The 57,671-nt window shown below is 59.0% G+C and carries 49 protein-coding genes and 2 pseudogenes (2 of these 51 running past the window's edge); 28 read left to right on the forward strand and 23 right to left on the reverse strand.

The features are described from left to right. From KW839_RS09885 to gpmI, 5 genes are all read right to left on the reverse strand, one after another. Window positions 1–671, reverse strand: partial view of a serine protease gene (locus KW839_RS09885; protein ID WP_218424214.1) — the beginning only. It extends 835 nt beyond the left edge of the window; 671 of the gene's 1,506 nt are visible here — the first part of the coding sequence; the start codon lies at window positions 669–671; its stop codon lies off the left edge, out of view. A 145-nt stretch (window positions 672–816) separates the two neighbouring features. Continuing rightward, window positions 817–1,599, reverse strand: coding sequence for a divergent polysaccharide deacetylase family protein (locus KW839_RS09890; RefSeq protein WP_060544056.1), 783 nt, complete (start codon window positions 1,597–1,599; stop codon window positions 817–819). A 1-nt stretch (window position 1,600) separates the two neighbouring features. Then, window positions 1,601–2,914, reverse strand: coding sequence for a S41 family peptidase (locus tag KW839_RS09895; protein WP_218424215.1), 1,314 nt, complete (start codon window positions 2,912–2,914; stop codon window positions 1,601–1,603). A 34-nt stretch (window positions 2,915–2,948) separates the two neighbouring features. Then, window positions 2,949–4,244 (reverse strand): murein hydrolase activator EnvC, encoded by a 1,296-nt coding sequence (locus tag KW839_RS09900; protein WP_060544058.1) that lies wholly within the window; start codon window positions 4,242–4,244, stop codon window positions 2,949–2,951. A gap of 251 nt (window positions 4,245–4,495) precedes the next feature. Further along, window positions 4,496–6,025: a 2,3-bisphosphoglycerate-independent phosphoglycerate mutase gene (gene gpmI / locus KW839_RS09905; RefSeq protein ID WP_060544059.1), complete on the reverse strand. Its 1,530-nt coding sequence runs from the start codon at window positions 6,023–6,025 to the stop codon at window positions 4,496–4,498. 153 nt (window positions 6,026–6,178) lie between these two features. Here gpmI and KW839_RS09910 point away from each other — a divergent pair, with 153 nt between their 5' ends. Genes KW839_RS09910 through secB form a run of 3 tightly spaced genes read left to right on the forward strand, consistent with a single transcriptional unit; the run spans window position 6,179 to window position 7,390 of the window. Continuing rightward, window positions 6,179–6,592: a rhodanese-like domain-containing protein gene (locus tag KW839_RS09910; RefSeq protein ID WP_060544060.1), complete on the forward strand. Its 414-nt coding sequence runs from the start codon at window positions 6,179–6,181 to the stop codon at window positions 6,590–6,592. A 1-nt stretch (window position 6,593) separates the two neighbouring features. Then, window positions 6,594–6,848, forward strand: a complete 255-nt coding sequence (gene grxC, locus KW839_RS09915; protein WP_007972741.1) for a glutaredoxin 3 — start codon at window positions 6,594–6,596, stop codon at window positions 6,846–6,848. 56 nt (window positions 6,849–6,904) lie between these two features. Then, window positions 6,905–7,390 (forward strand): protein-export chaperone SecB, encoded by a 486-nt coding sequence (gene secB / locus KW839_RS09920; protein ID WP_060544061.1) that lies wholly within the window; start codon window positions 6,905–6,907, stop codon window positions 7,388–7,390. A 132-nt stretch (window positions 7,391–7,522) separates the two neighbouring features. On the opposite strand, the gene trmL is transcribed toward secB, so the two are convergent. Next, window positions 7,523–7,978, reverse strand: a complete 456-nt coding sequence (gene trmL / locus KW839_RS09925; protein ID WP_218424216.1) for a tRNA (uridine(34)/cytosine(34)/5-carboxymethylaminomethyluridine(34)-2'-O)-methyltransferase TrmL — start codon at window positions 7,976–7,978, stop codon at window positions 7,523–7,525. Here trmL and KW839_RS09930 point away from each other — a divergent pair. Next, the gene (locus KW839_RS09930) at window positions 7,977–8,417 is read left to right on the forward strand and encodes a hypothetical protein (RefSeq protein WP_060544063.1); all 441 of its coding nucleotides are present in this window, start codon (window positions 7,977–7,979) and stop codon (window positions 8,415–8,417) included. The genes trmL and KW839_RS09930 overlap by 2 nt on opposite strands. 569 nt (window positions 8,418–8,986) lie before the next feature. Here the strand turns inward: KW839_RS09930 and ntrC are convergent. From ntrC to glnA, 4 genes are all read right to left on the reverse strand, one after another. Then, on the reverse strand, window positions 8,987–10,423 hold the full coding sequence (gene ntrC, locus KW839_RS09935) for a nitrogen regulation protein NR(I) (protein ID WP_060544064.1): 1,437 nt from the start codon (window positions 10,421–10,423) through the stop codon (window positions 8,987–8,989). Continuing rightward, the gene (gene glnL / locus KW839_RS09940; RefSeq protein ID WP_218424217.1) at window positions 10,420–11,505 is read right to left on the reverse strand and encodes a nitrogen regulation protein NR(II); all 1,086 of its coding nucleotides are present in this window, start codon (window positions 11,503–11,505) and stop codon (window positions 10,420–10,422) included. Before glnL ends, ntrC begins: the two co-directional genes overlap by 4 nt. 267 nt (window positions 11,506–11,772) lie before the next feature. Continuing rightward, window positions 11,773–12,288 carry a DUF4124 domain-containing protein gene (locus KW839_RS09945; RefSeq protein ID WP_218424218.1) on the reverse strand — a complete coding sequence of 172 codons (516 nt, stop codon included), beginning with the start codon at window positions 12,286–12,288 and terminating at the stop codon, window positions 11,773–11,775. 302 nt (window positions 12,289–12,590) lie between these two features. After that, window positions 12,591–13,997, reverse strand: coding sequence for a type I glutamate--ammonia ligase (gene glnA, locus KW839_RS09950; protein ID WP_060542571.1), 1,407 nt, complete (start codon window positions 13,995–13,997; stop codon window positions 12,591–12,593). A gap of 328 nt (window positions 13,998–14,325) precedes the next feature. Between glnA and thiI the strand changes: the two genes are divergently transcribed. Both thiI and typA read left to right on the forward strand, forming a co-directional pair. Continuing rightward, on the forward strand, window positions 14,326–15,780 hold the full coding sequence (gene thiI, locus KW839_RS09955) for a tRNA uracil 4-sulfurtransferase ThiI (protein ID WP_060542573.1): 1,455 nt from the start codon (window positions 14,326–14,328) through the stop codon (window positions 15,778–15,780). Between the two features lie 139 nt (window positions 15,781–15,919). After that, window positions 15,920–17,740 (forward strand): translational GTPase TypA, encoded by a 1,821-nt coding sequence (gene typA / locus KW839_RS09960; protein WP_060542574.1) that lies wholly within the window; start codon window positions 15,920–15,922, stop codon window positions 17,738–17,740. 366 nt (window positions 17,741–18,106) lie between these two features. Here typA and KW839_RS09965 read toward each other — a convergent pair whose 3' ends face one another. Beyond that, the gene (locus tag KW839_RS09965; RefSeq protein WP_060542575.1) at window positions 18,107–18,544 is read right to left on the reverse strand and encodes a YkgJ family cysteine cluster protein; all 438 of its coding nucleotides are present in this window, start codon (window positions 18,542–18,544) and stop codon (window positions 18,107–18,109) included. Between the two features lie 249 nt (window positions 18,545–18,793). Between KW839_RS09965 and KW839_RS09970 the strand changes: the two genes are divergently transcribed. The 3 genes from KW839_RS09970 (at window position 18,794) to KW839_RS09980 (ending at window position 23,187) form a co-directional block, all read left to right on the forward strand. Beyond that, entirely contained in the window at window positions 18,794–21,244 is a 2,451-nt protein-coding gene (locus tag KW839_RS09970; protein ID WP_218424219.1) for a glycogen/starch/alpha-glucan phosphorylase, read from the forward strand. Window positions 21,245–21,570: 326 nt separating this feature from the next. Further along, window positions 21,571–22,581, forward strand: a complete 1,011-nt coding sequence (locus tag KW839_RS09975; protein WP_218424220.1) for a class 1 fructose-bisphosphatase — start codon at window positions 21,571–21,573, stop codon at window positions 22,579–22,581. Between the two features lie 3 nt (window positions 22,582–22,584). Next, window positions 22,585–23,187, forward strand: coding sequence for a DUF924 family protein (locus tag KW839_RS09980; RefSeq protein WP_060542578.1), 603 nt, complete (start codon window positions 22,585–22,587; stop codon window positions 23,185–23,187). 422 nt (window positions 23,188–23,609) lie between these two features. Here the strand turns inward: KW839_RS09980 and KW839_RS28085 are convergent, their stop codons facing one another. From KW839_RS28085 to KW839_RS09990, 3 genes and pseudogenes are all read right to left on the reverse strand, one after another. Continuing rightward, window positions 23,610–24,410: a methyl-accepting chemotaxis protein gene (locus KW839_RS28085; protein ID WP_371318065.1), complete on the reverse strand. Its 801-nt coding sequence runs from the start codon at window positions 24,408–24,410 to the stop codon at window positions 23,610–23,612. A 54-nt stretch (window positions 24,411–24,464) separates the two neighbouring features. Next, window positions 24,465–25,502 (reverse strand): annotated as a pseudogene (locus KW839_RS28090) (cache domain-containing protein); the annotation flags it as partial. A gap of 100 nt (window positions 25,503–25,602) precedes the next feature. Beyond that, complete coding sequence (locus tag KW839_RS09990) at window positions 25,603–25,755, reverse strand: hypothetical protein (protein WP_156465520.1); 153 nt, start codon at window positions 25,753–25,755, stop codon at window positions 25,603–25,605. 29 nt (window positions 25,756–25,784) lie between these two features. Between KW839_RS09990 and KW839_RS09995 the strand changes: the two genes are divergently transcribed. Both KW839_RS09995 and KW839_RS10000 read left to right on the forward strand, forming a co-directional pair. Next, window positions 25,785–26,039 carry a hypothetical protein gene (locus KW839_RS09995; RefSeq protein ID WP_060542580.1) on the forward strand — a complete coding sequence of 85 codons (255 nt, stop codon included), beginning with the start codon at window positions 25,785–25,787 and terminating at the stop codon, window positions 26,037–26,039. A gap of 31 nt (window positions 26,040–26,070) precedes the next feature. Beyond that, entirely contained in the window at window positions 26,071–26,640 is a 570-nt protein-coding gene (locus tag KW839_RS10000; RefSeq protein WP_060542581.1) for a lipocalin family protein, read from the forward strand. 123 nt (window positions 26,641–26,763) lie between these two features. On the opposite strand, the gene KW839_RS10005 is transcribed toward KW839_RS10000, so the two are convergent. Continuing rightward, window positions 26,764–28,128, reverse strand: coding sequence for a formimidoylglutamate deiminase (locus KW839_RS10005; RefSeq protein WP_060542582.1), 1,365 nt, complete (start codon window positions 28,126–28,128; stop codon window positions 26,764–26,766). A 146-nt stretch (window positions 28,129–28,274) separates the two neighbouring features. Between KW839_RS10005 and hutC the strand changes: the two genes are divergently transcribed. The 14 genes from hutC (at window position 28,275) to mdoH (ending at window position 46,990) form a co-directional block, all read left to right on the forward strand. Continuing rightward, window positions 28,275–28,985 (forward strand): histidine utilization repressor, encoded by a 711-nt coding sequence (hutC, locus tag KW839_RS10010; protein ID WP_177336984.1) that lies wholly within the window; start codon window positions 28,275–28,277, stop codon window positions 28,983–28,985. Beyond that, window positions 28,982–29,551, forward strand: coding sequence for a HutD family protein (locus KW839_RS10015; RefSeq protein WP_218424222.1), 570 nt, complete (start codon window positions 28,982–28,984; stop codon window positions 29,549–29,551). The genes hutC and KW839_RS10015 overlap by 4 nt, the downstream gene beginning before the upstream one ends. 534 nt (window positions 29,552–30,085) lie before the next feature. Further along, the gene (hutU, locus tag KW839_RS10020) at window positions 30,086–31,753 is read left to right on the forward strand and encodes a urocanate hydratase (protein WP_156465531.1); all 1,668 of its coding nucleotides are present in this window, start codon (window positions 30,086–30,088) and stop codon (window positions 31,751–31,753) included. A 327-nt stretch (window positions 31,754–32,080) separates the two neighbouring features. Further along, on the forward strand, window positions 32,081–33,049 hold the full coding sequence (locus KW839_RS10025; protein ID WP_060542586.1) for an ABC transporter substrate-binding protein: 969 nt from the start codon (window positions 32,081–32,083) through the stop codon (window positions 33,047–33,049). Window positions 33,050–33,119: 70 nt separating this feature from the next. Further along, window positions 33,120–33,971 (forward strand): proline/glycine betaine ABC transporter permease, encoded by an 852-nt coding sequence (locus KW839_RS10030; RefSeq protein WP_008018927.1) that lies wholly within the window; start codon window positions 33,120–33,122, stop codon window positions 33,969–33,971. After that, window positions 33,968–34,798: a glycine betaine/L-proline ABC transporter ATP-binding protein gene (locus tag KW839_RS10035; RefSeq protein ID WP_060542587.1), complete on the forward strand. Its 831-nt coding sequence runs from the start codon at window positions 33,968–33,970 to the stop codon at window positions 34,796–34,798. The genes KW839_RS10030 and KW839_RS10035 overlap by 4 nt, the downstream gene beginning before the upstream one ends. Window positions 34,799–34,932: 134 nt before the next feature. Then, window positions 34,933–36,456, forward strand: coding sequence for a histidine ammonia-lyase (hutH, locus tag KW839_RS10040; protein WP_218424223.1), 1,524 nt, complete (start codon window positions 34,933–34,935; stop codon window positions 36,454–36,456). A 130-nt stretch (window positions 36,457–36,586) separates the two neighbouring features. Continuing rightward, window positions 36,587–38,119 (forward strand): histidine ammonia-lyase, encoded by a 1,533-nt coding sequence (hutH, locus tag KW839_RS10045; protein ID WP_218424224.1) that lies wholly within the window; start codon window positions 36,587–36,589, stop codon window positions 38,117–38,119. Window positions 38,120–38,659: 540 nt separating this feature from the next. After that, entirely contained in the window at window positions 38,660–39,865 is a 1,206-nt protein-coding gene (gene hutI, locus KW839_RS10050; protein ID WP_060542590.1) for an imidazolonepropionase, read from the forward strand. Between the two features lie 9 nt (window positions 39,866–39,874). Next, window positions 39,875–40,678 (forward strand): N-formylglutamate deformylase, encoded by an 804-nt coding sequence (hutG, locus tag KW839_RS10055; RefSeq protein ID WP_218424225.1) that lies wholly within the window; start codon window positions 39,875–39,877, stop codon window positions 40,676–40,678. A gap of 207 nt (window positions 40,679–40,885) precedes the next feature. After that, window positions 40,886–41,857 (forward strand): prolyl aminopeptidase, encoded by a 972-nt coding sequence (gene pip, locus KW839_RS10060; protein ID WP_060542592.1) that lies wholly within the window; start codon window positions 40,886–40,888, stop codon window positions 41,855–41,857. Next, the gene (dtd, locus tag KW839_RS10065; RefSeq protein ID WP_060542593.1) at window positions 41,854–42,291 is read left to right on the forward strand and encodes a D-aminoacyl-tRNA deacylase; all 438 of its coding nucleotides are present in this window, start codon (window positions 41,854–41,856) and stop codon (window positions 42,289–42,291) included. Before pip ends, dtd begins: the two co-directional genes overlap by 4 nt. Window positions 42,292–42,642: 351 nt before the next feature. After that, entirely contained in the window at window positions 42,643–44,427 is a 1,785-nt protein-coding gene (locus KW839_RS10070) for a glucan biosynthesis protein G (RefSeq protein ID WP_256352597.1), read from the forward strand. Continuing rightward, window positions 44,420–46,990, forward strand: coding sequence for a glucans biosynthesis glucosyltransferase MdoH (mdoH, locus tag KW839_RS10075; RefSeq protein WP_218424227.1), 2,571 nt, complete (start codon window positions 44,420–44,422; stop codon window positions 46,988–46,990). Before KW839_RS10070 ends, mdoH begins: the two co-directional genes overlap by 8 nt. Before the next feature lie 73 nt (window positions 46,991–47,063). On the opposite strand, the gene KW839_RS28095 is transcribed toward mdoH, so the two are convergent. Beyond that, entirely contained in the window at window positions 47,064–49,316 is a 2,253-nt protein-coding gene (locus KW839_RS28095) for a YncE family protein (protein WP_218424228.1), read from the reverse strand. Between the two features lie 340 nt (window positions 49,317–49,656). Between KW839_RS28095 and KW839_RS10085 the strand changes: the two genes are divergently transcribed. From KW839_RS10085 to KW839_RS10095, 3 genes are all read left to right on the forward strand, one after another. Further along, complete coding sequence (locus tag KW839_RS10085; RefSeq protein WP_218424229.1) at window positions 49,657–50,454, forward strand: transporter substrate-binding domain-containing protein; 798 nt, start codon at window positions 49,657–49,659, stop codon at window positions 50,452–50,454. Between the two features lie 131 nt (window positions 50,455–50,585). Continuing rightward, window positions 50,586–51,545 (forward strand): amino acid ABC transporter permease, encoded by a 960-nt coding sequence (locus tag KW839_RS10090; protein WP_060542596.1) that lies wholly within the window; start codon window positions 50,586–50,588, stop codon window positions 51,543–51,545. Beyond that, window positions 51,538–52,272, forward strand: a complete 735-nt coding sequence (locus KW839_RS10095; RefSeq protein WP_060542597.1) for an amino acid ABC transporter ATP-binding protein — start codon at window positions 51,538–51,540, stop codon at window positions 52,270–52,272. Before KW839_RS10090 ends, KW839_RS10095 begins: the two co-directional genes overlap by 8 nt. 93 nt (window positions 52,273–52,365) lie before the next feature. Here the strand turns inward: KW839_RS10095 and KW839_RS10100 are convergent, their stop codons facing one another. From KW839_RS10100 to KW839_RS10125, 7 genes and pseudogenes are all read right to left on the reverse strand, one after another. Further along, the gene (locus KW839_RS10100) at window positions 52,366–53,220 is read right to left on the reverse strand and encodes a hypothetical protein (protein WP_060542598.1); all 855 of its coding nucleotides are present in this window, start codon (window positions 53,218–53,220) and stop codon (window positions 52,366–52,368) included. A gap of 238 nt (window positions 53,221–53,458) precedes the next feature. Beyond that, window positions 53,459–54,331: a methyl-accepting chemotaxis protein gene (locus KW839_RS28100; protein WP_371318066.1), complete on the reverse strand. Its 873-nt coding sequence runs from the start codon at window positions 54,329–54,331 to the stop codon at window positions 53,459–53,461. Beyond that, window positions 54,314–55,375: pseudogene (locus tag KW839_RS28105) on the reverse strand (methyl-accepting chemotaxis protein); the annotation flags it as partial. The pseudogene KW839_RS28105 and the gene KW839_RS28100, both read right to left, overlap by 18 nt. Before the next feature lie 80 nt (window positions 55,376–55,455). Continuing rightward, entirely contained in the window at window positions 55,456–56,163 is a 708-nt protein-coding gene (locus tag KW839_RS10110) for a 16S rRNA (uracil(1498)-N(3))-methyltransferase (RefSeq protein WP_060542600.1), read from the reverse strand. Next, complete coding sequence (tatC, locus tag KW839_RS10115; RefSeq protein WP_060542601.1) at window positions 56,160–56,954, reverse strand: twin-arginine translocase subunit TatC; 795 nt, start codon at window positions 56,952–56,954, stop codon at window positions 56,160–56,162. Before tatC ends, KW839_RS10110 begins: the two co-directional genes overlap by 4 nt. Then, the gene (tatB, locus tag KW839_RS10120) at window positions 56,951–57,400 is read right to left on the reverse strand and encodes a Sec-independent protein translocase protein TatB (protein ID WP_218424231.1); all 450 of its coding nucleotides are present in this window, start codon (window positions 57,398–57,400) and stop codon (window positions 56,951–56,953) included. The genes tatC and tatB overlap by 4 nt, the downstream gene beginning before the upstream one ends. Before the next feature lie 10 nt (window positions 57,401–57,410). After that, window positions 57,411–57,671 carry the 3' portion of a twin-arginine translocase TatA/TatE family subunit gene (locus KW839_RS10125; protein ID WP_056852243.1) on the reverse strand. The gene runs 12 nt beyond the window's last position, so only the last 261 of its 273 coding nucleotides appear in the window; the start codon falls outside the window, past its right edge — the gene reads right to left on this strand; the stop codon is at window positions 57,411–57,413.

Genomic DNA, 57,671 nt, shown 5'->3' on the forward strand with positions numbered 1-57,671 from the left:
ATCTCCCCGGTTTCAGTATCAATTACAGGGCTGCCGGAAGAACCGCCCCGAATGTCTATGCAATTGTTTTTTCGGGTTTCCGGATACACTTCATCGGCTTCCACCAAGGTGGCATCTGTCGTCTGCTGGGTGCAGCGCGCAAGTCTGAGGCCGACTCCATCGAGGCCAGATGGCGCACCGACGATAAGGATGTTGCCTGCTAAGGATGAGGCATCATCGGAAATTTTCAGGGGGGTTATTCCCTCTTTCAGCAATGAATCCAGTGGTACGGCGAGTTCCAGGATAGCGAGGTCCCTGATGGAGTGTCGGGACCAGGTGACTTTGTTTATTTTGTAGTTTTTCTGGTTTTTGTAAGTGTCGCTGAAGTAGTTGAATTTCACGCTGAGTTGGGAAAGGTCATCCCATGGGTTGGAGCAGTGTTCGGCGGTCAATAAGTAAGCAGGGCCAGCGGCGTTGCCGCTTTTATCGCGAGTGTCGAGCAGGCTGGCCGTACAATAGGGGGAGTCGCTGTAATGAAGCACGCCAACTCCATTGAGGCGGGAGTAATGGTTGTCGGAATTTTTTAATAGGATGCTACTTGGTGTTGAAAAAGCATCATTCGCATAAGTGATTGCGGGAGTTGTTAGCGCGAAAAAAACACATATGCCTAGTGCTTCCATTTTGTAAGTCATGGCCGATCCTTGGTCTTTATTGGCGTGGCGCGAGCGAATCAATGCATTTCATGTTCATTCCATGATTATGAAATGCAGAGCGAGTCCTATCCTGGCATGTGCCCGAGCACTTGGAGATATATATAGTTATTGGTGGCGGGTCGAATCACGGAGTGTGATAAGTGCCGTTGATGCCGTGGGCCGCTGTTGCACGGTTGCCGCGCACGCTGATCATCATTTTGATGTCGATCCAGTCAATTCCCTGAGCCTTGAGCTTGGGTAACTCCCGTTCAAGCACTGCCAGGGTCTGCGGATACGGATGTCCGATCATCACCACCGACCCCTGCTTTTGCGCCAGGCTGATCGCGGTTTGCAGTTGCTTGAATATCGCTTCTTCTGTGCGCTCGTCATCCAGAAACACATCCCGCGAAACGCTCGCCAGGCTGACTTTCTGCGCCTCGGCGGCTGCCACGGTTTGCGCGCTGGTGCGACTGTCGACGAAGAATTTGTGCCGACGCTGCAAGTCCGCCATCAACCAGGCCATGGCGGCTGGTTGCGCAGTCATGCGGCTGCCCATGTGGTTGTTGATGCCAGCGGTGTAGGGCACAACCTTGAACGCGGCGTTCAGGCGTTTCTCAAGCTCTTCGACGGGCAGGTCGGGGTGCCAGGCAAAAGGTCCGGTGGCCGGGTCCATGGGCATGTGCAGGATGACGATCTTGCCGGCGCGATGGGCTTCGCGGGCAAATTCGCTGGCGTGGGGGGTATCGGGCATGATCGCCGCGGTCACCGGGCCAGGCAAGGCCAGCACGCGGCGATCCCTGGGCAGGTTCTGTCCCAGGTCGTCGATGATCAGGCTCAGGTAGGCCTTGTGCGGTGGGGACGCTGCCTGGGCAGGTGCCGCAGCACCTGCGAGGCAGCACAGCAGGCCGATCAATAACCGCAGGCGCATCTCAGCGGCCGGAGGTGATGCTCAGCCCTTTGAGCAGGCTCAGCGCCTGGGCCAATTGATAGTCGTCGTCCTGAGGCATCGGTTTGGCTTTGCCGCCGGAGCCGGTCGGTTTGTCGGCGCCGCCGTTGCCATTGCCCAAGTGGCCCTGCAAGTCGGCTTCCTTGAAGTAATCGCCGTCCTGCTCGTCGGTGATCTTGGCCTTGCGCACTTCGATGTCAGGAACGATGCCCTGAGCCTGAATCGAGCGGCCGTTCGGTGTGAAGTACAAGGCCGTGGTGATCTTCAGCGCACGATCGTTGTTCAGCGGCAGCACGGTTTGCACCGAACCCTTGCCGAAGCTGGTGGTGCCCATGACCACGGCGCGCTTCTGATCCTGCAAGGCACCGGCAACAATTTCCGATGCCGAGGCGCTGCCGCCGTTGATCAGCACGACCATTGGTACGGCTTCGCTTTCGTCCTTGCCAGTGGCGTTGAAGCGCAGCTCGGAGTTGGCAATGCGGCCCTTGGTGTAAACGATCAGGCCCTTGGTGATGAAGTGGTCGACCACTTCCACCGCAGACTGCAGCACTCCGCCGGGGTTGTTGCGCAGGTCGAGGACGATGCCCTTGAGCTTCTTGCCGTTGTCCTTGCGCAGCTTGGCCAGGGCCTTGGAGACCTCTTCGCCGGTCTTGACCTGGAATTGGGTGATGCGAATGTAGCCGTAGCCGGACTCCAGCAGCTGGCTCTTCACACTCTTCACTTGAATGACGGCGCGGGCCAGGGTGACGTCGAACGGCGGGCCGCCGTCGCGGACCAGGGTCAGGGTGATTTTTTCACCGATCTTGCCGCGCATCTTGTCCACGGCTTCGGTCATGCTCTGGCCGCGGGTTGGCTGGCCATTGATCTTGACGATGAAGTCGCCGGCCTGGATGCCTGCTTTCGAAGCCGGGGTGTCATCGATCGGCGAAACCACCTTGATGAAGCCGTCTTCAGCGCCGACTTCGATGCCCAGGCCGCCGAACTCCCCGCTGGTGCTTTCCTGCAGCTCGGCGAAGTCTTCAGGGCCGAGGTAGGCCGAGTGCGGGTCGAGGTTGCTGAGCATGCCCTTGATGGCATTTTCCAGCAGGGTCTTGTCATCCACCGGTTCGACATAGGCGGCTTTGATCCGGTCCATTACCTCGGCAAAGGTGCGCAATTCATCCAGCGGCAAAGGCGCCTTGGTGGTCGCAGCAGTGCCCGCAGGCGCGACGGCCGGTTGAGCGGCGAACGCCAGAGGCGCGCCGATCACCAGGGCGATCGTCAGGGCCAGCGAGGTAAGGCGGGACAAATGCAGCATGTCGAACGAACTCCTAATGTAGGTGACTCAACGCCTATCCTTGCGTGCGGCACCATTGCGCCGGATCACTCGGGTGACCCTGCTGACGAATTGCAAAATACAGCGCTGGTGTGTCCTGCCCGCCACTGTTACCGACAGTGGAGATGGACTCACCGGCTTTTACCACGTCACCCGCAGACTTGAGCAGTGTCTGGTTGTGGCCGTATAGACTCAGGAAGCCATTGCCGTGGTCGAGAATCACCAGCAAGCCGGCGCCCCGCAGCCAGTCGGCGAACACCACGCGACCGCCATGCACGGCATGTACTGCACTGCCAGCTGAAGCGCTGATCATCACCCCGTCCCATTTGGTCCGGGCATCGTCGCCCCGGCTTTCACCGAAGCGTGCCAACAGTCGACCGTCGACAGGCCATGGAAGTTTGCCGCGAGTTGACGAAAAGGCGCCCCCGAAGGTCTCGCCCGAGCTGGACACCAGCGCGCCTGGTGTTGATCTGACCGGTTTGCGTGGGGCGTCATCGCCGGCATCTGCCTGCGCCTGGGCCTCACGTAAACGCTTTTTTTCGGCTTCCTGCTGGGCGATCAGCGCTTTTTGCCGCGCTTCTTCTGCCTCACGTGCCTGTCGCGCCAGGGTTTCTTCAATGGTTTTAAGGACTTTAGACAGGTCAGCCTGATCCTGCTCGCGGGCCGCCAGCTTCTGGTCACGAGCCTTTACGTCGTCATTGAGTCTGGCCAGGACTTTCTGGCGTTCCTGGCGAACTTTGTCCAGTTCGCCGCGCTGGGTGTCGAGGCTGCTTTGCTGTACCAGCAGTTGTGCCTGCTGCATGGCGATGTCTTTTTCGACATTGCTCAGTTGGCGCAGGGTTTCATTGAAGTTCTTCAGCTGCTCCAGGCGGGCCTGACTCAGGTAGTCGTAATAGGTAAGGGTACGGGCGAATTTTTCCGGATTCTGTTGGTTGAGCAGCAGCTTGAGATATTCCTGGCGCCCGTTCTGGTAGGCCGCACGGGCCTGAATGGCGATCAGTCGTTGCTGTTCAGTGCGCGCGCTCTGGAGTTTTTTTTTCTCGGCATCGAGTCGCTGCAACTCGTCTTCGCTTTTCTTCAGCTCTTTTTGCAGGGCTTCGACCTGCTTCTCGAGCTTGCCCATTTCGGTCTCGGTGCCCTTGAGCTCTTTTTGCACACCGGATTTTTCTTCCTGCAGTTTGCCCAGCATTTTTTTCAGCTCGGCAATATCCTGACGCGTAGCGTCCAACTGTTGTTGGGTTTGCGCGCGCTCGTCAGCAAAGGCCGGTTGGAGCAGGCATGTCAGAGCAAGGGCTATCAGGACACGAAGCATAGAGGCGGGCGGCACCAAGGAAAGGGACAGCCTAGTATGCCCGCCATGGGCAGCAAAAAAAATGCCCATTTCCGACTGTGTGATAACTGGACAAAAAAACACCACAAACCAATGTGGGAGCCTGTGGCGAGGGGGCTTGCCCCCGTTGGGCAGCGAAGCGGCCCCAAAACAGTGTTTTGGGACTACTGCGTAGTCCAACGGGGGCAAGCCCCCTCGCCACATAGTCTCGCTCCCACTGGGTATTGCGGGGTTTACACCAGGATGGAAGTCCCGGTCATTTCCGCAGGCTGTTCCAGGCCCAGCAGTTTCAACATGGTCGGCGCCACGTCCGCCAGCACGCCGCCTTCGCGAACCTTCAGGTCACGCTTGCCGACATAGATGAACGGAACCGGTTCGGTGGTGTGCGCGGTATGCGCCTGGCCGGTGGAGGCATCGGACATTTGCTCGACGTTGCCGTGGTCGGCGGTAATCAGCGCTTCACCGCCGACTTTCTCCAGGGCCTCGACGATGCGGCCGACACACTGGTCCAGGCATTCGACGGCTTTAACCGCTGCTTCGAACACGCCACTGTGGCCGACCATGTCGCCGTTGGCGTAGTTGACCACGATCACGTCGTAACGCTGGTTTTCAATGGCGTCGACGATGCGGTCGGTGACTTCCGGCGCGCTCATTTCCGGCTGCAAGTCGTAGGTAGCGACTTTCGGCGACGGAATCAGGATGCGTTCTTCGCCCGGGAACGGTTCTTCGCGACCGCCGGAGAAGAAGAAGGTCACGTGGGCGTATTTTTCGGTTTCGGCGATGCGCAGCTGGGTCTTGCCGTTTTTCGCCAGGTAATCGCCCAGCACATTCTCCAGGCTGCCGGCAGCAAAGGCCGATGGCGCAGGAATGCTTGCGGCGTACTGGGTCAGCATGACGTAGCCGGCCAGTTTTGGCTGGCGGGCACGCTCGAAGTCCTTGAAGTCGTCTTCGACGAACACGCGGGTCAGCTCGCGAGCGCGGTCGGCACGGAAGTTCATGAAGACCACGGCGTCGCCGTCCTCCACTTTTACCGGCTCACCGATGGAGGTGGCTTTGACGAATTCATCGCTTTCGCCGCGCGCGTAGGCCGCTTCCAGACCTTCCTGTGCGGTGGCCGCGTTGAACTCGCCGTGGCCGTCGACAATCAGGTTGTAGGCTTGGGATACGCGGTCCCAGCGGTTGTCGCGGTCCATGGCGAAGTAGCGGCCGATGATGCTGGCGATCCGGCCTTTGCCCAGGGCCTGGAAAGTTGCGTCGAGCAGTTCGATCGATGATTGCGCGCTTTTCGGCGGGGTATCACGGCCGTCGAGGAACGCGTGCAGGTAAATCTTTTCGGCGCCGCGCTTGAAGGCCAGTTCGGCCATGGCGATCAGGTGGTCCTGGTGGCTGTGCACGCCGCCATCGGACAGCAGGCCCATGAAATGCACGGCTTTGCCGGCGGCGACGGCTTTGTCCACAGCGGCGCAGATGGTCGGGTTCTCGAAGAACTCACCGTCGCGGATCGATTTGGTCACGCGAGTGAAGTCCTGGTACACCACGCGGCCGGCGCCGAGATTCATGTGGCCGACTTCAGAGTTGCCCATCTGGCCATCCGGCAAGCCGACATCCATGCCGCTGCCCGAGATCAAGCCGTTAGGCACGGTGGCCCACAGGCGGTCCAGTACGGGCTTCTTCGCGGCGAAGATGGCATTGGATTCAGGGCTGTCACTGTGACCGAAGCCGTCGAGAATCATCAGGACCAAAGGTTTAGGCGTGGTAGTCATGGAATCCACTCGTGGCTGAGATAAAAAGGAGCAATGGAAAAGGGAGTGGCAGTTTAAAGCGAAGTTCCGGCCACGTCACCGCCGGACGGGGTTTGGCCCACCATAGTGGCTGTGTATACTGGCCGACATTTTAACGCCCTGGAACCTCCTTCGATGGTTGCTAACCTGATTCAATTTGCCACTAACCACTACATTCTCGTCGGTATCTTCGTCGTACTGCTGGCGTTGCTGATTGCCTATCAAATGCAGGGCGGCGGCCGTAGCCTGAGCACCGGTGAACTGACCGGGCTGGTCAACAAGGACGCAGGCGTGGTGATCGACATCCGTCCGGTCAAGGATTTCGCCGCCGGTCACATCGTCGGTGCGCTGAACATTCCCCACGACAAACTGGCTGCTCGCGTCGGCGAACTGGAAAAACACAAGGCCAAGACCATCATTCTGGTCGATGCCATGGGCCAGACCGCCGGCACCCATGCCCGCGAACTGATGAAATCCGGCTTCACCGCCGCCAAGCTGTCCGGCGGTATTTCCAGCTGGAAAGGCGATAACTTGCCGTTGGTGAAGTGATATGAGCAACGTCGTCGTCTATTCCAGCGATTACTGCCCCTACTGCTCGCGAGCCAAATACCTGCTCGAGAACAAAGGCGTAGCCTTCGAAGAGATCAAGGTCGATGGCAAGCCGCAGGTGCGCGCTGCAATGGCCCAGAAGGCCGGGCGTACGTCCGTGCCGCAAATCTGGATCGGCAGCACACATGTCGGCGGTTGTGATGATTTGTTTGCCCTGGAGCGCGCCGGCAAGCTCGATGCGTTGCTCAGGGCCTGACTGCACTACTCAAAACAAGCAAACCTATAAGAACCCTGGATCAAGAAGGATCTGCGATGACTGACCAACAGAACACTGCTGCGACCGAAGAAGAAACTGCACCGCAATTCTCCTTGCAGCGCATTTATGTGCGTGACCTGTCCTTCGAAGCTCCGAAAAGCCCGGCGATTTTCCGTCAGCAATGGGAGCCGAGCGTCGCTCTGGACCTGAACACCCGTCAAAAGGCCCTGGAATCCGATTTCCACGAAGTCGTGCTGACCCTGTCGGTGACCGTGAAGAACGGTGATGAAGTGGCGTTCATCGCTGAAGTGCAACAGGCCGGGATCTTCCTGATCAAGAACCTGGACGACGCTTCGATGAGCCACACCCTGGGTGCGTTCTGCCCGAACATCCTGTTCCCGTACGCTCGCGAAACCCTGGACAGCCTGGTGACCCGTGGTTCGTTCCCGGCTCTGATGCTGGCGCCGGTGAACTTCGACGCGCTGTACGCGCAAGAACTGCAACGCATGCAGGCTGCGGGCGAGACGCCGACAGTCCAGTAAGCTGTCCTGATCGTCGAAGCAAGTCCAATGTGGGAGCGGGCTTGCTCGCGAAAGCGGTGTATCAGTCAACATTCATGTTGAATCTGATGACCCCTTCGCGAGCAAGCCCGCTCCCACATTTGCTATGCGGTGCTATTTGAAGCCGTTCTGGCGCCAGGCTTCGTAAACGGCGACCGCCACGGTGTTCGACAGATTCAGGCTGCGGCAACCTTCACGCATCGGCAGGCGCAGGCGTTGGTCGGCGGGAAGTGCGTCGAGTACCTCGGCGGGAAGGCCGCGGCTTTCCGGGCCGAACAGGAACGCGTCGCCGGGCACGAAACTGGCATCGTGAAACGCTCGCGAGCCCTTGGTGGTGAAGGCGAACAACCGTGGATGACCGAGGTTTTCCAGGCAGCTGGCGAGGTCAGCATGGCGTTGCAAGGTGGCGTATTCGTGATAGTCGAGGCCGGCACGGCGCAGGCGCTTGTCGTCCATCTCGAAGCCCAGCGGTTCGATCAAATGCAGGTGGCAGCCACTGTTGGCGCACAGCCTGATAACGTTGCCGGTATTCGGCGGAATTTCTGGTTGGAAAAGGATGACGTGAAACATGCACGGCTCCGAAGGTAAAGATGAGCGGCATTCTACGCCGCAAGCCGGCCTGCGTTCGAAACTATTCCTGCGGGTGATGGCGTCGCTGGCAATTGTCGGCGTAATGGTGGGGATGATGATCGGGCGCCTGACCACCCCCGATCCCAGCGAACTGCAGCAGATTGAAGTCACGAACGATGGATTGGTGGTGTGGTTCAACCAACAGCCCAAGACTCACGGCGAGATTGTCGACGGCAGCGTTGCTCTGCTGTTCGATGCCAAGGGCCTGGCCAAGAGCGGCCAGCTCAGGCTTGGCGACAAGGACGTGAACTGGCGGGTGCGGTTGAGTGATGGCGGGTTGTTGTTGACGCTGGTGGCGGCTCGGCCTCTGCAGGGCGAATGGGCCGGTAGCGAGGTCGATGACCGCTGGCGGCTGCAGATCCATCTCCGGGAGCAATAAAAGAGGGAATCCCCGGCCTGCCTGTACCAAGGTTCCCGAAACGGGCGGGTTGGCGCATGGCACCAACCCCGGTGTAAAGAAGGAACCCCTGACCTGCCTGTATCAAGGGCCCCAAAACGGTTGGCTCGTCGCGGTTGCGGTGTGAGCCTGGTGTAAAGAGGGGAATCCCCGGCCTGCCTGTACCAAGGTCCCCGAAACCGGGTAGGTGAACTGAATCACTTGAAAGGGATGTTGCAGGGGGCGTGCCAGTTTTTAACAAGTTGAAACGCAAAGTTGTGCTGAAATGCCGAAAGCCCCGTATTACGGGGCTTTCGTGTTTTTTCGGTAGGGCTTCGATAGCGAACCTAGGGGGAGCGTTGAAGATGTTTTTGTGCGCGATTGCGGTTCACGGTGCTTTGAGTCGGTGCACGCAGTTCTAAATGTGGGAGCGGGCTTGCTCGCGAAGAGGCCATCACATTCAACATCGATGTTGAATGACGCCCCGCTTTCGCGAGCAAGCCCGCTCCCACATTGTTCGGTGTGAACTAAAAAGAGGTTCGCTGCCAGCGATGTTGCAGGGCTAGCCCAATTTAGCCCTCATCCCCCTCATCATCATCCCCGCCATCTACCTTCATCCCCAATTCCTTGATCTTGCGAGTCAGGGTATTGCGGCCCCAGCCCAGCAAGACAGCGGCATCGCGGCGGCGACCGGCGGTGTGTTTGAGGGCGGTCTCGATCATGATCCGCTCGAAGGCTGGCACAGCGCTGTCTAGCAGGCTCGACTGACCGCGAGCCAGCGCCTGGTCGGCCCACTGGCGCAGGGCCTGTTCCCAGTTGGTCACTGGCGCGGAATCCTGAGGCAGGCTCAGCAGCTCCGGCGGCAAGTCGCCGATGTGCACTTCGCGACCCGAAGCCATCACCGTTATCCAGCGGCAGGTGTTCTCCAGCTGACGCACGTTACCCGGCCACGGCAGGTTTTTCAGGTATTCCTCGGTTTCGCTCTTGAGCAGCTTCGGCTCGACGGCCAGTTCCTGGGCGGCACGACTGAGGAAGTGCTTGGCCAGGGTCGGGATGTCTTCGCGACGGTCCGACAGGCGAGGAATGTGGATGCGAATCACGTTCAGTCGATGGAACAAATCCTCACGGAATTTCCCGGCGTGCACCAGGGTTTCCAGGTTCTGGTGCGTCGCGGCAATGATTCGCACGTCGACCTTCACTGGCACATGACCGCCCACGCGGTAGAACTCGCCGTCTGCCAGGACACGCAGCAGGCGGGTCTGGGTATCGGCCGGCATGTCGCCGATTTCGTCGAGGAACAGGGTGCCGCCATCTGCCTGTTCGAAACGTCCTCGACGCAGGTTGGCTGCGCCGGTGAAGGCGCCTTTCTCGTGGCCGAACAGCTCCGACTCCATCAGGTCCTTGGGGATTGCCGCCATGTTCAGCGCAATGAACGGCGAAGCCGCACGGGGGCTGTGGCGGTGCAGGGCGTGTGCCACCAGTTCTTTACCGGTACCCGATTCACCATTGATCAGCACGGTGATATTGGAATGGCTCAAACGCCCGATGGCGCGAAACACTTCCTGCATCGCCGGCGCTTCGCCGATGATTTCCGGGGTGCGAGTCAGCGTCGGAACGACTTCCAGGCCTTGCTGTTCCTGGGCGTGCTGGTTGGCGCGCTTGACCAGGGATACGGCTTCGTCGACATCGAATGGCTTGGGCAGGTACTCGAATGCGCCGCCCTGATAGGACGCGACAGCGCTGTCCAGATCGGAGTGAGCGGTCATGATGATGACCGGTAACCGTGGGTGTTGTTCGCGAATCCGCGCCAGCAGGTCCAGGCCGCTGGCACCGGGCATGCGGATGTCGGAAATGATCACGTCCGGCTGCTGGCGCGCCAGGCGGCTCATCACGCCATCGGCGCTGTCGAAGCTTTGCGTAGTCATGCCTTCCTGCTGCAAGGCTTTTTCCAGGACCCAACGGATAGAACGGTCGTCATCGACGATCCACACGGTTTCACTACGGCTCATGTCGATGTGGCTCCTTGTTCCAGTGGCAGAAAGATCGAGAAGGTGGTGTGGCCGGGGTGGCTGTCACATTCGATCAGGCCCTGGTGCTGGCTGATGATGTTCTGGGTAATGGCCAGGCCCAGACCGGTACCATCCGGACGGCCGCTGACCATTGGGAAGAAAATGGTTTCCTGAAGCTCGGCAGGAATGCCCGGACCGTTGTCGATGATTTCGATCTTGGTCACCAGGCGATGGCGCACGTGGCCGATGGTGAACTGGCGCATGGTGCGCGAGCGCAGGTTGATGCGACCCAGGCGCAGTTCGTTCTGGCTGCTGATGGCTTGCATCGCGTTGCGCACGATGTTCAGTACCGCTTGAATCATCTGTTCGCGGTCGATCAATACGTCCGGGATGCTTGGGTCATAGTCGCGCACCAAGGTGATGCAACCCTGGCTTTCGGCCTCCACCAACTGGCAGACACGCTCCAGCACTTCGTGGATGTTGCACATTGCCAGCGAAGGCAGCTTGTTCGAGCCGAGCATGCGATCGACCAGATTACGCAGACGATCGGCCTCTTCAATAATGACGTTGGTGTAATCGCGCAGGCTTTCTTCCGGCAGCTCGCGGGCCAGCAACTGCGCCGCGCCGCGAATACCGCCCAATGGATTCTTGATTTCATGGGCAAGGCCGCGCACCAGCATCTTGCTGGTTTCCTGCTTCGACAGTTGCGCCTCCTCCTTGGTGATCCGCAGCAAGCGGTCGCGAGGATGCACTTCGAGCAGCAGCAGGGTTTCGCCATTGTTGAGGATGGGCGTTACGGCGTAATCGACGGTCAGGGTCTGGCCGGTGAGGGCGGTGAGCATGGCTTCACGCTTGGTGAATGGATGCGCGTGTTCTACCGCCTGGCGCAAAGAATTCAGCGCTTCGGGGGACTCGGTGAATAACTCGCTGATGAATTGCCCATGGCTGCGCTGACCACTGATGGCCAGCAGCATCTCCGCCGCCGGGTTCATGTACTCGAGGCGCAATTCGGCATCGAGCAGGATGGTGGCGGTGGTGAGGTTGTCGAGTAGTAAACGGTGTAGTGCGTCGCTTATGGTCATCAGGACCTCTTTTGGAGCGGAGCGGGCGCAAGAAACAAGCGTTGGTAAGCGCAAAATGCAAAAACCAAACCAAGGCTCCGAAAAGAAGCGCTTTAGCGCTAAAACGGGCGTTTAGCGCTCGATTGCATAGCGCTCGGTTCGCCGTTACGGGTATTTTCGAACCAAAATGGGTTGGAATGTGCGTGCGCCGCAAGATCTCGCACCAATATAGTGCGCAAAGCTGAATGAAGTAAGAAGAGTCGCACAAAGGTATTTTTCGTTGCGGGTTTACGGTTTGCTTGCCCGCTGCACGGTGAAGGTCACCGTATGGCTTTGCTGCACGATGCTTTGGCCTTCAATCACCTGTACCGCGAGGCGGTGCTTACCACGAGCGACGTTGAGCAATTTCAGGGTCGGGACGTTGCTCGGCTGACCGTAAGGCTGATCATCCAGCAAGAGACGCAGTAGATGATGATCTTGCAGGTGCGGCTTGATCAGGACTTCGACAGTGACGTTGCCGTTGTTGGCGCGCAGTGCTTCGCCAGTGGGCAGGCCCGTAAGTTCCAGTACCTCGTAGAGGGTGCTGGGGGGCTGTTCGCTGGAAGGGGCGATGGGTGGAGCGGGTTTGCCAGGTGGCTGGCTTTCGATGCTGTTGAGAGGCTGTAACTCGACAGCCCGGGCGTTTGCGCCTGTGGGCGGTTGATTGCTGTAGGTGGTGGTGCCATTGGCGTCCGTGTACTTATAGATCTGCGCGGTGGCGGGCAGGGATATCAGCAGCAGGATGAATGGAAAAACACGGGCCATGAGCTCGACCGGAAACGAAAGCGTTGGGTTGCAGCATAGGTCAGGTGCGGCGGTTGCCTCCAGTCGCAAAACATTTTGGGCATGTTTCACGAAAGTCCTGTGGTAAGGGGGCTTGTCGGAACGCCGCATCGCCCCGCTGGGTTGCGCACCGGCCCCAAGAATTTCTGGGACTACTGCGTAGTCCAACGGGGGCGAGCCCCCTCACCACGGGGAAATCGGGTGCCTGTCGAAATTGCGTGCAATAAAAAAGGCCTCCCGAAGGAGGCCTCTTTTGTCACGCCGCGTGTCGCGGCGCTACCGGATCAGCAGCTGTAGTACAGCTCGTATTCCAGTGGGTGTACGAAGGTACGTACCTTGATTTCTTCTTCGCTTTTCAGAGCGATGTAAGCGTCGATGAAGTCGTCGCTGAAAACGCCGCCTTTGGTCAGGAACGCACGACCTTTGTCCAGCTCTTCCAGGGCTTCTTTCAGGCTGCCGCAAACTTGTGGGATCTCTTTGGCCTCTTCAGGCGGCAGGTCGTACAGGTTTTTGTCAGCTGCATCGCCAGGGTGGATCTTGTTCTGGATGCCGTCCAGGCCAGCCATCAACAGTGCGGCGAAGCACAGGTACGGGTTGGCAGCCGGATCCGGGAAGCGCGCTTCGATACGGCGGGCTTTCGGGCTCGACACGTAAGGAATACGGATCGAAGCGGAACGGTTGCGAGCCGAGTAGGCCAGCATTACCGGTGCTTCGAAGCCTGGAACCAGACGCTTGTAGGAGTTGGTCGCCGGGTTGGTGAAGCCGTTCAGGGCCTTACCGTGCTTGATGATGCCGCCGATGAAGTACAGGGCGGTATCGGACAGGCCGGCATAGCCTTCGCCTGCGAAGGTGTTCTTGCCGTCTTTCCAGATCGACATGTGTACGTGCATGCCCGAACCGTTGTCGCCGTACAGAGGCTTAGGCATGAAGGTCGCGGTGCGGCCGTAAGCGTCAGCAACGTTGTGTACAACGTACTTCAGGGTTTGGGTTTCGTCGGCTTTCTTCACCAGGGTGTTGAACTTGACGCCGATTTCGTTCTGGCCGGCAGTTGCCACTTCGTGGTGGTGAACTTCGACGGTCAGGCCCATTTCTTCCAGTGCGTTGCACATGGAGGTACGGATTTCGTGGTCGTGGTCGAACGGTGGAACCGGGAAGTAGCCGCCTTTGACGCCTGGACGGTGGCCCTTGTTGCCGCCTTCGATGTCCTGGTCGGACATCCAGGAACCTTGTTCGGAGTAGATCTTGAACATGGAACCGGAAATGTCGGACTTGAACTTCACCTGGTCGAAGATGAAGAACTCTGGCTCTGGGCCGGCGAATACGGTGTCACCGATACCGGTGGATTTCAGGTGCTCTTCGGCACGCTTGGCGATCGCACGTGGGTCGCGATCGTAGCCTTGCATGCTCGAAGGTTCGATGATGTCGCAGACCAGGATCAGGGTCGGCTCTTCAGTGAACGGATCCAGCACAGCGGTGGAGTCGTCCGGCAGCAGGATCATGTCGGAAGCTTCGATACCTTTCCAGCCAGCGATGGAGGAACCGTCGAACATTTTGCCGACTTCGAAGAAGTCGTCTTCCAGCGCATCGCGAGCCGGCATGGTCACGTGGTGCTGAGTGCCTTTGGTGTCTGTGAAGCGCAGATCAATCCACTTGACGTCATGATCTTTGATGAGTTGAACCGACTTCGACATAGTGTCCTCCGGGTGGATTAGGGCTGGTAGTGGATGCCCTTTAATGTTTGTGATGCCGGCGCGAATACTCTGCCAAGGCAACCTGCCTCACAAGGGAGCAAATTGCATGCCAGTGCCCCAGCATGGGTTTTTTGCCCCAAAATCTCGCTTATCAGGGCATATTGGCCTTTAAGGAAGAAAATCCCGCCCTGTAATGTTGCGTCGAAGGCGACAAATGACCTGTTTTGGTGCATGTAAAACCTTCTGCACATTAACTGGTTAAACCTTGAGCAATTTCCGCTATAATCCGCGCCCCCCTTTTTCGGCAGGCCCTGCGCGCGCTGTTTCCATGAAATTAATCGTAAAAGTCTTCCCCGAGATCACCATCAAGAGCCGCCCGGTACGGATGCGTTTCATCCGTCAGTTGGCCAAGAACATCCGTGCCGTGCTCCGCGATCTGGACCCGGCTGTGGTGGTGAACGGTGTGTGGGACAACCTCGAGCTGGAAACCCGCGTCAGCGATCCCAAGGCCCTGAAAGAGATGGGCGAACGCCTGAGCTGCATGCCGGGCATCGCGCATTTCCTGCAGATCGACGAGTACCCGCTGGGTGACTTCGACGACATCGTCGAGAAGTGCAAGCAGCACTACGGCGATGCACTGGCCGGGAAGATTTTCTCGGTCCGTTGCAAACGCGCCGGCAAGCACCCATTTAGCTCCATAGACATCGAGAAATACGTCGGCAGCCAGTTGCGCCGCCAGTGCGGTGCCGCCGGAATCGACCTGAAAAAGCCCGAAATCGAAGTCCGCATCGAAGTTCGCGACCAACGGTTGTTCGTGATCCACAGCCAGCACACCGGCATCGGCGGTTATCCGCTGGGAGCCCTGGAACAGACGCTCGTTCTGATGTCCGGCGGCTTCGACTCCACTGTGGCGGCCTACCAGATCATGCGTCGCGGCCTGATGGCGCATTTCTGCTTCTTCAATCTGGGCGGACGTGCCCACGAACTGGGCGTCATGGAAGTCGCGCATTTCATCTGGAAGAAGTACGGCAGCTCCCAACGCGTGCTATTTGTCAGTGTGCCGTTCGAGGAAGTGCTGGGCGAAATTCTCGGCAAAGTCGATAACAGTCATATGGGCGTAGTATTGAAGCGTATGATGTTGCGCGCTTCCTCCCAAATTGCCGATCGACTGCACATTGAGGCGTTGGTGACCGGTGAGGCGATCTCCCAGGTTTCGAGCCAGACATTGCCGAACCTGAACGTGATCGACTGCGTGACCGAGAAACTGGTCTTGCGTCCGCTCATCGCCAGCCACAAGCAGGACATCATCGACCTGGCCAACGAGATCGGCACTGCTGATTTCGCCCGGCACATGCCGGAATACTGCGGCGTCATCTCGGTCAATCCGAAGACCGCAGCCAAGCGCCATCGCGTCGAGCATGAAGAGAAAGAATTCGATATGGCGGTACTCGAGCGTGCGCTCGAAAACGCCAAGCTGGTACCGATCGATCGGGTGATCGATGAATTGGGCCAGGATGTTCAAATTGAAGAAGTCAGCGAAGCGCTGGCCGGTCAGATCGTCATCGATATCCGTCACCCGGATGCCGCTGAAGACGACCCGCTGGACCTTGCTGGCATCGAGGTACAAACGATGCCGTTTTATGCACTGAACGCTCGTTTCAAGGAACTGGACCCTACTCGCCAGTACCTGCTTTATTGCGACAAAGGCGTGATGAGTCGCCTGCATGCCCACCATTTGCTCAGTGAGGGGCATGCCAATGTGCGCGTTTATCGACCGAGCTAAGTGCCCGGGGCTGTTTGCCTGTGGCTTGCGTCACCGGCCCCCCGACGCCGCCGTCAAGCTGTAACGGCAAGGCCTGACTCTACTGTAAATCGCTGCCAAGACTTGTCAGCACACCGAATCCTCTGATCGAGATACACAAGTGATCGAAAATCTACGCAACATCGCCATCATTGCTCACGTTGACCATGGTAAAACCACCCTGGTAGACAAACTCCTGCGTCAATCCGGCACTCTGGAGCGCAACGAGCTCAACGACGAGCGCGTGATGGACTCCAACGACCAGGAAAAAGAGCGCGGTATTACCATTCTGGCGAAAAACACCGCCATCAACTGGAACGGCTACCACATCAACATCGTGGACACCCCGGGCCACGCCGACTTCGGCGGCGAAGTTGAACGCGTTATGTCGATGGTTGACTCCGTTCTGCTGCTGGTTGACGCTCAAGACGGCCCTATGCCGCAAACCCGTTTCGTGACCAAGAAGGCTTTCGAAGCCGGCCTGCGTCCGATCGTGTGCATCAACAAGGTTGACCGTCCAGGCGCGCGTCCGGACTGGGTTCTGGACCAGATCTTCGACCTGTTCGACAACCTGGGTGCCACCGAAGAACAGCTGGACTTCAAAGTCGTCTACGCCTCGGCCCTGAACGGTATTGCCGGTCTGGACCACACCGAAATGGCTGAAGACATGACCCCGCTGTACCAGTCGATCGTCGACAACGTACCGGCGCCGGCTGTTGACCGTGATGGTCCGTTCCAGATGCAGATCTCCGCACTGGACTACAACAGCTTCCTGGGTGTTATCGGTGTTGGCCGTATCGCTCGTGGTCGCGTCAAGCCGAACACCCCGGTTGTCGCTATCGGCGCCGACGGCAAGAAGCGTAACGGTCGTATCCTGAAGCTGATGGGTCACCACGGTCTGCACCGTGTAGACGTTGAAGAAGCTGCTGCAGGCGACATCGTGTGCATCAGCGGTATGGACTCGCTGTTCATCTCCGACACCCTGTGCCACCCGGACACCGTTGAAGCGATGAAGCCGTTGACCGTCGACGAGCCAACCGTTTCCATGACCTTCCAGGTAAACGACTCGCCATTCTGCGGTAAAGAAGGCAAGTTCGTGACTTCCCGTAACATCAAGGAACGTCTGGACAAAGAGCTGCTGTACAACGTTGCACTGCGCGTTGAAGAAGGCGACTCGGCTGACAAGTTCAAGGTTTCCGGCCGTGGCGAACTGCACCTCTCGGTACTGATCGAAACCATGCGTCGCGAAGGCTTCGAAATGGCTGTAGGCCGTCCGGAAGTGATCATCCGTCTGGTAGACGGCGTGAAGCACGAACCGTTCGAAAACGTCACCATCGACCTGCCGGAAGAATCCCAGGGCAAGGTGATGGAAGAGATGGGCCTGCGTAAAGGCGACCTGACCAACATGGTGCCGGATGGCAAAGGCCGTGTACGTCTGGAATACAACATCCCTGCTCGTGGTCTGATCGGTTTCCGTAACCAGTTCCTGACCCTGACCAACGGTGCTGGCATCCTGACCTCGATCTTCGATCGTTACGACACCATGAAGTCCGGCGACATGTCCGGCCGTCAGAACGGCGTTCTGGTTTCGGTTGAAACCGGCAAGGCACTGACCTACTCCCTGGAAACCCTGCAGGCGCGTGGCAAGCTGTTCGTAGAACACGGTCAGGAAATCTACAACGGTCAGATCGTTGGTCTGAACAGCCGTGACAACGACCTGGGCGTTAACCCTACCAAGGGCAAGAAGCTCGACAACATGCGTGCTTCGGGTAAAGACGAAACCATCGCTCTGGTTCCACCTGTTCGCTTCACCCTGGAACAGGCTCTGGAATTCATCCAGGACGACGAGCTGTGTGAAGTAACTCCTAAGTCCATCCGTCTTCGCAAGAAGATCCTGGACGAAAGCGAGCGTACCCGCGCTGCCAAGAAAGCCAAGGCTTGATGTTTTAGCCTGAGCTGAAATGAAAACGCCCCCGGTCGAGAGACCGGGGGCGTTTTTGTTTGTCTGGGGGAAATGTTGTGAGGCGTTTTCCCCTCACCCTGGCCCTCTCCCCCTGGGAGAGGGGACTGATCGTGGGATGCTGCAGAAATTTATCGACCTGAAAGAGCTCTGCCGAATCCATAACCGACTCGCGTTATCAGGTCGATGGGTAGCGCAGGCATCCCAAAAGGGCTTCTGAATCCACAATCGGCTCGTATTGTCAGGTCGATGGATAGCTCAAGACACCTCGGTCGGCTCCCTCTCCCTCTGGGAGAGGGCTGGGGTGAGGGTGCAGGTCTGAAGCCCGCCGCTCATATCCGGCCTTACTCAGAACCGCTCGATACTCCGCGAATTCCGCTCACGCTCCACTTCCTTGGGCTTGTACGCGCAATACCCCGGCCGCGGGCCGATTTTCGGATGGTTGCGGCAGGTGTCGGGACGCTTGTCATAAATGGTGCACAGGCGGCTCTTACGATCCAGGTAGTAGCAATCGTTGTTGCTCATGCGCTGGAGGGTGAAAATTCCGGATTTCTGGTTGAATCGCTCAACCAGCCCTTCCTTTTGCAGGCGCTTGGCAATGTTCTTCGGCGGGTCGCCCAGTTCGAACTCGTCGACCACGCCGATGCGCACCAGATCCTTGATCTTGACCTCGACCGGCAGCGTGCAGCAGCTGGACACACAAGAGCCGCACATCGGGGCCGAATATTTGGCCCACGTATCGAGACGGTCGATCTCGGCGGCGGCAATCAGGTTGGGCTTCATCATCGGGAATTACCAGGCGTGTGTGCATCAGGGCGCGCGATGATACCGGGACTGGTGGATTTTTGAACAACCTTTCGCCAGATTTTTTCACATTCAGGTTCAGCGACTGAAAAAACGGCACGAGCCCTGCATTCTTTCAGGCTTACGCCAAGCCTGAAATCGCACACAGGGGAAATACTGCCGAACCGGAGCCTCTACCGCCTGTCAGACCGTCTAGGCTCAGACAACCCAAGCTCGCTCGAGGTCTTATCGATGACTCAAGAACCACTTGTTCGCGAAGCAGAGGTGGCCGCATTCCGCGACGCCGTCTTGACCAAACTGACCTACGCGGTAGGCAAAGACCCGGATCACGCCTTCGATCACGACTGGTTCGAGGCCATTGCCCTGGCCGCGCGCGACCACATGGTCGAGCACTGGATGGACCACACGCGGCAAATCTACCGTAAAGGTCAGAAGCGCGTTTATTACCTCTCCCTGGAATTTCTCATCGGCCGGCTGCTCTACGACAGTCTGAGCAACCTCGGCCTGCTCGATGTTGCCCGTGAGGCCCTCACCGAGCTTGGCGTCGACCTGGAGCGCATCCGCCTGCTGGAGCCTGATGCAGCCCTGGGCAACGGTGGCCTCGGCCGGCTGGCGGCGTGTTTCATGGAAAGCATGTCGACCCTCGGCATCGCCGGCCATGGCTATGGCATCCGTTATGAACATGGCTTGTTCCGCCAGGCCATCGTCGACGGCTGGCAGCAGGAGCAGACCGAGCACTGGCTGGATTTCGGCAACCCCTGGGAGTTCGAGCGGGCGGAAGTGGTTTACCCCATCGGTTTTGGCGGCAGCGTACAAACCCTGACCGACGACGCTGGCAAAGCCCGACAAATCTGGTCCCCGGCGGAAACCGTGCGGGCGATTGCCTACGACACCCCGGTGGTCGGCTGGCGCGGAGCGAGCGTCAACACCCTGCGCCTGTGGCGGGCCCGGGCCATGGAAGATCTGCACCTGGAACGCTTCAACGCCGGCGACCACCTGGGCGCCGTGGCCGAGGTGGCCCGGGCGGAAAGTATTTCCAGGGTGCTTTACCCGGCGGACAGTACCGAGGCCGGGCAGGAGCTGCGGCTGCGCCAGGAGTACTTCTTCGTGGCCGCATCCCTGCAGGACCTGCTGCGTCGCCATCGCAACATGCACACCTCGGTGTTGACCCTGGGCGACCATGCGGCGATCCAGCTCAACGACACGCACCCCTCGATTGCCGTGGCCGAATTGATGCGGCAACTGGTCGACGTCTACGACGTGGCCTGGGACGCAGCGTGGCAGATCACCGTCGATACGCTGTCCTACACCAACCACACACTGTTGCCCGAGGCGCTGGAAACCTGGCCGGTCGGCCTGATGGAGCGCATGCTGCCGCGGCACATGCAGATCATTTATCTGATCAACGCCCAGCACATCGACTCGCTGCGGGCCAAGGGCATCCATGACTTCGACGTACTGCGCGCGGTCTCGCTGATCGAGGAAGACAATGGCCGTCGAGTGCGCATGGGCAACCTCGCGTTTCTCGGCTCTCACAGTGTCAACGGCGTATCGGGGCTGCACACGCAGTTGATGCGCAAAACGGTGTTCTCCGAGCTGCACAAGCTCTATCCGGAGCGGATCAACAACAAGACCAACGGCATCACTTTCCGTCGCTGGCTGTATCAGGCCAACCCCGAGCTGACCTCGATGCTGGTTGACGCTCTTGGTCCGGACTTGCTGGATAACCCTGAGGAGCGCTTGCTCGCCCTTGAGCCATTCGCCGAGAAAAGTGCGTTCCGCAAGTCGTTCGCCGAACAACGGCTGCACAGTAAAAAAGCCCTGGCGTATCTGATTCATGAGCGGCTGGGTGTTGCGGTCAACCCGGCAGCGATGTTCGACGTACAGGTCAAACGGATTCACGAATACAAACGTCAACTACTCAACCTGATGCACACCGTGGCGCTCTACCAGGCGATTCGTGCAGAGCCGGAAATCGACTGGGTGCCCCGGGTGAAAATCTTCGCCGGCAAGGCGGCGGCCAGTTATCACCAGGCCAAGCTGATCATCAAGCTGACCAATGACATTGCCCGGGTGGTCAACAACGATCCAACCGTGCGCGGTTTGCTCAAGGTGGTATTTCTGCCCAATTACAACGTCAGCCTGGCGGAGAGCATCATTCCGGCGGCGGATTTGTCCGAGCAGATTTCCACCGCCGGTTTCGAAGCCTCGGGCACCAGTAACATGAAATTCGGCCTGAACGGCGCCCTGACCATCGGTACCCTGGACGGTGCCAACGTGGAAATGTGCGATCGCATCGGTGACGAGCACATGTTCATCTTCGGGCTCAGCGCCCAGCAGGTGGAAGCGCGCAAACAGAACCATGAGTTCAGTGCAGTGCCGGACATCGCCGCGTCCCATCGTCTCAACGATGTGCTGCAAGCAATACGCGGCGGGGTGTTCTCGCCGGATGATCCGTCCCGTTACGCCGGGCTGATCGATTCGCTGGTGGATTATGACCGCTTCCTGGTTTGTGCCGATTTTGACTCCTACTGGAATGCACAAATGCGCGTCGAGGCCCATTGGCACGACTCGAAAGAGTGGTGGCGCTCTGCTGTATTGAACACGGCGCGGATGGGCTGGTTCTCCTCCGACCGGACCATTCGTGAGTACGCGACGGATATCTGGAAGGCGCTGGAATAAATTCCCTCAGCACTGATCCCTGTATCTGTAGGAGCGAGCATGTTCGCGATGGCCGTTAACGATAACGCGTGTTGCCTGATGGCCCGCGTTGCCTTGGCGTCCATCGCGAGCATGCTCGCTCCTGCAGGGGGTAGGGGGCAGGGCATTCTGTCGCCAGATTTGCCGAAATGGCTGCTGCTTGGCCCCTCACATTCGGGCCATTTCCAACTACGCTCACCCCGGCGCATGAACTCTCTTTAGCGGATTACGTCTGATGGGAGGAAATGCGCCCCGACTCGCGTTAAACTGCGCGGGTTTTTAGCCCCCCCATTCCTCCGGAGCCTTCCATGTCCCGCGTTACCTTGAGTCGCTATTTGATTGAGCAGACCCGTAGCAACAACACTCCTGCCGATCTGCGCTTCCTGATCGAAGTGGTGGCGCGTGCCTGCAAGGAGATCAACCACGCCGTGTCCAAAGGCGCCCTCGGCGGCGTTCTGGGCAGCATGGGCACTGAAAACGTCCAGGGCGAAGTGCAGAAGAAGCTCGACGTGATCTCCAACGAGATCCTGCTCGAAGCCAACGAATGGGGCGGTCACCTGGCCGGCATGGCGTCCGAAGAAATGGACAACGCCTACCAGATCCCGGGCAAGTACCCGAAAGGTGCGTACCTGCTGGTATTCGACCCGCTGGACGGCTCGTCGAACATCGACATCAACGCCCCGGTCGGCACGATCTTCTCGGTGCTGCGTTGCCCGAACGAATACCTGAGCCAGAACGAACCTTTGAATGAAAAGGCCTTCCTTCAGCCTGGTACCCAGCAAGTGGCCGCCGGTTACGCGATCTACGGTCCACAGACCATGCTGATCCTGACCTTGGGCGACGGCGTGAAAGGCTTCACCCTGGATCGTGAAATGGGCAGTTTCGTACTGACCCACGAAAACATCACCATTCCTGAATCGACCCAGGAATTCGCCATCAACATGTCCAACCAGCGCCACTGGGAAGCCCCGGTACAACGCTACGTCAGCGAACTGCTGGCAGGCGAAGAAGGCCCGCTGAAAAAGAACTACAACATGCGTTGGGTTGCTGCGATGGTCGCCGATGTGCACCGCATCCTGACCCGTGGCGGTCTGTTCATGTACCCACGTGACAGCCGCGAGCCGTCCAAGCCGGGCAAACTGCGCCTGATGTACGAAGCCAACCCGATGTCGTTCCTGGTGGAACAAGCGGGTGGCGCGTCCACCGACGGTCACCAGCGCATCCTCGACATCAAGCCTGACGGCCTGCACCAGCGTGTAGCGGTGTTCCTCGGCTCGAAGGAAGAAGTTGCACGCGCCACGGCTTACCATAAGGAATAATCCATGAACGCCCCTTGGCAGCCGTTGCTTGATTGGTGGTTCGGGAGTTCCGGGTCAGCGAGCGAAGTGGCGGCGCAGAAGGGCAAGTTGTGGTTTGGCAAGCGCGACAGCCAGGACCTCGAAGCGCGAGAGCGTTTCGGGGGCCAGGTCGAGCAGGCACTGGCCGGCGGATTGACCGAGTGGATGCAACGTCCCGAAGGTTGGCTGGCTCTGGTGCTGTTGCTCGATCAAATCCCGCGCATGATCTTCCGTGATACTCCCAAAGCCTTTGCAGGTGATCTGCGGGCGCAAAAGCTGGTGGCCCAGGGCATTGCTGCGGATTTCGACCGACAGTTGCAGCCAATTGAGCGGGTGTTCATCTACCTGGTGTTCGAGCACAGCGAGAACCTCGCGGTGCAGAACGAAGGTGTCTCCCGGTACATCGATCTGGTCGCGCAGCAGCCCGGGGCTGATCAGGCCCTGTTTGCCGATTACCTGGACTTTGCCGAGCGGCATCAGAAAGTGATCGCGCAGTTTGGACGGTTTCCCCATCGCAATGCGGTGTTGGGGCGCGAATCTACGGCTGAGGAATTGGCGTTTCTTTCGCAGCCTGGGTCGCGCTTCTAAAGCTACCCCTCACCCTAGCCCTCTCCCAGGGGGAGAGGGGACTGACCGAGGTGTTTAGTCTGAATACATCGACCTGAAACTCTTCAGTCGAACTCAGGATTCGAAAGCATCGAAGATCGGCTCCCTTTTCCCTCTCTCCATTGGGGGACAGGGGACTGACCGAGGTGTTTAGTCTGGAAACATCGACCTGAAACTCGTCAGTCGAACTCAGGATTTGAAAGCATCGAAGATCGGCTCCCTTTCCCTTCTCCCCATTGGGGGACAGGAGGCTGACCTAGGTGTTTAGTCTGGATACATCGACGCGAAACTCGTCAGTCGAACTCAGGATTCGAAAGCATCGAAGATCGGCTCCCTTTCACCCTCTCCCCCTTGGGGGAGAGGGTTGGGGTGAGGGGGTAGCTCTTGATCCTGGCTCTTGATCTTCAGATCCGGAAACTACCCACCAACTGCTTCAATCGCGCCGCCTGCTGCTCAAGATCGGCGCACGCTCGCAGGGTAGCCTGCAGGTTCTCCACGCCTTCCTGATTCAGCGTATTGATCTCGGTAATGTCGACATTGATCGACTCCACCACAGCCGTCTGCTCCTCAGTGGCGGTCGCCACCGACTGGTTCATGCCGTCGATCTCACCGATGCGCTGGGTCACGCTGCCCAGTCGTTCTCCAGCCTGGTTGGCGATACCTACGCTGCTTTCGCTCTGCCGTTGGCTGTCGGTCATGATGCTAACCGCCGCCCGGGCACCGACCTGCAGCTCTTCGATCATTGTCTGTACTTGTTGCGCTGAATCCTGGGTGCGATGGGCGAGGTTGCGCACTTCATCGGCCACTACCGCAAAACCACGTCCAGCTTCACCGGCGCGGGCCGCTTCGATCGCCGCGTTCAGTGCCAGCAGGTTGGTCTGCTGGGAGATGCTGGTGATTACTTCCAGAATCTGCCCGATGTTGACCGTGTTGCTGTTGAGCGTCTCGATGTTGCCGCACGAGTCGCTGATCTTCGCCGAGAGCTGCTGCATCGCCGCGATGGTTTTATCCACAACCTGCTGGCCATCTTCGGCCAGGGAGCGGGCGTCGCTCGAATGCTGGGAGGCGAGGGCGGCGTTCTGGGCGATTTCCTGCGCGGCGGCGCCAAGCTGATTGATCGCAGCGGCGACACTGCTGGTGCGCGAGGCTTGCTGGTCAGAGTTGAAAATCGACGAGTTCGAAGCCGCCACCACGCGCAACGCCACTTCGTTGACCTGGCCGGTGGCGGACGAAACTTCGATGATCGAGGCGTGGATGCGTTCGACGAAACGGTTGAACGACAGGCCCAGCGCGCCAAACTCGTCATGACCGTGAATGGTCAGGCGTTTGGTCAGGTCACCATCGCCTTCGGCGATGTCATGCATGGCTCGGCCCATGGTCAGCAGCGGCTGCATCAGCAGGCTGATCAAGATACCCAGCAGGACGATGATGATCACCACGGCGATGACCATGGCGATGATCGCCGAGGTACGGAATTCGCTGAGCATCGAGAAGGCGGTGTCCTGGTCGAGCACCAGGCCGACGAACCAGTCCGCCGACGGCGCGCCGTTGACGTGTGTAAAGGTGATGAACTGGCGCTTGCCGTCGATCTCCACTTCTTGCATGCCCGGGCGGACTTTTGGTGTGTCGCCCGGGTAGGCCTCGCTCAGGCTTTTGAGCACCAGTTTGCTGTCCGGGTGGATCAGGATCTTTCCGTCGGCACTGACGATGAACGCATGGCCGTGCCCACCGAAGTTCAGCGAGTTGATGGTCGCGCTGACGCTGGACAGGTCGATGTCGGCACCGGCGACGCCGATCATCTGGCCCTGGTGTTGCACCGGGGTTGCCACGGTGATGACCAGTTTGCCGGAAGAGGCCGCGATGTAAGGCTCGGTGACGATGGTTTGTTGGGCGCCGTTGGCGGCCTTGTACCAGCCGCGGGCGCGCGGGTCGTAATCCGCCGCGCGGTTGCCCGCCGGGACCGAGAACATCACGCCGTCGGCACCACCGAAATAACTGAGCTGGAAATTGGCGGTGTAGGCGGGCAGGTCGATGATGCGTTTCAGGCTGGCAGCGGCATTGCCGTCGGCGCTGACCTGTTGCGCCATCGATTGCAGCAACTGCATGCGGCTTTCCAGCCAGGTCTGGATGTTGCTGGTGGTCAGGCTGCCGAGTTCCTGCATCGAAGCTTCGGTACTGCTGCGCAGGGTCTGGCGCTGGCGATAGTCGTTGAACAGGATGAAACAAGCGAATGCGACGGCCACCACGAGGGCGGCAGCCAGCAAGATCTTGTGGCTGAACTTCATGTTTCGGGTCATTGGGTGCGCTACCGCAGAAGGGCTGGTCAACAAAAAAGGGGGGCAAGGGCCACGGGCGTGGTTTTGCGTTGCATTTATGTCGACTGGGCAGCGCCAAAGATTAGGCCGTTTCAATTAAAACCGGCGAAATATCCCAAAGGGCGGGAAAGTCGCTGATATTTCGGCAAAAGGCAGACGAGTGGACCAATAAATAGCCTGCCGGGCAGGGAACCAGATGGGGGTTTTCACTTCTAAGCTTCAGCTTGGCAGCCATGCCAATATCCTCGTACCCGGAGTTACACCATGTCGCTGCGATCCATCGCCCTGCTTTCGTTCTGCGTGCTGCTGGCTGCATGCAGCAAGGTCAATCAGGAAAATTACTCGAAGCTCTCGGCCGGTATGGCCAAGACAGAAGTCGAGACCCTGCTGGGCAAACCCACCGATTGTTCAGGCGCGCTCGGCATGTCCAGCTGTACCTGGGGCGACCAGAAAAGCTTTATCAGTGTGCAGTTCGCCGGTGACAAAGTGCTGATGTTTTCCGGCCAAGGCCTGAAGTAAACCGGGGCTACGTGCCCACGGGAGAAGAATAATGAAGCGGTTATTGATCATCCTTTTTGCCAGCCTGGTGTTGGCTGGCTGTGCCACGTCTGGCCAGGATCCGTTGGCGCCCAAGACTGCCAACAGCGTCAACCTCAAGCGCTATCAGGGCACCTGGTACGAATTGGCCCGTCTGCCGATGTTCTTCCAGAACGAGTGCGCACAATCGGAGGCCCATTACACGCTCTTGCCTGACGGCAAAGTAGCGGTGCTGAACCGTTGCCTGACAGCGCAGTGGCAATGGAAAGAGGTCAAGGGCACGGCTTATCCACAGGTGCCAGGCAAGACCGACAAATTGTGGGTCGAGTTCGATACCTGGTTCTCCAGGCTGATACCGGGCGTGGCGAAAGGTGAGTACTGGGTGTTGTACGTCAGCGACGACTACAAGACGGCCATTGTCGGTGACCCGAGTCGCAAGTATCTGTGGCTGTTGTCACGCACACCGAAGGTTAATGGCGTTGTTCGCGAGGAGCTGCTGAGCAAGGCGCGTCAGCAAGGGTACGACACGACCCGGTTGATCTGGCGTACGTCTGACACGCAGATGGCCGAGACCTCAAACTGATAAACCTCGCCACATAACCAATGTGGGAGCGGGCTTGCTCGCGAAGGCGGTTTAACATTCAATGAAGATGTTGAGTGTTACGGCCCCTTCGCGAGCAAGCCCGCTCCCACTTTTTGTTTCTTGTCAGCCCAGTAGTTCGCGCAGGACCTGGGTGAAAGCGCGATTGCTTTCTTCCTCAGCCGCATGGCGCCCGTCTCGCACCACCCACTGGCCGTTGACCAGCACATCGCGCACCTGACGATCGCCTCCGGCAAACAGCCAGCGATTGAGAATCCCGTCACCATCTGCCGTCGCCAGGTACGGGTCGTTACCGTCGAGCACCAGCCAGTCGGCGCGTTTACCAACCTCCAGAGCACCAATCGGCTGGCCCAGTGCCTGCGCTCCGCCATCCAGCGCGGCGTCGAACAAGGTACGGCCGACCATCGGCTGATCCGCGCCATACAAACGGTTACGACGCTGGTCACGCAGACGCTGGCCATATTCCAGCCAGCGCAACTCTTCCACCACGCTCAACGACACATGGCTGTCGGAACCGATGCCCATGCGCCCGCCTTGGGCCAGGAAATCCACCGCCGGGAAAATCCCGTCGCCGAGGTTGGCTTCGGTGGTCAGGCACAGGCCGGCGATGGCGCGACTCCTGGCCATCAGCGTGACTTCTTCCGGGTTGGCGTGGGTGGCGTGGACCAGGCACCAGCGCTGGTCGACTTCGGTATTTTCGTACAGCCACTGCAGCGGGCGACGACCGCTCCAGGTCAGGCAATCGTCGACTTCTTTCTGCTGTTCGGCGATATGAATATGCACCGGGCACTGCTTGTCGCTGGCCGCCAGTACTTCGCTGATCTGCTGCGGAGTCACCGCGCGCAACGAGTGGAAACACAAACCCAGGGACTGCGCCGGTTGCTGCGCCAGCAGCGGCTGCAATCGCGATTGCAGTTTGAGATAGTTTTCGGTGCTGTTGATGAAGCGGCGCTGGCCTTCGTTCGGCGTCTGGCCACCGAACCCGGAATGGCTGTAGAGCACCGGCAACAGGGTCAGGCCGATCCCGGCGGAGCTGGCTGCCTGGCTGATGCGCAGGGCCAGCTCGGCCGGATCGGCATAAGGCTGGCCATTGGTGTCGTGGTGTACGTAATGAAATTCCGCGACCGAGGTGTAACCGGCCTTGAGCATTTCGATATACAGCTGACGGGCGATCACACCGAGTTGCTCCGGGCTGATCTTTCCGACGAGGCGATACATCAAGTCGCGCCAGGTCCAGAAACTGTCGTTCGGATTCCCCGCCACTTCCGCCAGCCCGGCCATGGCGCGCTGGAAGGCGTGAGAGTGCAGATTCGGCATGCCCGGCAGCAGCGGACCGCTCAGCCGTTCGGCGCCATCTGCATGTGAATCGGCCTGGATATGGGTCAAGACGCCATCGGCGCTGACCTCAAGACGTACATTGTTGGCCCATCCACTAGGCAGCAGCGCGCGTTCGGCAAAGAAGGCGGACATGGTTCAGCACCCCATCGTGTGTTATTTGTATATACATATACAGACGTTTGCCTGCCCGGTAAACTCCGGCAAGCTAGCAATCTTCCAACAAATAACAGGGATCAACCGTGCCGACTCCGCCTCCAGTCTCTCCGTTGGCCGCGAACATGGGCGACAGTCCGGCGCCCTTGTACGCCCGCGTCAAACAAATGATCACCCAGCAAATCGACAGTGGAAACTGGCCGCCGCATTACCGCGTGCCGTCGGAAAGCGAGCTGGTCAGCCAGTTGGGCTTCAGCCGCATGACCATCAACCGTGCCCTGCGCGAGATGACCGCCGATGGTCTGCTGGTGCGCATGCAGGGCGTCGGTACGTTCGTCGCCGAGCCCAAAAGCCAGTCAGCGCTGTTTGAAGTACACAACATCGCCGACGAAATCGCTTCCCGTGGGCATCGCCACACCTGTCAGGTCATCACGCTTGAAGAAGAGGCCGCCGGTTCCGAGCGTGCGCTGGCCCTGGACATGCGTGAAGGCCAGAAAGTCTTCCACTCGCTGATCGTGCATTTCGAAAACGATATTCCGGTGCAAATCGAAGATCGCTTCGTCAATGCGCTGGTCGCGCCGGACTACCTCAAGCAGGATTTCACCCTGCAAACGCCATATGCCTATCTGAACCAGGTCGCGCCGCTGACCGAAGGCGAGCACGTGGTCGAGGCGATCCTGGCCGAGTCGTCCGAATGCAAATTGCTGCAGATTGAAAAAGGCGAGCCGTGCCTGCTGATCCGTCGTCGCACATGGTCCGGCCGACAGCCGGTGACCGCCGCTCGTCTTATCCACCCTGGTTCCCGTCATCGTCTTGAAGGTCGGTTCCACAAATGAGCGAATTGAAAGTTTTACGCGCCAAGGATTACCCGCGCATGGCATGGAAAAACGGCGGCGGCAGCACCGAAGAAATCACCCGCGATGCCGGCACCGGCCTGGATGGTTTCGGCTGGCGCTTGTCGATTGCCGATATCGGTGAATCGGGCGGGTTTTCCATGTTTGCCGGTTACGAGCGGATCATCACCGTGTTGCAGGGCGACGGCATGACCCTGTCGGTGGATGGTCGGAACACTCGAGCACTGTTACCACTGGATCCGTTTGCCTTCAGTGGCGAAAGCCACGTGTCCTGCACATTACTGGGTAGTCCGATTCGCGACTTCAACCTGATTTATGCGCCGCAGCGTTATGCCGCGCGGTTGCAGTGGTTGAAGGGGGAGCAGCGGTTCTTCAGTTCGGCGGGCACCGTGTTGGTGTTCAGCATCAGCGATGCGCTGGAAGTGGTGGTCGGTAACGGCGCTTCGAAACTGGGTCGGCATGATTGTCTGCAACTGGTCGGTAACAATGGGTTGGTCGAGATCGGCGTCAACGCTGACTGCTGTGTGATTGAGCTGGCTGCACACTGATCCAGCTGCTAGCGAAATTTCATTGTGGTGAGGGGGCTTGCCCCCGTTGGGTCGCCGAGCGGCCCCAAAGCCTGCGGCCGAATCTTTTCGGATGCACCGCACAAGTCGGTTTGCGACTGCTTCGCAGTCGAACGGGGGCAAGCCCCCTCACCACAAAAGCATTCACATTTCTTGTTTCAAAACCCGCACTACTTTGTTACCGAACGCCCCAGCGTGGCGCAAAACCACGTTCAAGTAACAACCAACATCGCTTGCAGAATATCCCCCAGAAAAAATTCATTTTCGCCAGAACCCCTGTTTCAGGCGCTCTCCAGCTGTTTCAGAATTTTTCTCCACTGCGCATCCAGCAAGTTGGCCGCTCGATTGCATATGCTTGTATGTACAAGTAAAGACGTATGCGTATGAGTCGACCGAGACTCCCCGCAACGTCCACTGATTCGCTTGTGGCGCTTTGACGCGCGCAGGCTGGCTTACCCACCGCCAGGGTTGGTTTGGATTGATCGCTGAGGAGTTTCTTTCGTGACTGACAACAAGATGACCAAGTTTCGTGACGTCGAAGTCCGCGCTGCCCGCGGTAACAAGTTGACCGCCAAAAGCTGGCTGACCGAAGCGCCGTTGCGCATGCTGATGAACAACCTCGACCCGGAAGTCGCCGAGAACCCTAAGGAGCTGGTGGTTTACGGTGGCATCGGTCGTGCGGCACGTAACTGGGAATGCTATGACAAGATCGTTGAAAGCCTGACCAACCTGAACGACGACGAGACCCTGCTGGTGCAATCCGGCAAGCCGGTCGGCGTGTTCAAGACTCACAGCAACGCACCGCGCGTATTGATCGCCAACTCCAACCTGGTGCCGCACTGGGCGAGCTGGGAGCACTTCAACGAACTCGATGCCAAAGGCCTGGCCATGTACGGCCAGATGACCGCCGGCAGCTGGATCTACATCGGCAGCCAGGGCATCGTCCAAGGCACCTACGAAACCTTCGTCGAAGCCGGTCGTCAGCACTACAACGATGACCTGAAAGGCAAATGGGTACTGACCGCTGGCCTGGGCGGCATGGGCGGCGCCCAGCCTCTGGCCGCAACCCTGGCCGGTGCGTGCTCGCTGAACATCGAATGCCAGCAGGTCAGCATCGATTTCCGCCTGAAAAGCCGTTACGTCGATGAACAAGCCACCGACCTCGACGACGCTCTGGCCCGCATTGCCAAATACACCGCCGAAGGTAAAGCGATTTCCATCGCCCTGCTGGGCAACGCGGCAGAAGTCCTGCCGGAACTGGTCAAGCGCGGCGTTCGCCCGGACATGGTCACTGACCAGACCAGCGCCCACGACCCGCTCAACGGCTACCTGCCGGCCGGCTGGACCTGGGATCAATACCGCGAACGCGCCAAGACTGAACCAGCCGCTGTAATCAAAGCCGCCAAGCAATCGATGGCCGTACACGTTAAAGCGATGCTCGACTTCCAGAAAATGGGCGTACCGACTTTCGACTACGGCAACAACATCCGTCAGATGGCGCAAGAAGAAGGCGTGGAAAACGCATTCGACTTCCCAGGCTTTGTACCGGCCTACATCCGTCCGCTGTTCTGTCGTGGCATCGGCCCGTTCCGTTGGGCTGCGCTCTCGGGTAACGCTGAAGACATCTACAAGACGGACGCCAAGGTCAAGGAGCTGATCCCGGACGACGCTCACCTGCACAACTGGCTGGACATGGCCCGCGAGCGCATCAGCTTCCAGGGCTTGCCGGCACGTATCTGCTGGGTTGGCCTGGGTCTGCGCGCCAAGCTCGGCCTGGCGTTCAACGAAATGGTCCGCAGCGGCGAGTTGTCCGCGCCCATCGTGATCGGTCGGGATCACCTGGACTCCGGTTCCGTATCGAGCCCGAACCGTGAAACCGAATCGATGCAGGATGGTTCCGACGCCGTGTCCGACTGGCCACTGCTCAACGCACTGCTCAACACCGCAAGCGGCGCGACCTGGGTTTCCCTGCACCACGGCGGCGGCGTCGGCATGGGCTTCTCCCAGCACTCGGGCATGGTGATTGTCTGCGACGGTACTGACGAAGCGGCCGAGCGTATCGCTCGCGTCCTGCACAACGACCCGGCGACCGGTGTCATGCGCCATGCCGACGCGGGCTACCAGATCGCGATTGACTGCGCCAAGGAACAAGGGCTGAACCTGCCGATGATTACCGGCAAATAAAACTAGCCTGTGGAAACTGCTTTGTGGGGGAGCGGGCTTGCTCGCGAATAGGCCGGTACATTCAACATCTGTACTGGCTGGCACGCCGCTTTCGCGAGCAAGCCCGCTCCCACAAAAAAAGCAGCGCCATGGAAAACGGTTTCACAACGAATTCCCGGTTGAGTCAAAGCGCAATCCTGGATCGTTTGTTCCTGCCGTCGAGCAGGACGCGATATCGAACAAAAGCTGAGTGTCGGTCGCGCCGCGGCGCAGGCCTGATTGGATGTGGACAGGGCTGGATGCCTCTTGACTGCCGTAAGCCAATTCATGATTAGGAGCGTCACAATAATGAAATCGAACAAGACCCTGCTGACCACGTTGCTTTCCATGGGCCTGCTGGCCAGCGCTGGCGCCACTCAGGCGGCGGGCTGGTGCGAGTCCGGCAAACCGGTGAAGTTTGCCGGCCTGAACTGGGAAAGCGCCATGTTGCTGACTGATGTGCTGCAAGTCGTGTTGGAGAAAGGCTACGACTGCAAGACCGACAGCCTGCCCGGCAACTCCATTACCATGGAAAACGCCCTGAGCAGTAACGATATCCAGGTGTTTGCCGAAGAGTGGGTCGGTCGCAGCGAGGTCTGGAACAAGGCCGAGAAGGCCGGCAAAGTCGTTGGTATCGGCGCTCCTATTGTCGGCGCCATCGAAGGCTGGTACGTACCGCGCTATGTGATCGAAGGCGACGCCAAGCGCAAGCTGGAAGCCAAGGCGCCGGACCTGAAGAACATTGCCGATCTGGGCAAATATGCGGCGGTATTCAAAGACGCCGAAGAGCCATCCAAGGGCCGTTTCTACAACTGCCCGGCCGGCTGGACCTGTGAGCTCGACAACAGCGAAATGCTGAAAAGCTACGGCCTGGAAAGCACCTACACCAACTTCCGTCCAGGCACCGGCCCGGCGCTGGATGCCGCGGTGCTGTCGAGCTACAAGCGTGGCGAGCCGATCCTGTTTTACTACTGGTCGCCAACGCCGCTGATGGGCCAGATCGACGTCGTGAAACTTGAAGAGAAACCAGGCGTGAACAAGGCCGTGGATATCAAGGTCGGTCTGTCCAAGACTTTCCACGACGAAGCGCCGGAGCTGGTGGCCGTGCTGGAAAAGGTCAACGTTCCAATCGAGCTGCTGAACGAGAACCTCGGTCGCATGGCCAAGGAGCGGATCGAATCACCAAAACTGGCCAAGATCTTCCTGAAGGAACATCCTGAAGTCTGGCACCAGTGGGTTAGTGAAGACGCAGCCAAGAAAATCGACGCGGCCTTGTAGGTCCGGCCTCTCCGACTGTCGTAACCGGCAGTCGGAGGCTTGATCGCAACCCCTTGATTGAGAGTCTCTTATGTTTCCCGAAAGCTTTACCTTTTCCATCGCCGACTGGGTCAACAGTTGGGTCGATTCGCTGGTCACCAACTACGGTGACGTGTTCCGGCACATCTCCGACACTCTGTTGTGGGCCATCGTCAATCTTGAAGGGTTGCTGCGCGCTGCGCCCTGGTGGCTGATGCTGGCCATCGTGGCGGGCGTGGCCTGGCACGCGACACGTAAGGTGGTGACCACCGCCGTGATCGTCGGTCTGTTGTTCCTGGTCGGCGCGGTCGGCCTCTGGGACAAATTGATGCAAACCCTGGCGCTGATGATGGTGGCGACGATCATTTCGGTGCTGATCGGCATTCCGCTGGGCATTCTCTCGGCCCGCAGCAATCGCCTGCGTTCGGTGCTGATGCCGTTGCTCGACATCATGCAGACCATGCCGAGTTTCGTGTACCTGATCCCGGTACTGATGCTGTTCGGCCTGGGCAAGGTCCCGGCGATTTTCGCCACGGTGATCTACGCCGCGCCACCGTTGATCCGCCTGACCGATCTGGGCATTCGCCAGGTTGACGGCGAAGTGATGGAAGCGATCAACGCCTTCGGTGCCAACCGCTGGCAGCAATTGTTCGGTGTGCAACTGCCGCTGGCCCTGCCGAGCATCATGGCGGGCATCAACCAGACCACCATGATGGCCCTGTCGATGGTAGTGATTGCCTCGATGATCGGCGCCCGTGGCCTGGGTGAAGACGTGCTGGTGGGGATTCAGACCCTCAACGTCGGACGTGGCCTTGAAGCCGGTCTGGCGATCGTGATTCTGGCTGTGGTGATCGACCGCATTACACAGGCGTACGGTCGTGCACGGCATGAGGTGAGCAAATGAACAACGCAACCGTGAGCAAGATCGAAGTCAAAAACGTCTTCAAGATTTTCGGCAACCGTTCCAAGGATGCGCTGGCCATGATCGGCCAGGGCAAGACCAAGGACCAGGTATTGTCCGAAACCGGCTGCGTGGTCGGCGTGAACGACCTGTCGTTGAGCATCGGCAGCGGCGAGATCTTCGTGATCATGGGCCTGTCGGGTTCCGGCAAGTCCACACTGGTGCGTCACTTCAACCGCCTGATCGACCCGACCAGCGGTGCGATCCTGGTGGACGGCGTGGACATCCTGCAATACGACATGGACGCCCTGCGCGAATTTCGTCGGCGCAAGATCAGCATGGTATTCCAGAGCTTCGGCCTGTTGCCGCACAAGAGCGTGCTGGACAACGTCGCCTATGGCCTGAAGATACGTGGCGAGAGCAAGGCCATGTGCAGCGAACGCGCGCTGCACTGGATCAACACCGTGGGCCTGAAGGGCTACGAAAACAAATACCCGCATCAGCTCTCCGGCGGCATGCGTCAACGTGTGGGCCTGGCCCGTGCTTTGGCGGCGGACACTGACATCATCCTGATGGACGAAGCGTTCAGCGCCCTTGATCCGCTGATTCGTGCGGAGATGCAGGACCAGTTGCTGGAGCTGCAAAAGACCCTGCACAAGACCATCGTGTTCATCACTCACGACCTCGACGAGGCCGTGCGCATCGGCAACCGCATTGCGATCCTCAAGGACGGGCGCCTGATCCAGGTCGGCACGCCGCGAGAGATCCTGCATTCGCCGGCGGATGAGTATGTCGACCGCTTTGTGCAGCGCCGGGCGGCGGTGGTTTAAGGGATGTTCGGTGGCTGTTCGGGCCCCTTCGCGAGCAAGCCCGCTCCCACATTTGGAATGCAATCCCCCTGTGGGAGCGGGCTTGCTCGCGAAGGCGGCGGTGAAGCTGCATCAATATTTGGATGAGGTTCAAAATGTCCCAGGCTGAAAAAATCGTTATCACCGAAGCGCAGGTCACTTGGCAGGACGTGGTCGCCGTTGCTCGTCATGGCGCACGGCTTGAGCTGTCGGCACCGATCTGGGCACGCATCGAAAACGCCCAAGCCATCGTCCAGCGCATCGTCACCAGCGGCGAGAATGCCTACGGCATCAACACCGGCCTGGGCGCGCTGTGCAACGTCTCGCTGCAGGACGAGCAACTCAGCCAGTTGTCGCGCAATACTTTGCTCAGTCACGCCTGCGGCGTCGGCGCGCCGCTGACCGACGAGCAGACCCGCTCAATCATCTGCGCCGCGATTATCAATTACAGCCACGGCAAGTCCGGCCTGCACCGGCAGGTAATCGAAGGGCTGCTGGCGTTGCTCAACCATGGCATCACCCCACAAGTGCCATCTCAAGGCTCCGTCGGCTACCTGACTCACATGGCCCACATCGGTATTTCACTGTTGGGGGTCGGCAATGTCAGCTATCGCGGCCAGATCGTTTCCGCGCAGCAGGCTCTGGCGGAAGAGGGGCTGCAACCGGTCAAGCTTGGCGCCAAAGATGGCCTGTGCCTGGTCAACGGCACGCCGTGCATGACCGGCCTGAGCTGCCTGGCAATTGCCGACGCCACGCGCCTGCTGCACTGGGCTGATGTGATCGGCGCCATGAGCTTTGAAGCCCAGCGCGGGCAGATCAACGCGTTCGATGCCGAGATCATCGCGCTCAAGCCGCACCCGGGCATGCAGCAGGTCGGTATCAACCTGCGGGCATTGCTCGAAGGCAGCGAAGTCATCGCCCAGAGCAAAGGCATTCGCACCCAGGATGCCTTGAGTATTCGTTCTATTCCGCAAGTGCACGGCGCCGCCCGTGATCAGCTGGTTCATGCGACCAGGCAGATCGAAACCGAACTCAACGGCATCAGCGACAACCCGATGGTGCTGGGCACTCCAGACAACTATCGCGTGGTGTCCCAGGCCAACCCGCACGGCCAGTCCGTGGCGCTGGCGGCGGACCTGCTGGCCATCGCCATGGCGGAAATCGGCTCGATTGCCGAGCGTCGTCTGGACCGCCTGATCAACCCGCACGTCAGCGGATTGCCGGCGTTCCTGGTGGCCAACCCGGGCGTGAACTCCGGGATGATGATCGTGCAATACGTTGCCGCCTCGCTGTGTGCGCAAAACCGTCAGTTGGCGCAACCGGCGGTGCTCGACAATTACGTCACTTCGGGCCTGCAGGAAGATCACCTGAGCATGGGGACCAACGCTGCCTTGAAACTGCATCAGGCACTGGAAAACTGCACGCAGATCCTCGCTATCGAGTATCTGCTGGCGGCCCAGGCATTCGAGTTCCTGAAAGAGCAGAGTTTTGGCGCTGGTACCGATGCCGCTTGGCGTCTGCTGCGCGAGCGTGTCCCGGCTTATGATCAGGACCGTTGGCTGGCACCGGACATTGCCGCCGCTGCCAGTGTTTTGAAAGACGCGAATTTGCTGCACAAAACCTTACCGAATCTGAACTGATTTCCATACAAAACCAGCGTGCCAAGGCGCCAGCCCCCTTAAAAAGGGGGAGGCGACGGACAACGGATATCTCCGGAGCGACTGGTAGGTCTCTTTACACAAGAGACGAAACTCATACAAGGAGCCAAAAATGACTGCCCTAAACCTAATTCCCGGCCAGTTGAGCCTTGCTCAGCTGCGTGACGTTTATCAGCAACCGGTGACACTGACCCTAGACAACAGCGCCTCGGCGCAGATCGAAGCCAGCGTTGCCTGCGTGGAGCAGATCCTCGCCGAGAACCGCACCGCCTATGGCATCAACACGGGTTTCGGCCTGCTGGCTTCGACCCGTATCGCCAGCGAAGACCTGGAAAACCTGCAGCGCTCGCTGGTGCTGTCCCACGCCGCCGGTGTCGGCCAGCCGATCAGCGATGACTTGGTGCGGCTGATCATGGTGCTCAAGGTCAACAGCCTCAGCCGTGGTTTCTCCGGTATCCGCCGGGTGGTGATCGACGCGCTGATCGCCCTGATCAACGCTGAGGTTTACCCGCACATTCCGCTCAAAGGCTCGGTCGGTGCATCCGGCGACCTGGCACCGTTGGCGCACATGTCGCTGGTGCTGCTGGGTGAAGGCAAGGCGCGTTACAAGGGTGAGTGGATGGAAGCGACCGAAGCGCTGAAAGTCGCCGGTCTGACCCCGCTGACCCTGGCTGCGAAGGAAGGCCTGGCGCTGCTTAACGGCACTCAGGTGTCCACCGCTTTCGCCCTGCGTGGCCTGTTCGAAGGCGAAGATCTGTTCGCCGGCGCCCTGGCCCTCGGTGGCCTGACCGTTGAAGCCGTGCTGGGCTCGCGCTCGCCGTTCGATGCGCGCATCCACGCCGCCCGTGGCCAGAAAGGCCAGATCGACGCCGCTGCCGCTTACCGCGATTTGCTCGGCGAACGCAGTGAGGTTTCCGACTCCCACGAGAACTGCGAAAAGGTCCAGGACCCGTACTCCCTGCGCTGCCAGCCGCAAGTCATGGGCGCCTGCCTGACCCAGTTCCGTCAGGCGGCCGAAGTGCTGGCTGTCGAAGCCAACGCCGTGTCGGACAATCCATTGGTGTTCGCCGCTGAAGGCGACGTGATTTCCGGCGGTAACTTTCACGCGGAACCGGTGGCCATGGCCGCCGACAACATGGCCCTGGCCATCGCTGAAATCGGCTCCCTGAGCGAACGCCGCATCTCGCTGATGATGGACAAGCACATGTCGCAACTGCCGCCGTTCCTGGTCGCCAATGGCGGCGTGAACTCCGGCTTCATGATCGCCCAGGTGACCGCTGCGGCACTGGCCAGCGAAAACAAGGCACTGTCCCATCCGCATTCGGTGGACAGCCTGCCGACTTCCGCCAACCAGGAAGACCACGTGTCCATGGCCCCGGCTGCGGGCAAGCGCCTGTGGGAAATGGCCGAAAACACCCGCGGGATTCTCGCGGTGGAATGGCTGGCGGCGGTTCAGGGGCTGGATTTGCGTAATGGTCTGAAGACTTCGCCGGCGCTTGAGAAGGCTCGGGCGATTTTGCGTAAGGAAGTGGCGTTTTATGAGAAGGACCGGTTCTTTGCTCCGGACATTAATGCAGCCACTGAGTTGTTGGCTTCGCGCTGCCTGAACGAACTGGTGTCGGCGAAGTTGCTGCCGAGCCTGTAAGAACCAACCCCCTCACCCCAACCCTCCCGACACGTCGGACCGCCCCCAGGGGGGAGAGGGGGAAAGGGAGCAGATCTTCAGGTTTTTCCAGGTTTGAGTTCGACTCGAGTTTAGGGACGATGCCGACCTGACTAACACCACGGTCAGTTCCGTTTCCCGCAAGAGGAAAGGGAGCAGATCTTCAGGTTTTTCCAGGTTTGAGTTCGACTCGAGTTTAGGGACGGTGCCGACCTGACTAACACCACGGTCAGTTCCCTCTCCCGCAAGAGGAAAGGGAGCAGATCTTCATGTTTTTCCAGGTCTGGGTTCGACTCGAGGTTTCAGGTGGATGCAAACCGGACAAGCAACACGGTCAGTTCCCACCCGCATGAGGAAAGGGTTTAGATCTTCGTGTTTTTCCAGGCCTGAGTTCGGCTCGAAATTTCAGGTCGCAGTACATCGAACATTCAACCTGGTCAGTCCCCTCTCCCTCCGGGAGAGGGTTAGGGTGAGGGGGCTCTTGAGGGCTCCCCGCCAAACGAATCCCAACGGAGGCCAACAGTGAAAACCCTCTGGCAACACTGCCACGTCGCAACCATGGCCCAAGGCGTCTACTCGATCATCGAGGATGCGGCCATCGTGACATCCGGTGCGCTTATCGAATGGGTCGGCCCACGCACCGAACTGCCGGCGGGCGAATACCCGGCGGTCAATGATTTGAATGGTGCCTGGGTGACCCCGGGCCTGATCGATTGCCATACCCACACGGTCTTCGGCGGCAACCGCAGCGGCGAATTCGAACAGCGTCTGCAAGGCGTCAGCTACGCGCAAATCGCGGCGGCCGGCGGCGGCATTGCCAGCACCGTGCGTGCCACCCGCGCAGCCAGCGAAGACGAACTGTTCATCAGCGCGGCCAAACGCCTGAAAAGCCTGATGCGCGATGGCGTCACCAGCATCGAGATCAAATCCGGCTACGGCCTGGACCTCGCCAACGAACGCAAGATGCTGCGCGTGGCGCGTCGCCTCGGCGCCGAACTGCCGGTCAGCGTGCGCAGCACCTGCCTTGCGGCGCATGCCTTGCCACCGGAATACGCCGATCGCGCCGACGATTATATCGATCACATCTGCGCGGAAATGCTGCCGGCCCTGGCTGCAGAAGGGCTGGTAGATGCGGTGGACGCGTTCTGTGAATACCTGGCGTTTTCGCCGGCCCAGGTCGAGCGCGTATTCGTCACTGCGCAAAAACTCGGACTGCCCGTGAAACTGCATGCCGAGCAACTTTCGTCACTGCACGGCTCTACTTTGGCGGCGCGTTACCACGCCCTGTCCGCCGATCATCTGGAGTTCATGACCGAAGAGGACGCCATTGCCATGGCCGAGTCCGGTACGGTGGCCGTACTGCTGCCGGGCGCGTTCTACTTCCTGCGCGAAACCCAGTTGCCGCCAATGGACGCCTTGCGTAAACACGGGGTAAAAATCGCCATCGCCAGCGACCTCAACCCGGGCACCTCGCCGGGCCTGTCTCTGCGCCTGATGCTGAACATGGCCTGCACCTGTTTCCGCATGACCCCGGAAGAAGCCCTGGCCGGCGCCACGATCCATGCCGCGACGGCGTTGGGCATGGCCGCTACCCACGGCTCGCTGGAAGCCGGCAAGGTCGCTGATTTCGTTGCCTGGCAAATCGATCGCCCGGCCGATCTGTCGTACTGGCTGGGCGGTGACCTGGAAAAACGCGTCGTGCGTCACGGCGTCGAGACAAGCCTGTAGGAGAGCGTTGTGGATAAGGTTCTGAACTTCAAACAAGGCCGCGTGCCGCTACTGATCAGCATGCCCCACGCCGGTGTGCGTCTGACCCCGGCGGTGGAAGCCGGATTGATTCCCGACGCGAAAAGCCTGCCGGACACCGATTGGCATATCCCGCAGCTTTACGATTTCGCCGCCGAGCTGGGTGCCAGCACCCTGGCCGCCGAATATTCGCGATTCGTCATTGACCTGAACCGGCCGTCCGACGACAAGCCTTTGTACGTGGGCGCCACCACCGGTCTGTACCCGGCGACGCTGTTCGACGGCATACCGTTGTTCCGCGAGGGGCTGGAGCCTTCGAAAGAAGAGCGCGCGACTTATCTGGAGCAGATCTGGACGCCGTACCACAGTACCTTGCAGAACGAGCTGGCACGGCTGAAGGCCGAGTTCGGCTACGCGCTGTTGTTCGATGCCCACTCCATCCGCTCGATCATCCCGCACCTGTTCGACGGCAAACTGCCGGACTTCAACCTTGGCACCTTCAATGGCGCCAGTTGCGATCCTCAGCTGGCGACCGGGCTGGAAGCCATCTGCGCCCGTCACACGGAGTACAGCCATGTACTGAACGGGCGCTTCAAGGGTGGTTATATCACCCGGCATTACGGCAACCCGGCCGAGAATATCCATGCCGTGCAGCTGGAGTTGGGGCAGTGCACTTACATGGAAGAGTTCGAGCCGTTCCGTTACCGACCGGATTTGGCGGAGCCGACGCGGGTGGTCTTGAAAGAGTTGTTGCAAGGGTTGTTGGATTGGGGCGACAAGCGCTACCAGCGTTAAACGTACCCCCTGTAGGAGCGAGCATGCTCGCGATGGACGTCAACGATGACGAGGGCTGCCTGGATGAATGCGGCGCCTTCAGGTTCTTCGCGAGCAGGCTCGCTCCTACATGTGCATGCTCACCGACGTAATTCGGGTTTATGATGCCCAACGGCAGAATAATAGAAGTCCCCCCAGGGATGACCTCGACCCCTTACGGAGTGCGCAATGCAGACTTTGTACCCGCAGATCAAACCCTACGCCCGGCACGATCTGGCCGTCGATGCAACTCACACCCTCTACGTCGACGAAAGCGGTTCACCGGCAGGTTTGCCGGTGGTGTTCATTCACGGCGGCCCCGGCGCCGGTTGTGATGCCCAGAGTCGTTGTTTCTTTGACCCCAACATCTATCGCATCGTCACCTTCGATCAACGCGGTTGCGGTCGCTCCACGCCTCACGCCAGCCTGGAAAACAACACCACCTGGGATCTGGTCGCCGACCTGGAGCGGATTCGCCAGCACCTGGGCATCGACAAGTGGGTGCTGTTCGGCGGTTCGTGGGGTTCGACCCTGGCACTGGCCTACGCGCAAACCCATCCGGAGCGTGTGCACGGCTTGATCCTGCGTGGGATATTTCTCTGCCGTCCACAGGAAATCGAATGGTTCTATCAGGCCGGTGCCAGCCGTCTGTTCCCCGATTACTGGCAGGACTACATCGCGCCAATCCCATTGGACGAGCGTGACGACTTGCTCACCGCCTTCCACAAGCGCCTGGTTGGCAACGATCAAATTGCCCAGATGCATGCGGCCAAGGCCTGGTCGACCTGGGAAGGCCGCACCGCGACATTGCGCCCGAACCCGCTGGTGATCGATCGTTTCTCCGAGCCGCAACGTGCATTGTCCATTGCCCGCATCGAATGCCATTACTTCAGCAACAACGCCTTCCTTGAGCCGAACCAGTTGATTCGCGACATGGGCAAGATCGCCCACTTGCCGGGTGTGATCGTGCATGGCCGTTATGACGTGATCTGCCCGTTGGATAATGCCTGGGAATTGCACCAGGCCTGGCCGAACAGCGAGTTGCAAGTCATTCGCGACGCCGGCCATGCCGCCTCCGAACCGGGGATCACTGACGCACTGGTGCGGGCCACCGACCAGATGGCGCGGCGCCTGCTCGACTTGCCGCCCGAAGAAGCATGAAAGGCTTGTTGCAACGCGTGCGCGGCGCGCGCGTCGAGGTAGCAGGCGAGGTGGTGGGTGCCGTCGATCAGGGCTTGCTGGTTCTGGTTGCAGTGGAACCGGGGGACACCCGGGCGAGCGCCGACAAACTTCTGCATAAGCTGCTTAACTATCGGGTGTTCAGTGACGCCGAGGGCAAGATGAATCTGTCCCTGGCGGATGTGGGCGGCGGGCTGCTGCTGGTCTCTCAGTTCACCCTGGCCGCGGACACTAAAAGCGGGCTGCGTCCAAGTTTCTCGACCGCGGCCCCTCCTGCTTTGGGCGAGGAGCTGTTCGACTATCTATTAAGCAAAGCGAAACAGGTGCATGGCACTGTGGCATCAGGTAGATTCGGCGCGGATATGCAGGTGCACCTGGTCAATGATGGCCCGGTCACCTTCCTGTTACAGACCTGAAAGCGCTTGAAACAACTTTTTAAGCTCATTTCCACTGAAAACAGGGGCTTTTCGCGATAAATACTTTGTTACGCCTGATGCGTTGTAACGCGGCCTGCTAGATAATCGCGCGCTACGGGGATCGGCGTTCGTTGGTCCATTTTGACTTAGGTAGAGACTTGTCCGGAACCGTTTGGGGAATCATTTTGCCTCATCGGAGTCGGAACAATGCTCGCCAACTTGGCAAGAGTGGTTTGTGAGGTCGGGTTTTTCAGGCTCGGTAACGCACAGGCCCGTCAACTGGCCGTTGGTTTTTTGATCTGTTTTCGGCGAGGGTTGCTCGTGATTGTTAGTCCCTGTAATGCACCAAGAATGTCTGCCAAACGGTTTCGTAGCGCTCTGGTAGCGGGCTCAGCCCTGCTCTGCCTGCTCAGCGCCGGCCAGCTTTGGGCATTCAGTCTGGATGATGTCTCGGTCAAGGCAAAAGAGCTGGCCGCGCAGAAGTACGAAGTACCGCGCAGTAACCTGCCGAACGAATTCCGCGAAATGAAATTCGCCGACTATCAGAAGATCCGTTTTCTGACGGAAAAAGCAGAATGGGCCGACCAGAAGACGCCATTCAAGCTGTCGTTCTACCACCAGGGTATGCATTTCGATACGCCGGTGAAAATCAATGAAATCACGGCGAACACCGTCGAAGAGATCAAATACGACCCGAGTCGTTTTGATTTCGGCGATTTGCAGTTCGATCCTAAAGCCACCGAGCAACTGGGTTATGCCGGTTTCCGTGTGCTTTACCCGATCAACAAGGCCGACAAACAAGACGAAATCATGACCATGCTCGGCGCGAGTTATTTCCGCGTCGTGGGCAAAGGTCACGTCTATGGCCTGTCCGCTCGGGGCATGGCAATCGACACCGCCTTGCCGTCCGGCGAAGAGTTTCCGCGTTTCCGTGAATTCTGGATTCAGCAGCCGAAGCCGGGCGACAAGCACCTGGTGATTTTCGCGCTGCTGGATTCCCCACGGGCCACCGGTGCCTATCGTCTGACCCTGCGTCCGGGCAGCGACACCATTGTCGACGTCAAGGCGCAGATGTTCCTGCGTGACAAGGTCGGCAAACTGGGTATTGCGCCACTGACCAGCATGTTCCTGTTTGGTGCCAACCAGCCGTCGAAAGTCCTCAACTATCGTCGTGAGCTGCACGACTCCAGCGGCCTGGCGATTCACGCCGGCAACGGCGAATGGCTGTGGCGCCCACTGAATAATCCGAAACACCTGGCGGTGAGCAACTTCTCGGTCGAGAACCCGCGTGGTTTCGGTCTGTTGCAACGTGGTCGCGACTTCAGCCACTACGAAGACCTCGACGACCGTTACGACAAGCGCCCAAGCGCCTGGATCGAACCTAAGGGTGACTGGGGCAAAGGTACCGTCGATCTGGTAGAGATTCCGACCGCCGACGAAACCAACGACAACATCGTGGCTTTCTGGAATCCGGAAAAACTGCCAGAGCCAGGTCAACCGCTCGACGTTGCTTACCGTATGCACTGGACCATGGACGAAGCCTCGATTCATGCGCCTGACAGTGCCTGGGTCAAACAGACTCTGCGCTCCACTGGCGACGTCAAGCAGTCCAACCTGATTCGTCAGCCGGACGGCAGCGTTGCCTATCTGGTGGACTTCGAAGGCCCGTCCCTGTCGGCATTGCCTGCAGATACGGAAGTTCGCAGCCAGGTGAGCGTTGGCGACAACGCTGAACTGGTGGAAAACAGTGTGCGCTACAACCCTGAAACCAAGGGCTGGCGCCTGACCCTGCGGATGAAGATCAAGGACCCGAGCAAGGCCACCGAGATGCGCGCTGCGCTGGTGCAGAACATCGTACCGGCGGACCTGGCCAAGACCTCGGTTCCAGCGTCCAACTCGTCGGTTGCCAAGGCCGACAAGGTTGCCGCCAAGCAACAGGAGAAAGCGGACAAGGAAGCCAAGCAAGCGGAGGCCAAACAGGCCGAGACCAAGCCGGTTGCTGATGCCAAGGATCAGGCCAAAAAAGACGCCAAGCAGCCTGCCGCTGCCGACGCGGTCCCAGCCACACCGGAATCGGCCCCGACTGAAGAAGTCCTGACCGAGACCTGGAGCTATCAGTTGCCTGCCGATGAGTAATTCTCAAGTACAGCCAGAGACGCTTTCCGAGTATCTGGCGCATCTGCCCATGACCGACGAGCAACGCGCGGAACTCGCGGGTTGCAAGTCCTTCAGCGAGTTGCACGAGCGTTTGTCGTCCTCGATGTTCGACGCTCCGACCGAGGCCGTCCAGGCTTCGGTCGGCAAGCGCCTGACCCTGAGCACCGCCGAAGAGTTGCAGGACGCCGAAATGCTGGCGCTCGACGCCAGCGGTCGCGTTTGCCTGAAGGCGACGCCGCCGATTCGTCGGACCAAGGTTGTGCCGGAGCCGTGGCGCACCAACATTCTGGTGCGCGGTTGGCGCCGGATGACCGGACGGACCAATCCGCCGAAGCCGCCGAAGGATGAGCGAGTACTGCCGGCAGCGCGCTGGCGTACGGTCGGCTCGATCCGTCGTTATATTCTGTTGGTGTTGATGCTGGGCCAGACCATCGTCGCCGGCTGGTACATGAAGGGCATCATGCCGTACCAGGGCTGGTCGTTCGTCGACCTGAACGAAGTGCTGAACCAACCGTTGTTGCAGACTGCGACGCAAGTGCTGCCGTATGCGCTGCAGACCAGCATCCTGATCCTGTTCGGCATCTTGTTCTGCTGGGTGTCGGCCGGTTTCTGGACGGCGCTGATGGGCTTCCTCGAGTTGCTCACCGGTCACGATAAATACCGTATTTCCGGTAAAAGTGCCGGTAATGAGCCGATTCCCAAGGATGCGCGCACCGCGTTGGTGATGCCGATCTGCAACGAAGACGTGCCTCGGGTATTCGCCGGTCTGCGCGCAACGTTCGAGTCGGTTGCGGCCACGGGTGATCTGGATCGCTTTGACTTCTTCGTCCTCAGCGACAGTAACGACGCCGATATCTGTGTCGCCGAACAGCAGGCCTGGCTGGACGTCTGCCGCGAAGCCAAGGGCTTTGGCAAGATTTTCTATCGCCGCCGCCGTCGCCGCGTGAAGCGTAAAAGCGGCAACCTGGACGACTTCTGCCGTCGCTGGGGCGGTGACTACAAGTACATGGTCGTGCTCGATGCCGACTCGGTGATGAGCGGCGAGTGCCTGACCAGTCTGGTGCGCCTGATGGAAGCCACGCCGGACGCCGGGATTATCCAGACCGCGCCACGTGCGTCGGGCATGGATACCCTTTATGCGCGCATGCAGCAGTTTGCTACCCGCGTGTACGGTCCGCTGTTCACCGCCGGTCTGCACTTCTGGCAGTTGGGCGAATCCCACTACTGGGGTCACAACGCGATCATCCGCATGAAGCCGTTCATCGAGCACTGCGCCCTGGCGCCGTTGCCCGGTAAAGGCGCGTTTGCCGGTGCGATTCTGTCCCACGACTTCGTCGAAGCCGCGCTGATGCGTCGTGCCGGCTGGGGCGTGTGGATTGCCTACGACTTGCCAGGCAGCTACGAAGAGCTACCGCCAAACCTGCTCGACGAACTCAAGCGTGACCGTCGCTGGTGCCACGGTAACCTGATGAACTTCCGGCTGTTCCTGGTAAAAGGCATGCACCCGGTACACCGGGCGGTGTTCCTGACCGGCGTGATGTCCTACCTGTCGGCGCCGTTGTGGTTCTTCTTCCTCGTGCTGTCGACGGCGCTGCTGGCGGTCAACACGCTGATGGAGCCGCAGTACTTCCTTGAACCGCGCCAGCTTTATCCGCTGTGGCCACAATGGCACCCGGACAAGGCCATCGCGCTGTTCTCGACCACCATCGTGCTGTTGTTCTTGCCGAAGCTGTTGAGCATCATCCTGATCTGGGCCAAGGGCGCGAAAGAGTTCGGCGGCAAGTTCAAGGTGACCCTGTCGATGCTCCTGGAGATGTTGTTCTCCATGTTGCTGGCGCCGGTGCGGATGATTTTCCACACCCGTTTCGTTCTCGCCGCGTTCCTCGGCTGGGCCGCGACCTGGAACTCGCCGCAACGTGACGACGACTCCACGCCATGGAGCGAGGCGGTCAAGCGCCACGGTCCGCAAACCTTGCTGGGCTTCTTCTGGGCCTTGCTGGTGATCTGGCTGAACCCGAGCTTCCTGTGGTGGCTGGTTCCGATCGTCGGTTCGTTGATGCTGTCGATTCCGGTGTCGGTGATTTCCAGCCGCGTTGGCCTGGGCCTGAAGTCCCGTGACGAGAGCCTGTTCCTGATCCCTGAGGAATACAATCCGCCACAGGCGTTGCTGGCAACCGACCAGTACACCCATGAAAACCGCTGGCATGCGCTGAACGACGGCTTCGTTCGTTCGGTGGTCGATCCACAGCAGAACGCCCTGGCGTGCTCGCTGGCAACCTCCCGTCACGGGCAGGCCGAGCCGATCGAATGGCTGCGGATCGAACGGGTACGGCACGCCATGAAGGTCGGGCCTGACGGGCTGAGCAACAATGAGCGTGTGCAACTGCTGAGCGACCCGGTGGCATTGGCTCGCTTGCACGAGCAAGTGTGGAGCGAAGGTCACCCCGAGTGGCTGGCTGCGTGGCGCAAGTCGGTGAAAGCCGATCCCCATGCGCCGCTGCTGCCGCTCAAGCCGCTGAGTGCGCAGCCTCAGTTGGCATGATAAAAAACCCCGCTAAGTTAGCGGGGTTTTTTTTGGTGCCTGTGATTCACAATAGATGTCATTGTTGCTGCTGTTAAAGGGCAACTACTACGACTGTGTTGCTATTTTCTTGGGAGATGTAGGCCTTAGAGCCGTCAGGAGTAATGGCTATAAAAGCCCCCCCGCCCACCCAAATTTCTTGGATGATTTCATGCGTGTTTGTGTTGATAATTAATAAAAAATTACCTGAAACGACGTACGCTAGTGGCATGCTTGGGTGTGTTGCAATACTGCGAACGCTATCACGAGTGATCAGGTCGCCGATGACCGTATTGGTCGCGGTATCGATAATTACTAATTTGCTCCCGCCACAGTATAAGTATGGGCTGTGGGCGTTGGTTTGGGTCAAGGCAATTGTTTGGCTGGCGCTTGCCGGAATTCTCTCTATTATTTGCAAATCATTAGCGTCAAGAACCAGTACGTCATCTGATGATGGGTGCACTGAATAAAGGCAAGTATTACGGGGGCATAATGCCAGGGCGAAAGAGTCGATGTCATTCACGGCTAACTGATTTTCAGAAAGAGCGCGGAATCGTCTAACGGATCTATTATTAGCATTGTATACGTTTTCGCCATCTGTACTGAATTTCATGTCGAAGGTGCCAGTAAGGCCATCTAAGTCATGAGTCATCTCATAGGAATTCGTATTGTAGACATATGTGTATGAGTCTGCGTTGTCACATCCGTAGAGGTGCTGCCCGCGGGGATGAACAGCGATGGTCGTAGCCTTCCCGCGAGGTCGGGGTATAGTGTGTATTACGGTATTGCTTTTAGTGTCAATGACAGAAATGCTTTGGCTTCCACTGTTTGCTACAAAGACTTTCCCTCCGTCAATGCTAACTTCAACTTGTGTTGGGGAAGTTCCAACAGCAATGGTAGCGATGACTTTAGGCTCTCTTGCTATGTGATATTCGCGAACTACAAAAGGGACGGCAGAACTTATCTCGCCCGTTGCATTCAGCGAGACCAGGGCAATCACTTTAACTCCTTCGTCATGGGGCAGCGTATTCAGGTAGTCTGCCGGAATCAATTGTTCGATTCGCTTGGCATCAAACTCCAATTGACTCACGGGGACCCCGTCGCGCAGCGTATATTTTCCCTGGTTTCCTTCCAGGAAAATCCAGACTGCCAGGCCTGTTCGCATAAATGGAAACTCGGAGATCTGAACGGCGTGGCTGTCGCGCGGATCGAGCTTACCGTCTACAGCTCCGGGCACTTTCACCAAATCCATAGCCGAAGGCACCAGAGGTAGCACCTTCACTTGCAGAACATCCGACAATTTGCTTCTGCTACCACGCGTGTACTTGTAGCTTGCCGTGAAGTTTTGACCCAAGTTGGCCGCGATGACGTTGATATCCAAATAGAAATCAACCAAGCGCTTATCGGCATCACCATATTTTGGCGGGATCACTGGTGTTCCGGCGTCGGGCGTACCCTTGACGTACGCCTCGATCTCGTCGGTGCCGAGCATGTCGGGGTTGCGTACACGGAGCGTGAAAGTTCCCAACTCCAGGACTTTCATGGGGTCAATCGTGGCCGTGGCGGGATTGTCCAGGGTCGCTTCCAGTATCTCCGGCACGGGCAATTGCAGTGCCGAGCCGACCCACATCTCCACGACCTCGGAGCAGCGGGAGCTCTGCCCATCCACCAGCGTGTAGTAGATTTTTACAGGGCCATTCAGGTTCGCCAGGACAATCGCGCGATCAACGGTGAAATACAGGTCCTTGCCCTCCCAGATAAACTCAATCGGAAACTCCTTGGTGAAACTGCCTCCCGCCGCACGGCCTTCGAAATGCAGCCAAACAGAACGCCCGGCGATAAAGTCGGGGTGTGTCCGGGCGATGATCGTCGCATCAAACAGCGATTGCTTCGGGTCAAACACGAATTCCGGTGCCGGAGCTTCCACGATATCGACGCGCGGTAATTTTTCCGTGACGACATTGAGGTGCAGTGTTTCAGAGGGTAAATGCGTCCCTTGCTGGGTGATGATCTCGTAGGTAATTTTGAGGATTTTCAGGTTCTCGATATCGATGTCGCGCTCGTTGATCAAGCGAAAAATGATAGGGCCATTGCCTGTGGGCCTTGGAGGAAGGGTCCAGTGATACGGCATGCCGTCCTCACGGATACCATTCAATATGAGGAGGATGGCGTCAAGAGGGTTACCCTCGTGCGGCTCGATATTCACGGTGATCAGTGCCGATTTTTTCGGCAATTCGCCATTTGGGGCTTCAGTGACGGTGGCGGCCGGCAAGAGGGAAGTGGCTATATTGGGGGAGGTAGTAGACACGTTGAACTCCTTGTCAGTATTGGAATGAGGCCCTTGAGAGATGAGAATCCGACAGGGGCGCCTACCCAAGTAAATTCTTAAAAGCGCTAGCTGTGTAGCTGTCATAAATGACAGTTGCGACCAGTGGCTGCGACCCGATGCATAGGTCAGTACAGTTACTTTCATGGAATAACGGGCTTTTTTTGCCTGAACGTCGCCAAGCTCTTGTGCAAATGAACGAGTGCGTTAGCATCCATCCCCGAATTGGTGCGCCCGGATAATTTTTCTCCGTATTGGTGTGTTTCCTTACGGAAGCCACCATTTGCGCGCCTCATATCGCAATGGTTTTGGGGACTTGAAGATGAAGAAGTATCTGTCGATGCTGCTGGTCGGCGTCACGGCATTGGTTGCAGTCGGCGCGGCGCAGGCCGGTGCCATTGATGATGCGGTCAAGCGCGGCACCTTGAAGGTCGGCATGGACCCGACCTACATGCCGTTCGAGATGACCAACAAGCGCGGCGAGATCATCGGTTTCGAAGTCGACATCCTCAAAGCGATGACCAAGGCCATGGGTGTCAAGCTGGAGCTGGTGTCTACTGGTTACGACGGCATCATCCCGGCCCTGCTCACCGACAAGTTCGACATGATCGGCAGCGGCATGACCCTGACCCAAGAGCGCAACCTGCGCCTGAATTTCAGCGAACCGTTCATCGTGGTCGGCCAAACCTTGCTGATCCGCAAGGAGCTGGAAGGCACCATCAAGTCCTACAAAGACCTGAACACTGCCGACTACCGCATCACCTCCAAGCTTGGCACCACCGGTGAGATGGTCGCGAAGAAGCTGATCTCCAAAGCCAAATACCACGGCTATGACAATGAGCAGGAAGCGGTGCTCGACGTGGTCAATGGCAAAGCCGATGCCTTTATCTACGACGCGCCCTACAACGTTGTGGCTGTGAACAAGGTCGGCAACGGCAAGCTGGTATTCCTCGACAAGCCGTTCACCTACGAGCCCCTGGCGTTCGGCCTGAAGAAGGGTGACTACGACAGCATCAACTTCATCAACAACTTCCTGCATCAGATCCACGAAGACGGCACCTACGATCGCATCCATGACAAGTGGTTCAAAGACACCGCTTGGCAGAAGGACATGGAGTAAGGCTCGGTCAGATAGACCGCGTCGCGCCGAATCGCCAGCAGGCTGGCTCCCACAATGAAATGCATTCCCCTGTGGGAGCCAGCCTGCTGGCGATGACGGCCTCCAAGGCAACACAAATTCCGGAACCTGCAATGAAACAGAAAAAAGCCCAATGGCCCTGGCACGCCCTGACCGTGCTGGTGCTGATCGGTCTGGCCGGCGCGTTGTATTACGCCACCTCGCTGATGTCCTACGAATGGCGCTGGAACCGCGTACCGCAGTACTTCGCCTACCACGCCGAAGAATCCCAACGCGCCGCCGACATCTCCACCGTCAGCGAACTGGTGCGTAAAGGCGACAAGGCGCAAGTGACCCTGCGTAACGATGCAGGCGATGAACAACACCTGACCGTCGACGAAAACAGCCTGCAAGTCGCCCAGGGCGATGATGTGGCCGAAGGTGACGTGGTCGGCGTAACCCGCCATTGGGCCGCAGGACCGCTGATGTGGGGCCTCTGGACCACCTTGTGGCTATCGGTGGTCTCTGGTGTGCTAGGTCTGCTGATCGGCCTCGCCACCGGCTTGTGCCGCCTGTCGAACAACCCGACCTTGCGCGACCTCTCGACCATTTACGTCGAACTGGTGCGTGGCACGCCGCTGCTGGTACAGATCTTCATTTTCTACTTCTTCATCGGCACGGTGATGAACCTGTCCCGGGAGTTCGCCGGGATCGCTGCGCTGTCGCTGTTTACAGGTGCTTACGTAGCGGAAATCATCCGCTCGGGCGTGCAGTCGATCGCCCGTGGTCAGAATGAAGCTGCACGGTCCCTGGGCCTGAGTGCGGGTCAGTCGATGCGCCATGTGGTGCTGCCGCAAGCGTTCAAGCGCGTGTTGCCACCGCTGGCTGGGCAGTTCATCAGCCTGGTCAAGGACACCTCGCTGGTGTCGGTGATCGCGATTACCGAACTGCTCAAAAGCGGTCGTGAAGTCATTACCACGTCGTTCTCGCCGTTCGAAATCCTGTTCTGTGTCGCCGGCCTGTACCTGTTGATCAACCTGCCGCTGTCGAAAATCGCCAGCCGGCTTGAGCGGAGGCTCGCGCAAAGTGATTGAAGTCCGCGATCTGGTAAAAGTCTACGACACCCGTGGTCAGGTGGTGCGTGCGGTGGATAACGTCAGCACCACGGTGGCCAAGGGCGAAGTACTGGTGGTGATCGGCCCGTCCGGTTCCGGCAAGTCGACCTTTCTGCGCTGCCTCAATGGCCTGGAAGAGTTCGATTCGGGCTCGGTAAGCATCGATGGTCTGCAACTGGCTGACCCGAAAACCGATGTAAACGCGTATCGCCGCGAAGTCGGCATGGTGTTCCAGCACTTCAACCTGTTCCCGCACATGACCGTTCTGGAAAACCTTTGCCTGGCGCAGAAAGTCGTGCGCAAACGCGGCAAGAAGGAGCGTGAAGCCAAGGCCTTGGCGCTGCTGGAAAAGGTCGGGATTGCGCAGAAGGCCAACGAGTTTCCGTCACGCCTGTCCGGCGGTCAGCAACAGCGCGTGGCGATCGCCCGGGCGCTGGCGATGGAGCCAAAGGTGATGCTGTTCGATGAGCCGACCTCGGCGTTGGACCCGGAAATGGTCGGCGAAGTGCTGGATGTGATGAAGAACCTGGCCGTGGAAGGCATGACCATGGTGTGCGTCACCCACGAAATGGGTTTTGCCCGGGAAGTAGCCGATCGTGTGCTGTTCTTCGATCATGGCAAGTTGCTGGAAGATGCATCGCCAGCGCAGTTTTTCGATGCCCCGAAAGATCCGCGGGCTCAGGCATTTTTGCGCCAGGTTCTATAGCGCAAGCGCCTGTAGCCAGGTTTTTCAGCACGTCGCTTTGCCGTGAGCAGGCTCGGCGACGTGCGGGCGGATGCTGATATCAGCCGATATCAATTAGCTGCGCGCGCCTCTGGCCTTGTTAAGCTCAATGCATTTTTCGACGATGCCTGTGTCTTGAATGAAGTCTGCATTGATGATGTTGAAAACGCTATGTTGCGGATGGAACACGTCTGTCCAGACTTTCTCGCCGCGCCTCAGGCGCATTGGGCCTCCGGTGTTATAAATGGTCGCTGACAGTGAGCTGAATGTACTGCTGGAAACTCTTGCCCTGGCTCTGTTGATGAAACTTTCAAGTTGTGCTCGAGTTGTCTGATCGCCTTCCCATATGTGCTGGATGGTATTCCAGTAGGCGCCGCCTTCCCAGCAAATGATTACATTGCGATTAGGGTGGCTCTTTTTGATTTCGGCCAAAGTCAGGTTTCTTGCGGTGGGTGGGATCAGTAAATGATTCAGTTGGCTTAACTTGTTTCGAAAGCGTCCAATGCTGTCATTCAGATTTCTGCCACGGTCAAACTTGTGAATGTCCAGTATTATCAGCTCGCCACGATTTGACTCCGCGAACCTTTTGACCTCCGCAAGGCATTGGTCGAAATTTCTTCCAGGTAAACCATGTACACACTTGAACTCCTCGATGAATTTGTATCGAGGGACCTTCGAGCCACCAACATCTTTTCTGTAACTGTAGTCGGTAACGCGCAAATCGAGGACACGGGCACCCTGGTTCAATTGGGTGCCGAAAAAATAGTCCTGGCATGCCATCCAATTGCCGAAAACAGGATCCAGTGAGCCTTTATCCACACCGGAATTATGGGCAGAGGGTAGAGCGAGCTGGTGCACGCGCAGGTTCTTGATATGTTCATAGATGCCCGTCATCCAGGCATTGCCAAGTGTAAAATTTGTTACGTTCATGATGTTCACTCCTTGTGATTAGCCAACAACAAGCATGTCTATGCGTAATAATCGCGTCTGCGCTATTAACATAGTGCTTTGCTGTGGTTCCTTTGATTGAGGAGTGAACTTAGCATGCCGGGTTTTTGGTTTGTGTTCGGCGCCTTTGTATTCAGTTTTTCTACAGTCGTAAGTTAGTGTTTTTATATTGTTGAGTGAGGGAGGGCTTGTCCGCGTTGGGCAAGCCCTCTTTAAATATTCAAACTTTAAAGCGCCCCACCAACATTTGCAGATGTGTACCCAATCGCGCCAGCTCAACACTGGACGCTGCCGTCTCTTCACTCGCCGCCGACGTTTGGTCCGACACATCCCGTACGTTCAACACGCTTCGGTTGATTTCCTCGGCCACGGCGCTTTGCTGCTCGGCCGCCGCTGCAATCTGTTGGTTCATCGCCTGAATGGTCGATACGGTACGGGTAATGCTTTCCAGTGAAGTACCGGCACGGCGGGTCAGTTCGACGCTGCTGTCGGTCAGGTTGCGGCTGTTGTCCATGATGGTCGCCACTTGCTGGGTGCCGTTTTGCAGGCCGACGATCAGTTCTTCGATCTCTTCGGTGGACTTCTGGGTGCGCTGGGCCAGACTGCGGACTTCGTCGGCGACCACGGCAAAACCGCGCCCGGCCTCACCGGCACGGGCCGCTTCAATCGCCGCGTTGAGTGCCAGCAGGTTGGTTTGCTGGGCCACGGATTTGATCACGTCCAATACGCTGCCGATCTTGTCACTCTCGCGCTTGAGCTCACCCATGGCTTCGGTGGAGTTACCGACTTCCCTGGCCAGGCGCTCGATCTGGGCGATCGCTTCGCCGACCACCTTGTCGCCTTCGCGGGCCTGCTGGTCGGCGGCGACCGCCGCTTCGGATGCTTCCTCGGCGTTGCGTGCGACTTCCTGCACGGTGGCAGCCATTTCGTTCATGGCGGTGGCGACCTGATCGGTCTCGACTCTCTGACTGTTAACCCCGGCGCTGGTCTGCTCGGTGACGGCGGACAACTCCTCGGCAGCGCTGGCGATCTGGGTAACGCCATCACTGATCCCACCGATCAGTTCGCGCAGGCCCCGGGTCATGCCTTGCATGGCGCGTTGCAGTTGACCAAGTTCATCGCGGCGCAGGGACACAAGGTTTTGCGTCAGGTCACCGGCGGCCACGCGCTCGGCCACTGCCAGGGTCTGGTTCAGGGGGATGACGATTTGCCGGGTAATTGCCCATGCCGCCAGCAAGCCGAAGGCAATCGCCAGCGCGGTAACCAGGGTCAGCATGTTCTTGGCGTGAGCGGCATCGGTGTCGCGGACAACGGTTTGCGAAACGGTGAGTTTCTTGCTCAGGTCCAGCAGGATCTCGCCTTGGGCGGCCATGCGCTCCAGTGATTGGGTCGTGGCCATCTGGGAATCACTGAACTGGCTGACAGCGGCGCGATAGGCCTTGAGGGCGTCGGTGGCCTGTTGCAGGTTGGCCAGGTGCTCTTCGGGTAGTGTGGCTGGAAGGCTCTCGAGGTTTTTCAGGGCATTGTCGATGGCGTCCAGGGCGGGCTGTGCAGCTTCGCTCTTGCCGCTGTAGGTGTAGCCGCGTACCTGGAAGCGTGCCTGCTGGATCAGCTTGCTGAGGTTGATCACGCTGTTGAAGGCGCTCACGCTGTCGCCTTGCAGCATGGATTTTTCCACTTCGGCGACACGGGCCACGGCGGTGTCGGCAGTGGCGCCGAGTTTGCTGCGGGCGTCCTCGCGCTGGGCGCCTGCCCGGGTCATGTCGCTGAACGCGCGGCGGTACTCGGCGACAGCGGCCAGTTGTTGATCCACCATGGCGGCGTCAGCTGGTTGCTCAATCAGGCTGCGCGCGGTATGCAGGCCGGTTTCGAGCTTGCCTAACAGGTCGTTGACGGCTGCGGGGCCTTGCTCGCCGCGACGCATTTCATAGTCCATGCGCGCCAGGCGCAGATCCTTGGTCAGCTCGTTGACAGTGGCGATGAAACCTAGCTTGTCGCCACGGCTGATCACGCCGCTCAGACCGGACCAGCCGGTGAAGGTGATCAGCAGTGTCAGCAATAACAGCAGGCCAAAACCGATTCCCAGTTTGCGTTTGACACGTATGTGCCCAAGATTCTCGGCTAGCCAACTGTACATGCTACTTCTCCCCTGACCGCAAATTGGTTTTGTGGGGGGTATATCGGCGGCGCGCAGATATTCTGTAGGGCTGTGTGAATTTAGAAGAGGCGGGCCAATAGCGCGGTTACGGCGGTTTCGACGCGCAGGATTCGCTCGCCCAACTGCACCGGTTGCAGGCCGGACTTACCCAGCAGGTCGATTTCGTAGGGGATCCAGCCGCCTTCAGGGCCGATCGCCAGGGTCACCGGCTCGTTCAGCGCACGAGGGCAGGGCGGGTAGTTGCCCGGGTGCCCGACCAGGCCCAGGGTGCCTTCGCTAATCGCCGGCAGGCGGTCTTCGACAAACGGCTTGAAGCGCTTCTCGATAACAACCTGTGGCAGTACGCTGTCCCGGGCTTGTTCAAGGCCGAGGATCAATTGCTCGCGAATCGCTTCAGGCTCAAGGAACGGTGTCTGCCAGAAGCTCTTCTCGACGCGATAGCTGTTGACCAGCACGATGCGTGGCACTCCCATGGCGGCCACGGTCTGAAACACCCTGCGCAGCATCTTGGGTCGTGGCAGGGCCAGTACCAGGGTCAGCGGCAGCTTGGCCGGCGGCGATTGGTCGAGTGTGACGCGCAACTCCGCTTCAGCGGCGTCCAGGCGCAACACCTCGGCCGATCCCATCAGCCCGCCGATCCGCCCGACACGCATGCTGTCGCCGACTTCGCAGCGATGTACTTGCTGCATGTGAGTCAAACGACGGTCGCGCAGGACCACCCGGTCAGCCGCGATGAAGTCGGCCTCCTCGAGGAGCAGCAGGTTCACGCTTGAGTCGCTGGCGGCTGGTCGTTGTGATCGTCAGCCGGTTGGTCGTCCGGATGTTCGCCGCGCTTGCTGATCAGGCTACCGAACAGGATGCCAACCTCGAACAGCATCCACATCGGCACGGCCAGCAGTGTCTGCGAGAAGATGTCCGGCGGCGTCAGGATCATGCCGACCACGAAGCAGCCGATGATCACGTACGGGCGGATTTTCTTCAGGTATTTGACGTCGACCACGCCTATCCACACCAGCAGCACCACGGCCACCGGAATCTCGAACGCCACGCCGAAGGCGAAGAACAGCGTCATGACGAAATCCAGGTAGCTGCTGATGTCGGTCATCATTTCAACCCCGGCCGGGGTGGCGGCGGCGAAGAATTTGAAGATCAGTGGGAACACCAGGTAATAGGCGAACGCCATGCCAGCGTAGAACAGCAAAATGCTCGAAACCAGCAGGGGCACGGCGATGCGCTTTTCATGCTTGTACAGGCCCGGGGCGATGAAGCCCCAGATCTGATGCAGGATCACCGGGATGGCCAGGAACAGCGAGACCATCATGGTCAGCTTCAGCGGCGTCAGGAACGGCGACGACACGTCGGTGGCGATCATCGTCGCGCCGACCGGCAGGTACTCGCGCAGCGGCGTGGAGACGAAGGTGTAGATCTGCTGGGTGAAAGCGAACAGCCCGGCGAAGATGATGAAGATCGCCGCTACGCAACGCAGCAGGCGGGTACGCAGCTCGGTGAGGTGCGAAACCAGCGGCATGTGCTGGTCATTTTCAGGAAGGTCGCTCATGGGGCTCGCGGCGGCAAAGTGGTGTCGTTAGGCGTCGGCGTGGTCGGCGCGGCGGCTGGAGCAACAGGTTCTTCCGGGGTCGCCTCAACGACTGGCGCAGCTTCAGTTGTGGTGACAGCGGGCGCCGGCGCAGGTGTTGGCGCGGCGGCAGTGTGAATCGTCTGCGTTCCAACGTGTTCGACCGGCGTCGGCTCCTGCTGGGTCGGCGTGAAGATCTTCCGCGCCTCCTGCTCAAGCGACAGGATGTGTTCGTTGTGCAGTTGCCGACGAATTTCGTCGGCACCGATCTCACGTTCAACTTCCTGTTTGATCGCATTGAAGCTGCGCTTCAGTCGCCCGACCCACAGGCCTGCCGTGCGCGCAGCGCCCGGCAGACGCTCGGGGCCCAGCACCAGCAGGGCCACGAGGCCGACAAGCAGCAATTCAGAGAAGCTGATACCAAACATTAGTCAGTGCTCACACGTCTTTGCGGATCGGCTCTTCGACTTTCTGTGCCTGCACGTCGATGGTGTGCGGCTGGTTTACAGAGGCCTGTGGCTGAACCGGTGGAACCGGTTGGGCTGGGGTCGCGGTCGGATCGGCCGGTTTTTCGTCATCGTTCATGGCTTTGCGGAAGCCCTTGATCGATTCACCGACGTCGGTGCCAAGGTTTTTCAGTTTCTTGGTACCGAATACCAGTACCACGACAACCAGGATGACGACCCAGTGTTTCCAGTC

It is taken from the genome of Pseudomonas sp. PDM31, from assembly GCF_019218965.1.
In the GTDB taxonomy this organism is placed as follows: domain Bacteria; phylum Pseudomonadota; class Gammaproteobacteria; order Pseudomonadales; family Pseudomonadaceae; genus Aquipseudomonas.

What these genes read in the sequence shown, in the direction of transcription:
- KW839_RS09890 (WP_060544056.1), bottom strand. Translation starts at nt 1,599, where the DNA reads ATGCGCCTGCGGTTATTGATCGGCCTGCTGTGCTGCCTCGCAGGTGCT.
- KW839_RS09970 (WP_218424219.1), top strand. Translation starts at nt 18,794, where the DNA reads ATGACTCAAGAACCACTTGTTCGCGAAGCAGAGGTGGCCGCATTCCGC.
- KW839_RS09975 (WP_218424220.1), top strand. Translation starts at nt 21,571, where the DNA reads ATGTCCCGCGTTACCTTGAGTCGCTATTTGATTGAGCAGACCCGTAGC.
- KW839_RS09910 (WP_060544060.1), top strand. Translation starts at nt 6,179, where the DNA reads ATGGTTGCTAACCTGATTCAATTTGCCACTAACCACTACATTCTCGTC.
- KW839_RS09995 (WP_060542580.1), top strand. Translation starts at nt 25,785, where the DNA reads ATGTCGCTGCGATCCATCGCCCTGCTTTCGTTCTGCGTGCTGCTGGCT.
- hutH (WP_218424224.1), top strand. Translation starts at nt 36,587, where the DNA reads ATGACTGCCCTAAACCTAATTCCCGGCCAGTTGAGCCTTGCTCAGCTG.
- KW839_RS10025 (WP_060542586.1), top strand. Translation starts at nt 32,081, where the DNA reads ATGAAATCGAACAAGACCCTGCTGACCACGTTGCTTTCCATGGGCCTG.
- KW839_RS09980 (WP_060542578.1), top strand. Translation starts at nt 22,585, where the DNA reads ATGAACGCCCCTTGGCAGCCGTTGCTTGATTGGTGGTTCGGGAGTTCC.
- hutC (WP_177336984.1), top strand. Translation starts at nt 28,275, where the DNA reads ATGGGCGACAGTCCGGCGCCCTTGTACGCCCGCGTCAAACAAATGATC.
- KW839_RS10005 (WP_060542582.1), bottom strand. Translation starts at nt 28,128, where the DNA reads ATGTCCGCCTTCTTTGCCGAACGCGCGCTGCTGCCTAGTGGATGGGCC.
- KW839_RS10085 (WP_218424229.1), top strand. Translation starts at nt 49,657, where the DNA reads ATGAAGAAGTATCTGTCGATGCTGCTGGTCGGCGTCACGGCATTGGTT.
- KW839_RS09930 (WP_060544063.1), top strand. Translation starts at nt 7,977, where the DNA reads ATGCACGGCTCCGAAGGTAAAGATGAGCGGCATTCTACGCCGCAAGCC.
- KW839_RS28100 (WP_371318066.1), bottom strand. Translation starts at nt 54,331, where the DNA reads ATGCAAGGCATGACCCGGGGCCTGCGCGAACTGATCGGTGGGATCAGT.
- secB (WP_060544061.1), top strand. Translation starts at nt 6,905, where the DNA reads ATGACTGACCAACAGAACACTGCTGCGACCGAAGAAGAAACTGCACCG.
- KW839_RS10100 (WP_060542598.1), bottom strand. Translation starts at nt 53,220, where the DNA reads ATGAACGTAACAAATTTTACACTTGGCAATGCCTGGATGACGGGCATC.
- thiI (WP_060542573.1), top strand. Translation starts at nt 14,326, where the DNA reads ATGAAATTAATCGTAAAAGTCTTCCCCGAGATCACCATCAAGAGCCGC.
- KW839_RS09990 (WP_156465520.1), bottom strand. Translation starts at nt 25,755, where the DNA reads ATGGCTGCCAAGCTGAAGCTTAGAAGTGAAAACCCCCATCTGGTTCCC.
- KW839_RS09895 (WP_218424215.1), bottom strand. Translation starts at nt 2,914, where the DNA reads ATGCTGCATTTGTCCCGCCTTACCTCGCTGGCCCTGACGATCGCCCTG.
- KW839_RS10000 (WP_060542581.1), top strand. Translation starts at nt 26,071, where the DNA reads ATGAAGCGGTTATTGATCATCCTTTTTGCCAGCCTGGTGTTGGCTGGC.
- KW839_RS09965 (WP_060542575.1), bottom strand. Translation starts at nt 18,544, where the DNA reads ATGATGAAGCCCAACCTGATTGCCGCCGCCGAGATCGACCGTCTCGAT.
- KW839_RS10030 (WP_008018927.1), top strand. Translation starts at nt 33,120, where the DNA reads ATGTTTCCCGAAAGCTTTACCTTTTCCATCGCCGACTGGGTCAACAGT.
- glnL (WP_218424217.1), bottom strand. Translation starts at nt 11,505, where the DNA reads ATGACCATAAGCGACGCACTACACCGTTTACTACTCGACAACCTCACC.
- KW839_RS10015 (WP_218424222.1), top strand. Translation starts at nt 28,982, where the DNA reads ATGAGCGAATTGAAAGTTTTACGCGCCAAGGATTACCCGCGCATGGCA.
- tatB (WP_218424231.1), bottom strand. Translation starts at nt 57,400, where the DNA reads ATGTTTGGTATCAGCTTCTCTGAATTGCTGCTTGTCGGCCTCGTGGCC.
- hutU (WP_156465531.1), top strand. Translation starts at nt 30,086, where the DNA reads ATGACCAAGTTTCGTGACGTCGAAGTCCGCGCTGCCCGCGGTAACAAG.
- glnA (WP_060542571.1), bottom strand. Translation starts at nt 13,997, where the DNA reads ATGTCGAAGTCGGTTCAACTCATCAAAGATCATGACGTCAAGTGGATT.
- KW839_RS10090 (WP_060542596.1), top strand. Translation starts at nt 50,586, where the DNA reads ATGAAACAGAAAAAAGCCCAATGGCCCTGGCACGCCCTGACCGTGCTG.
- gpmI (WP_060544059.1), bottom strand. Translation starts at nt 6,025, where the DNA reads ATGACTACCACGCCTAAACCTTTGGTCCTGATGATTCTCGACGGCTTC.
- mdoH (WP_218424227.1), top strand. Translation starts at nt 44,420, where the DNA reads ATGAGTAATTCTCAAGTACAGCCAGAGACGCTTTCCGAGTATCTGGCG.
- dtd (WP_060542593.1), top strand. Translation starts at nt 41,854, where the DNA reads ATGAAAGGCTTGTTGCAACGCGTGCGCGGCGCGCGCGTCGAGGTAGCA.
- pip (WP_060542592.1), top strand. Translation starts at nt 40,886, where the DNA reads ATGCAGACTTTGTACCCGCAGATCAAACCCTACGCCCGGCACGATCTG.
- KW839_RS10070 (WP_256352597.1), top strand. Translation starts at nt 42,643, where the DNA reads ATGTCTGCCAAACGGTTTCGTAGCGCTCTGGTAGCGGGCTCAGCCCTG.
- grxC (WP_007972741.1), top strand. Translation starts at nt 6,594, where the DNA reads ATGAGCAACGTCGTCGTCTATTCCAGCGATTACTGCCCCTACTGCTCG.
- trmL (WP_218424216.1), bottom strand. Translation starts at nt 7,978, where the DNA reads ATGTTTCACGTCATCCTTTTCCAACCAGAAATTCCGCCGAATACCGGC.
- KW839_RS09945 (WP_218424218.1), bottom strand. Translation starts at nt 12,288, where the DNA reads ATGGCCCGTGTTTTTCCATTCATCCTGCTGCTGATATCCCTGCCCGCC.
- KW839_RS10035 (WP_060542587.1), top strand. Translation starts at nt 33,968, where the DNA reads ATGAACAACGCAACCGTGAGCAAGATCGAAGTCAAAAACGTCTTCAAG.
- hutH (WP_218424223.1), top strand. Translation starts at nt 34,933, where the DNA reads ATGTCCCAGGCTGAAAAAATCGTTATCACCGAAGCGCAGGTCACTTGG.
- ntrC (WP_060544064.1), bottom strand. Translation starts at nt 10,423, where the DNA reads ATGAGCCGTAGTGAAACCGTGTGGATCGTCGATGACGACCGTTCTATC.
- KW839_RS09900 (WP_060544058.1), bottom strand. Translation starts at nt 4,244, where the DNA reads ATGCTTCGTGTCCTGATAGCCCTTGCTCTGACATGCCTGCTCCAACCG.
- tatC (WP_060542601.1), bottom strand. Translation starts at nt 56,954, where the DNA reads ATGAGCGACCTTCCTGAAAATGACCAGCACATGCCGCTGGTTTCGCAC.